The following is a 57295-nucleotide window of genomic DNA, read 5'->3' on the forward strand; positions in this document are numbered from 1 at the left end:
TTCGTGCGCCGCCGCCTAAACGACTATGCTGAAAGGAATCCCCATGTCCGATGACAAGAAGGCGAGGGATCGGCTCGAACGGATGGACGACTTCGTACTGCACGATCTGTCCTCGATTTCGGATGAGGAGCTCCTAAAGGAGGCGATCGAGGACGGCGTCGACTTGGAGGAGGTCGGCCGAGCCGGACTCGCAGCGCTCGATCGGGCCCAGCTCGTCATCGGAAGGCGGCGCATGGCGGCCATCCGGCGCGACATGGAGATGGATTCGAGAAAACCGCCGATGCGGCCCGTGCGCGGCGCGTCTCAGGCCGGTCTTCGGAGCATACTCGCGCGAAACCGAGAGGCGGCCAACAAGTTGACGATGGCGGCCCGTAACGAAACCGGATCGCTCGACGACGATGCAGAAGGAATTTTGGCCGATTTCATGGAATTGGGGGCCATTCCTGGGGAGGGTGAAGGAGAGGCCTGATGAGCTACTCGGCACCCGAACGGTTGTTGCGGTCGTTGGGGATAGGAAAGCCCGAGGAGATCGACCTGGAGGCAGTCGCATGGAGCGTGGGCGCGAAGGTGAAGTATCGGTCGCTCAAATCATGCGAGGCGCGGATCTGCGGGTGCGGCGACAAGGCGATCATATCAGTTGACGACACAAGGATTCCGCAGCGGCAGCGCTTCTCGTTGGCGCATGAAATCGGACACTGGACCTACCATCGCGGACAACTTCTCGTCTGCAGGTCAAAGGACATCGGAAGCTTCGGCGCAAGGGGAGCGACCAATCCGGAATCCGTGGCCGACCAGTTCGCGTCAGAGCTTCTGCTGCCCGCCTACATCCTTCGGCCGGTCATCGCCCAATACAAGGCGCTGAACCTAAAGACTGTCGGCGAGATCTCCACCGCCTTTAAGGCGAGCCGTACCGCGACCGCTATCCGCCTAGTTCAAAGCAACAAGTTTCACGCCATGCTGGTCTGCCATGGTCGGAAAGGACGGAAGTGGTTTCTTCGGCCACCCTGCGTTCCCGACCGCTGGTTTCCGCGCGACGAACTCGACAGGGACAGCTACGCCTTCGAGACCCTCTACGGCTCTAAGGTCGAGCAGACGCATCCGCGGAAGATCGATGCCGATGCCTGGTTCGACCGCCGCGGCGCCGAGCGTCATCAGCTGTTCGAGCACACGTTCCCCCTGCCAAACGACGAGATCTTGACCTTGTTGACGTTCACCGATGCGGAGATGATGGAGGAAAATGACTCGTCCTGGTCCTACCGGCGTAGAAGCTAGGCCCGTTCGTCTGACCCTCTTCGCTTACTCCGTGCCGCAGCGCCCGTGTCCCGGCCGAAGGAGCCGGTACCGTTCGACCAAGCCTCGAGCCTTGCTCTTCGCTGCCGTCTCAGATCGTAGACTCTTGAGTGCGACAAACCCAAAGCTTTTGATATTTCCGCGTCGGCTCCTCGACAGAAACCTGTCAGGCCTTCTGCGATTTCAAGGCTCTGATGATGGCCTGCTCGACGAACTGCCAGGCCTTCTAGTCGTTCTTGAACGCGGCTTCCTTCACCGCCTCGATGATCTCCGGCGTCATGTAGAGCAGCGTTGCGCGACGCCGTCACGCGATAGGGGCGGCACGGCGGACTACGACCTCGAGACCGGCATATGTTGACGGCCCAAGCCAGTCTGTCCTCAAGCTAGGCTCGTCGTCTCCAGATCGTCCATCGCTAGATGCTCCTTGGGCTCAATTTCGGGTCGAGGCCTTGCTGGCAACAATAGGCGAGGCGACGTTTCAGCACTTCGGCCTCCACCGCACAGACGGAATCAGAGTAGGGATTTGAGGGGCCCAAAGCCAGCGTGGTCTACGACCTCATAGGTGAGGCCGATGCCTCGATCTGCTCTCGCACGCGAGCGACAAGCGATTCCGGCACTGCGAAGCCACGCCGCACAATTATGCCCTGAGAATCTCGATCCACAACACGCACCGTAGGTCTGATCAAGCCTGCCTCGATGAGGCAATTCATGACGGCTGGCGAGCAATCAGGCGGAAATCCCAAGGCAACGCTTTCAAACGCGTGCACGATTGCCGAAACCAGCTCACTGCAAGGATGGAGTTGTTCACCGGCCATAGATACCTCCTGAAAGAAATATACATCAAAGGAGGACCCTAGCGAGGATGTGCGCGAGTTTTCCCGGTTTAAGTCTAGCTAACAGACTATCAGCTGATGGCCGCTCGTTCCCGGTTCGAAACGGCGGGTGCTGCCCGGCCGACGCCATGACTGAAAGGGCCGGCCGCCTCCCACGCCGTGGCTGCGCCGCCGGTGATCATGGCTCCGACGACGAGGTGTCCGGCGGTGACCATCCAGGGCCGCTGCCGCTCGACCGCCTGGCTCGGCACAAACTTCGTGTTCGGGTCGACCGACGCCAGGCTGAGATCGCGCTAAAGCTTGCGGATCGACGAGGCCCGCCCCGAGTGAAGGCCGCGCGCCGCCGTCACCGGCGTGCTGTCCTGGCTTACGCCGGTTTCGTGAAATCGGACGAAGGTCTACCTCGAGTTATCGCAATCGCCGCCGCGGTGATTGCTATCGCTGCCTTCGCGGTGTCATCACCGCCACGCCCATAAGCATCATCACGTTCACCGGCACGGCCGGCCGCGCGGCCGGCGCCGGAGTCATCGTTCTGGCAGCGGCTCACAGGGGGCGGGGCGTCATCCTTGGTGTCGATCGGCCGCCATGACCTCGGCGGGACGGCCCGCCAGCTTGGGATTCCCAGGTCGCTGTGGTGCGCCGACTGGATCAACCGCGTGCTCCGGAAGGCCGGCCTGGTCGGCTCCGGATCCAGTGCGGCGATGTCCTTCGCCACTACGGGCGCCGCGTCGCGGGCCCCCAGGTCGGCGCCATAGCAACCATGGAGCGACGCGGAGGCGGGCACGTCGGCATCGTGACCTCCTACAACGCGGACTCCGTCACGCTGATCTCAGGCAACAGCTGCGGGCCGCGGGGCAACCGAACGGTCTGCGAGCGGACCTACGCCAGCGCCAGGATGCTCTCCTACACGGTCGCGGAGAACTGACACGCGCGTCACCTCCCCGGACCCGAAGATCGTTTCAATGGTGCTGAGGCAGTACAGGGAGCACGCCGCGGCGGAGCGCTGGCCCGACTGGTCGCTGCGGGCTCTGAGGCGCCTGGCGGCGCTGCATCGTGACATCGAACGCCAGCCGGCGGAATCCGTCGCGAACGGACAGCCCGCCAGTGGCCTCGGCGGCATAGTTCCCGTCGAGATCGTCGACCGCCTGCCGGCGCGTACCTTGTCCCCGGAGCAGGCGCTGCGGGAGGGCGGCCTTCCCGTGCACGTCGGGGCCGTCTGATGCCCGGCGAGCAGCCCTGGCTCGACGAGGAGAACGACTTCGTCGTGCTGCGGCCGGCGCCGCCGGCGGTCGCGCGGACGTCCGGAGGGCGCATCGCCATGCTGCGGTCTGAGCGCATGATGATCGTCGCCAGGTACGACGACGGCGGGATGCCGTTGGCCGTCTACGGCGTCGTCCGGATGTTCGAGATCGAGATCTCCGAGCTCCAGCTGAAGGCGGCACGGTCGTGAAGGTGATCATGCTCCAGCAGTGGGACGCCTGGGTGATCCGCCTGGAGCGGCCCGGCCGGCAGACCGTCTTCTATGAGACCGAGGCGGTCTGGAACGTCGCGGCCGCCCGCGCGACCATCTTCCGGGACTACGAAGCCGCACACGCCGGGACCGCACGGATGCGCCGGAGGATCGCCCAGGACGGCGAGATCCTCGACGTCGTTCCGCTCGCCGGCGCGATCTTGGCCGCCGCGTTATCGGATCAATCTGCCATCATTGGGATCGATGCGGGAGCGCGCCGGCGACCAGCCGTCGGCTGTCTCTGGAGGGGGTGCGCGCCCGTTGGGGACCGCCCGCGTGAAGGCGGCGGCGCGTTCGAAGATCATATCGATAGGCGACTCATGGGAAGCTAACTGCTGATAGCTTCCCATGAGGCTGTTCGTGGAGCATGCTATCGGACGGTAACACACGGTATCTTTGCCCATTAAAATAGCGTGCCTGATTAGTAGCGTCACCGGTGACGCATCACAGGTGACGGTGCTTTTGGCGACACCCCCCGTTACATCCCTCGATCTGCAACGGGAAATTTGGAATTCTTACGTTTTTGTAATGTTGGCCGCGAGCCAGGCGTGGCCGTGCTCCGTGATACGCCATTCGAACTGGAACCAGCGGTCTGTCCGCGGCGGCAGGGACCCGTTGCGCGCGATGAAGCCGGCTCGGCGCAACGGGTCGATCGGCCTGGCCGTGATCTTCGCCGGCGCGGTGCATGGCTTCGTGAGCGTGAACGATGACCAGTCCCTTCCGCGCTCGGTCAGCCTGGAGCCGTCGCGCAGCGCGATCAGGAGATCGCGGGGCCCCGGCGTCAGCCTGAGTGTCGGCGGCGCCGGCGGCCCGTAGACTGGCTCCGGACGGCGCAGGAGTGGATCCGGCAGCTTCTTGCCGCTGATCTCCTCGAGATGCGGGATAGGATTGTACGCGTCGACGCCATCCGGAAGCGGCATCCAGTGCGTGACGGTCAATCCAACGATCGGGTTTTCCTTATCGAACGGCGTCCACCAGCAGCTTCCGCCTCGCGCCGGGATTAGGACGGTGTCCTGATAGTAGTTCACGGCGGCGGTGTAGACATATTTGCGGTCGTATTTGTATTCCGACAGCGGGCGCCAGCCGTCGCTCAGGAGCAGCCGGGCGTAAGCCGAGCCCTCGGCCGCTTGCCGCTCGAGCTTGGCTCTCTCGACGTCGTCGAAATCAAGCTGCATTGGCCTGCTCGATTAGGTGGGCCTTCGTCGCCTCCCGGTCCTCTTCGGAATAGGCCGGGCTCAGGTCGACCAGCTGCAGCAACAGCGTCAACTCGTCGGGGCCGTCGTCGAGGTGGCTGCGGAGCGTCAGGAACTCGTCCGCGACATCGGCGGCACGCTGCTCCGCGAAGGCGAGGAGCTCCTTGGTCTGTTCGACGCGCCGAAGCAGGTGCGCCTTGATGACCCCCTCGACTGCCCGGATCTCCGGCTCCGTCATGAAGCGGTCGATGTTGGCCCGCAGGGCGCCGGGCGGCAGGCCGAACAAGTGCTCGCCGCCTGGGCGCCAGCATGAGCCGTACGACATCTTCAACTGCTGCTCGACCAGCTGCCAGACGGCGGTGTTTGGCCAGCTACGCGACATGCTCGGCCTCCTGTTCGCGCTTGGACCGCTTGCGTGCGATTCCGGCGGTGCGCTCGATCTCAATCCGGAGCACCGTCAGGCCGGCGGCCCGCTCCTGCGAGAGTGCCTGCTCGCGCTCGATGAGCGCGACGAGCTCGCAGTCGAGGTCCCGGGCCCGATCGGTCTTGCCGCCGTAAGGCCGCCTGTATTCGAACAGCTGCGACCGGCTGATACCGAGCCCGGCGGCCATCTTGACCGTCCAGAATCTCCCGTACAGCGCTCGGCCGACGTGCTCGATGCGCTTCGCTAGCGTCTTCAGCTTCTCCGTCATGTCGTCTCCGTTATGGCGATGTGCCGTATCATGTCCGACGCATGCTGTCCGATGATCCTGAATTGGTCAAATCGGGTTTGCGCTTTGGATTTGCAGCCGGCGGGTCCATCATCGCCTCGCCCAACCGTAGGAGGCGCAGTCATGAGGTCAATTCTCGCCGCCATCGGCGCCGCGCTACGCGGCGCGTTCGCCGTCATCAGGGACGTCGTCATGCTCCCCGTCGATCTGTTGTCGAGCATGTTCGGAGGCCCGCTGGGTCCGCCGCCGGCCGGCGACAGTCCCCTCGTCGCGGAGCTCAAGGCGAAGACCCGCGCCGCTCAGGGCGAGGCGATCCCGCGGGCCGCCGAGGCGATGGCCAAGGTCGTCAGCAATTGGTCGATGGACTGCATCATCGACGACCGCCGCCTGCCGGTGCCGACGCCGCCGAGGGTCTCGCGCGACGTCGCGAACTGGCTCCAAGGGCTGACGAGCGACGAGTGCGTGCTGATCGCGAAGGCTCAAATTAATGCCATTTCCGCGCACATCGCGGGCACGGCGCACATCGATGGACTGCGCGCCGTGCAGAGGCTCGAAGCCGAGCCGTGGGAGTCGCTGGCGATCGTGCCGTCGTGGGGGCCGACGCTCGAACCGCAGCCCGTCATCGCGAGCGCGCCGGGCGTACGGTGAGTCTCTCGAGGACGCGGCGGAGCCTAGCGTTGTCACGCTCCAGGTCCTCGGCGCGATCGACCTGACCACGCCGCAGGGCCTCGCTCAGGTCGAGAGCGCACTCCAGCTGCTCCCGGGTCCAGTGGTCCCACCTCGCCGCGTTCGCCGCCGCCGCGTTGCGGGCGCCCTGGATCAGCGCTCCGGCGATCGCGACCGAAACCGTCGCGGCGCCGGCCCCGAACTGGCTGGCGTCGAATTGAGTGTGGCTGCCTCCGTAGGTCGTCATCTCGCTCTCCTGTCTGATCTCGATCAAACATAACATGTCCGACGCCGATTGACACTACGCCGACACTCGTATAGGATCCGTTAAAGTCGACCGGGGCCAACAGCCGGGACGACTTTTTCGAAATCTCATTGCTGAATGGATCTAGGCAATGCTCACGCAGACGACGCAGACGTCCTTCGACTTCACGTTCGCCCCTCCCGCCGGCGTCCGCTCGGTCTCGGCGACCCGCCGCAAGACATCGACGAAGCGCCGCTTCACCGATGCCGAGCTCCGCGCGGCCGTCTCCCGCTTCGGGGACGACGACGAGCTCATCGCCTCCCATCTCCGCACGTCCGTCACCGACGTGCACCGCCGCCGGAAGAAGCTCGGAATCGCCAAGGTAACTTGGACGCTGGAGGCGCGGCGCCGGTTGTTTCTCATGGCGACCAGGACGCCGCGTCCGACAAACGCCGAGATCGCCAGAGAGTTCGGCTGCTCGGTCGGCGCAATCGAGACTGCGCTGTCCCGTCACAACATCAGCCGGGGCGGCGTCTCGGCCGGGCCGGCCAAGCCCCGCAATCTTTCGGCGAAGGTCGAGAAGCGCTGCATGCGGTGCAAGGGCCCGTTCGTGCCGGCGCACAGGCACAACTACATGTGCAACGGTTGCCGCGCAGAAGTCGCGAACATGGCGGCCTGATCATGGAGATCCTGGTCGTCATCGTCGTCGCATCGTTCCTGATCCTCGCGGTCCGGCTCGCGTGGCAGCTGGCCTGCCTGCTCGTCCCGGTGCTGATCGTCGCCGCGCTGCTGCACGGCTGCACCATGGCGGGGGGCGTCTGATGCCGAGACATCCGACTCAGAGCTATCAGGTCGCCCGCGCGCGACGCGCAGCCGCGGTGGCCCAGGCGGGTTCATAGGATTCAAAATGCGCCTTCACATCGTCAGCGACCTGCATGCCGACATCGGCGGCAACGCGATCACGGAGTGGACGCCTCCGGAGGCCGACGTCGTCGTCGTCGCCGGCGACGCGATGGCGCCTGGGTCGCACGCGCTGCGTCTCGTCCGGCGGCTCTATCGCGACACCTCGATCCCGATGATCTACGTCCCCGGGAATCATGACTATTACAGCGAAGGCGACCGCAAGGTCGTCGCCCGCGACCCCACGCTGAAGACGACGCGGGACACCGAGCGCGCCCGTATGCGCGAGGTCGCGGCCGAGCTCGGCATCGTCCTGCTCGACGACGAGGCGGTCGCGATCGACGGCGTGCGCTTCGTCGGCAGCACGCTGTGGAGCGATCTCCGTGCCAGTCCGCGACACATGACGTTCGAAGACGTCGAGCGCGAGGCCCGTCACAATCACAACGATTTCAGGCTGATCAAGGTCGACGAAGGACGCAGCAGGGACAGGTGGACCGTCAGGCGGATGCTGTCGGCGCATCAGGCGGCGCGCGCGTTCATCGAGAGGGTGCTGGCGGAGCCTCACGAAGGAGATACGGTCGTCATCACGCACGCCGCGCCGTCATACCGAAGCCTTGCCGGCTGGGATCCGTCGGCGCCGACCACGTTCCGGGAGATGGACTCCCTGTACGCCAGCGACCTCGAGTACCTGATGACCGGCGAGAACGCGCCGGCGTTGTGGATCCACGGCCACGTCCATCACAACATGGACTACTCGGTCGGCGCGACGCGCGTGATCTGCAATCCCCGCGGCTATCCGCCCGAGCGTGGAAAGCGGCATCGCGAGAACCCCGCTTTCGATCCCGGCCTAGTCGTCGAGATCGAGCCGCGTCCAACGCAGATGATGAGGATCCGATGAGCATCATCGCACGCCTTCTCAAGGCATTCCGCTCCGCCGAGCGAGACGACAGGGTCGTCATCGATCAGACCGCCTATTTCGACCGGCTCTCCGACGAGAGGCGCCGCCAGCGGCGGATCGCCGAGGAGAACGACCGATACGAATTCGGGATGGCCAAGCTCGCGCGCAATTGGGCTTCGACGACGCTCGAGCTCCGGCGCCGCGAGCGGCTCCCGACGAAGCTTCCGGCCGCCGTGCAGGCGTGGCTGCCGGGCTTGACGGTGCAGGAGCTCATCGTTTTGTCGAAGGCTTCGCACGACGCGATCCAGGCGCACCTGTTCGGTGGCAAAAATCTCGCCGGCGTGCGCGCGGTTCAGCCGCTCGATGAGTGCGTGCTCGTCTTCCCGAAGCCCGTCGCAGAGCCCATGGACCCCCGGATTCGGAGGTTCTCATGAGCGCCACATACCTGATCGCCGACCCTCACTTCGGTCATGCCGCCATCATCCGGATGTGCAATCGACCGTTCGAGTCTGTCGAAAAAATGGACGAGATCATGGCCGAGTCATGGAGGCGGACGGTGAGGCCAAACGACACCGTGATCGTCGTCGGCGATTTCGCACACCGGATGAAGCCGGACGCGCTGCGCCGCCTATTCGACAGCTTGCCGGGGCGCAAGCACCTGATCATCGGGAATCACGACGACAAGCACACGCGGGCCCTCGGCTGGGAGAGCCAGCACGAAATCTGGCACGTGTCGATCGACGGCCAGAACGTCGTGCTGTGTCACTACCCGATGTTGACGTGGGCGAAGGACCGTCGCGGTGCTCTGCAGCTGTACGGTCACACGCACGGCCGGCTTCGCGGCAACGTCCAGTCAGCTGACATCGGCGTCGACGTGATGGGTTGGGCGCCGGTGAGGTTGTCCGCGATCCGCGACTACATGTCCACGCTGCCGCTGCGCGTGCACCCCGAAGACGGTCTCGAGAACCAGGCAGGAGGCCTGACGCCGTGAGTAACCCAGATCTGACCGAGTCCGAGAAAGCCGACCTCGCCGAGCGCGTCCACGAAGCCGTAGAGCAGTTCAAGCGCCTGCGCGATTCTCCGCTATGGAACGTGCAGACGTTCCGCGTCAGCGACATCGCGGGCGAGCTCAGTCGTAGACAGGCCAAAATGGCTATGCAGCTGGATAGCTATGCAGATGAGGATCCCTACCGAGGAGGACGTCCTCAAGATGCCGGTAGAACTTCCTGAGGACCTGCTGACCGGCGACGGCGAGATGTACACGCTGTCGGTAGATCACGAATGGCTTCGCAGGTTGGGGAAGGACGCTCCCATTAGGGTCGGAGATCCCGCGAAGATCGATCTCGGCATCGTGAGCCTCAAATTCACGACCGTCGCACGTCCGAAGGCGGTGGAGTTGGGACGATGAGAGCGTACGACCTTATCGACCTCATCCCCGAGCCGGTGCTGATGGAGCCGGCCTGATGACCCAACTCCAGATGTTCGACCCCCGCGCCACGCCGACGGCGACGCGGGAGATGCTGGCGGACACGAAGCTGCGCAGCGCCATCGACCTCATGCGCCCGCAGGGCGGCGCCGGGTGGCCCTACGTCGAGCGCATCGGAGCGATCGGCGACGCCCGCGCTTGGGCGGTGGACGACGGCGGCGTTCGGTACGTGGTCCTGGATGACACAATTTTTCGGGCTGGCGATCTCTGGTTCGCCGTGGCGCCCGTCCGCAAGGCTGCGTTGGCGGCGTTCGCGAGGTGGGATGAGTTCAACGGAGGAGAGACGACATGAAGCCATACGCGTAGAGAGTTTTGGACGCTCTAGTTTTCGAGCTTTTCCGGAAGGATGAGCCGAAGCTTGCGGAGGCGGTGCAGGCGGCAATGCACAAGGCTTCCGACGTGAAGTTGGCCGCCTATGAGGCAAGCGAGCCTTACAGGAGCCAGCGCTACACGGGTCAGGTCGTCGAGACCGGAGAGAAGACGATCCGTGAGTACGTAGACGAACTCGACTCGCCGGAGCTTTGCCGAGGCGGATGGCCCGATACGATCACTGTGTCGCAGCTTCCGGATAGCAGCCGAGAGCGGTTCGTCTTCGAGCTACAGGCGTACTGCCTCCTCTCGAAGGACGAGGCGCTCGCGTTCTTGCTGAGGAAGATCGGGCAGACCGACGAGGTGCGCGCATGACCGGAACCGCCCCCAAACCCTGGACGTGGGCTCCGGTCACTCCGAAGATCGGAGACGTCGTCACCATGCCGAACCCGCTCACGCGCTGGGATCGTTTTCGCATTTGGCTCGGTCTCAGGCGCAAATCGCCAGCGACCGGTCAGATGGTCTGCGTCGCCGGCCACGTGAGTGCTCCGCTGCCTCCTCGATGGGAGGTCCGCGACGTCGCGCCGTACGCCATGCAGACAGTCGAGGCAGCAAAGAGGGGCGAGACGTGAGTCGCCGGCGACCTCGCCGAATCCTTGGGAAACCATTGATTTCCTGATGAAGTCGGCCATCCGAGTCCTATATGGTTTCGGCATGGACAGCACGGACAATGACCTGTTCGGCGACCGCGAGATCGTCGCGGAACCCGAACGCAAGCCCAAATCGAAGAAATCCGAACTCGGCCAGTTCTTTACCGGAGAGCGCATAGCCGCGTTCATGGCCGGCCTGTTTCCCCAGCCCAGGGGCAGCGTACGGCTGCTCGACGCCGGCGCCGGCCAGGGCGCGCTGACCAAGGCCTTCGTCGAGACGGCCCGGTCTCGGGGCTTCAAGGGGCGCCTGGAGGCGCACGTCTTCGAGAAGGACGAGGAGGTCATCCCGGACCTCCGGACGGCCGTGGCCGGCCTGGACGCCGACGGCAAGGTGTTCGAGGGCGACTTCATCGAGCGCGCCGCCACGATGATCAAGCTGGGGCGGGGCGACCGGTACACGCACTCGATCCTCAATCCGCCGTACGGCAAGATCAACACGGGATCCGCCCACCGCGGCTTCCTCCGGACGGTCGGCCTCGAGACCGTCAACCTCTACCCGGGCTTCGTCGGCCTGGCGTTCGAGATGCTCGCCGACGGCGGGGAGCTCGTCGCCATCATCCCGCGCAGCTTCTGCAACGGTCCATACTATCTGCCGTTCCGCCGCTGGATGTTCGCGCGCGGCGCGATCCTGCACATCCACCTGTTCGAGTCCCGCAACAAGGCCTTCAAGTCGGACGGCGTTCTCCAGGAGAACATCATCATCCACATGAAGCGGAGCGTGGAGCAGGGCGACGTCAAGGTGACGCTGTCGACCGACGACACCTTCGAGGACCTGTCGGAGACGACGCACCCCTTCGGCAAGATCGTCTATCCAGACGACCCCGAGGCCTTCATCCATATCCCGACGGGCGACGACGGGGAGCTCCTGTCGGCGCCGGCGTTCGGCCACACGCTCAAGGATCTCGGCCTGGCGGTCGCTACCGGGCCGGTGGTCGACTTCCGGCTGCGGGGCGACATGTGCGCTCCCGACGACGCCGACGCGGTGCCGCTGCTCTACACCAGCCACTTCGTCGACGGCGAGCTGGTCTGGCCGAAGGAGAACTTCAAGAAGTCCAACGCGATCCGGCGCAACGCCAACACTGAGAAGTGGATGATGCCGTTCGGCGTCTACACGATCGTGAAGCGGTTCTCGTCGAAGGAGGAGCGCCGGCGCATCGTCGCCAACGTCGTGGATCCGGCCAGGCTGCCGGCGAACGAGGTGCTGGGCTTCGAGAATCACCTGAACGTGATACACAAGGGCAAGAAGCCTCTACCTGAGGATGTCGCGCAGGGTATCGCCGTGTTTCTGAACTCGACCGCCGTCGACCGCTATTTCCGCCGGTTCAACGGCCATACCCAGGTCAACGCCACCGACCTGCGGACGATGCGCTTCCCGTCGATCGACGCGATCAGGTCGCTCGGGACGTGGGTCAAGGAGCTCGGACGCCGGCCGACCGACGACGAGATCGACCGGAAGATCGAAAGCCTGGCATGAGCAAACAGAAGCTGATCGACGAGGCGTTGCAGATACTCGCCGATCTCGGCCTGCCGCCGGCGCAGCGCAACGAGCGTTCGGCGCTCACGCTGCTGGCGCTGGTCGACCTCCGCCCTGACGGCAAGTGGTCCGAGCTCAAGGAGCCGCTGATGGGGGTGACGCCGATCATGGAGTGGATCGGCAAGCACTACGACAAGGTCTACGCTCCGAACACCCGCGAGACCATACGCCGGCAGACGCTGCACCAGTTCGTGGACGCCGGCATCGCGCTCTACAATCCCGACGACCCGCTGCGCTCCGTCAACAGCCCGAAGGCCGTCTACCAGATCGCTCCGGACTGCAAGGCGCTGCTCCAGACGCAGGGGACGGGCAAGTGGGACGCCAAGCTGCTCGCATACCTGGAGCAGTGGCAGACGCTGGCCGACCGCTACGCGCGGGAGCGCGAGATGAACATGATCCCGGTGAAGATCCCCGGAGGCAAAGAGCTCAAGCTCAGTCCGGGGGAGCACTCAGAACTGATCCGGGACATCATCGAGCAGTTCGCCCCTCGCTTCGCTCCCGGGAGCGTTCTCGTCTACGCCGGCGACACCGGCGAGAAGATGGGCTTCTTCGACGAGGACCTGCTGCGCTCGCTCGGGGTGACCGTCGACAACCACGGCAAGATGCCGGACGTGATCCTGTTCTGGAAGGAGCGCAACTGGCTGCTGCTCGTCGAGTCCGTTACCAGCCATGGCCCGGTCGACGGTAAGCGGCATGAGGAACTGGCAAAGCTGTTCGCGAAGTCCACGGCCGGCCTGGTCTACGCGACCGCCTTCCCGTCCCGGACCACGATGGCGAAGTATCTCCCGGACATCGCCTGGGAGACCGAGGTGTGGACCGCGGACGCGCCGACGCACCTGATCCACTTCAACGGCGACCGCTTCCTCGGGCCGCACTCCGCGGCGCCGCCGGCTGCGAGCTGACCCCGGGAGGACTGGATGACCGCGATCATCCTCGTCGTCGCCTATGGGCTGGCCGGCCTGGCCTACGTGATGGGCGACGTCGGGGAGCCCGTCATCCGGCAGCCGGCCTATGCCCGGGAGTACACCCAGCGCGGCCGCCGCGGTCCGCTGCTCGTCGCCGGCGCGCTCTGGCTGCCGTTCGCCGTGCAGCGTCGCCGCTGGGGGCCGCCGCTGGTCTTCGTGATCGCAGCCGCCATCGGCTTCGCTGTCGCCGGCCTGTTTGCGTAAAATCGATTTCGGCTGCGTCGCTTTGATGCCCGATGGGGCGGCGAGCGAGGAGGGGCGGCATAGGTTGAGCCTCCGCACACGGGAGGTCATGACGCTCCGTGCTGCTCCAGGTACGCGACCATCTCCTCGATCATGACGATCTGATCGAGGTCCATCGGCTTCCTGAAGTTGACCTCGCACCACTCGGCCTGGGTCCGCAGGTAGTCGAGCAGAAGCCGATAGTCATCGAGCGACCTTTCTTCGATCAGCCTCATGTGCGACCCGGCCAGAACCATGATCTTCGCAAGCTCTTCGAGCACTGCATCCAGCGAGTCGACGCTGAAGAACGGCCCGACGTTAACCAGATTGCTCGGCTTGGCCATCAGCAGCCCGAAGCCGCGAAACGTCGGGTGCGTCCCGAGCTCGCAGAGCAGCTTGTAATGCGCCTCCCGCTTGCGCTCCGTGTAGCCGTCCCGGTCGTCCAGGGCCTTCCGAATGGTGACGGCGCCGAACTTCTTCAGCCGTTCGGCCTCGGTGGCGGTGCGCCAGGCAGCGATGTGTTCCGGGAATTCCCACAGGTAGTCGACCAGGAACGTCGTCTCTAGGACGTCCCGCATCAGCGCGACGGCGGCTTGGTAGTATCCGCGCATCGTCAGCCCCAGGGCCGAGGCGGACGAGTTGAACAGCCTGGTCGCGAGGATCTGTAGGACGAGCTCGTCGTCATCGCGGTGGGGATGGTGCTTCGCCACGTAGTCGAGCATCGTCATCGCGCGCTCGATCATACGCGCGTGCAGCGACAGGGCCTCGGACGCGATGATCGCGTTGCGGCTGAGATCCCTGATCTGCGCCTCGCCGACGGCCAGGCGGTCGAAGTTGTCGGGAAAGGTCACGGTTGTCTCCCTGGTCGACAGTATAGCCGATTCAACCTCAAGGAGAGAACCCTGCGTAAAATCGATTTCGGCTGCGCAATTTTGATTATGCGGTACCCGATGCGGGGCTCGTCCACAGCATGTGGATCTGGTGGAAAACCGAATCCCTCGGAAATCGCAGACTTTCACTCAGCTATCCCTCACATGTTGAGGAAAGCACTGAGTGAATATTGATTTCATTGACTAATCAGTCCGCAGACGGTCGTCGATAGCTCCGATCGCGCTCGAGCATCCCTCATAGTTAACCAGATAGGGAAGGGAACTCCGCGAAGTGCGGGTTGACTCACGAAGTCGTGTTGTTGAAGCTACAACGTCATGTTGACGGTCAGTTAACGTTGTTGTAGAAATAACAACGTCAGACGACGGGACGGCGGAGCCTAGAGGAGAGCAAAATGAGGACAAGCTTTACCAGAATTTCGAAGTGCGACGTCCGTGTGAAGACGCTCGACGAGCGCGGAGAGACCCTGGAGATCATTTACCACGTGCCGTCAAAGGGTGGCTACGTCACCGTCAACGGCCGAGAGGTGTGTGCACTCAGCGATCAGTCCGGACGTCTTCTGTATGTGTCCGATCCAGACGCCCTGATCGACGTGATGCGCGCTGAATACAGGCGAGCGAGGCGCGCCGAACTGGCCGCCTGACACTACTCACCTCGATCCTATGCCCGGCGGCCGCGGCCTACCGGGCTCGAGGCCGTAGAGACGCCACGTCGGCGTCGAGGAGGAGACTACGAATGCCGGTACTGAAGAAGATCACCGAAACCGTCGACGGCGAGGAGTTGACGATGGAAGAGCAGGTCTACGTCGTCACGGTCGAGAACGGTGGACAGCGCTACTGGCTGCGCGGAACGACGTTCGCCTTCACCATCGAGCGCGCCGATGGATTCGAGAACATCGAAGCCGCCGCGCAAGCCCTCCAGAAGGCTTCGAAGTACATCAAGCCTGCGATGAGTAAGAAGTGCGTCATCGTTCCGTACGGCGGCGATCTCGTCGCGGCCTGATCGCAATGACATCGACCTCATGCCCGGCGCCAACGACGGCTACCGGGCTTGAGGGCGTGAGAGCGCCATGGTGGCGCCGAGGAGATGCAGATGTCCGATGCCATTCCGATTCAACTCATACACAACGACGTCCTCGTTGGGCGTTTCGAATCGGCGCTCGTTCACGGAACTCTGGACGACTTCGAGCCGGTCCGCGTCGAGCTTTCCAGGCGCATGCAGGATGCGCTCAACATCAAGGAAGAGGCGTCCCGTCTGCTGGCGCAGGCGAACGCCGACATCGCAGAGCTCGGCGCTGCGTCCGACAAGGCCGAGTCGCTCGGCGCCATGGTGAAGATGGCGAAGGACGATTACCAGATCGATTTCGACGACATTATTCATCACGCCATCTCGACGCTGGGCATGGTATCGACGTCGGACGGCTGCCGCGCCATCCTGCGCAGGCACATCGAGATCGTGTTGGAATGCAACGCGTCTCCCGACGCGTTCTGCTCGATACCGAGCTACGCAACGGGAGAGACGGCCTGATGTCCGATAGGAAGCTGTCATCGCGCTCCGCGCGCGTCGTCGCCGCCGGAGAAGCTCTCGCCGGCGAGCGCTGGCAGAGCGCTCTGGCAAGAGCGTCCGGCGTCAAGCAGCAGTTGTTGGCGATGATCGCAAGCGGCGAACGCGAGCCGACCGACGACGTCTATCGAAAGGTGGCCGCCGGTCTGAAGAAGGAGGCCGTACGTCTCGCTAGGACGTCCGGAAGGGTTCACGACATGGCCGATCGCATGCTGAGCGAATTGGGCGAACTGGAGGAGGATTGATATGACCGAGTCGGTGTTAGATAGAATGAAACGCGATGTTATCGGCGCGGTCCGAGCAGTCGTATTTGATGTCCGCAACGCGGCGTACAGCGAGCGCGGTACGCCGCGGCGCATACCTGCTGAATTCTATCCGGCCGGCTGGGAGCCGGGAGAGGCATGCCGCGAGGGCCGCCCGGACATCGCCGAGCGCGCTGCCTCGCACGCGGCGGATATCGATATCCCTGTATGGCGATATGAGCCTAACGAAGCCGCACTTGCGCCAGTCGTGTCTAGGGACTAACTTAGTGATCACCGCGTTCGCGCGGGGCAGCCGTCCGGAATCAAGATCAAGGTCGTAGACGCTTCCATAGTCTCCGCGTCCGCGCGGGTTAAGCGACCCCGGCCCTCAGGTCGGGGTCTCGCTTTTTAGGCCGCGACTTCGGCTTGCGCGGTCCCTCGGTGGGCGTCGGCAGCGTGCCGCCTTGACGCAGGAACGACTCCACCAGGGCCTCTGACCAAGCACGCATGCCGGCCGCCTTTTCCCTCATGCGCTGGCTGACCAGATAGAATTGTCTTGTCGTCCGGGCGGCCTCCTCGCCGTCCTGCTTCATCTTGTGAGAGAGCACTAGCGACGACGCGGCGCCGTTGACCTTGTCCTCGATGTAGTCGCCGACGGGCGACCGCACCAGGTGTGGGTTGAACAGCGGTAGACCGTCGAGGGCGCCAGCCGCACGCATGCGCTGTAGATGGCGGTTGATGCTGTTGGGGTAAACGTGAACATCGTCGTTGTCGGCGTCGCGTCCGAAGCGCCGTGTCGACGCGAACACGTAAGCGGACGGCCAATCTCCATGCTGGTTTGCGACAAGCTGCGTATAGTCGGCGATCGAGCCCGCCGCGATCGACGTAACCACCGGGGGCAACGGCAGCCAGAATTCGCTTTTCGCCTTCATCTCTGCCGCTGACCAAGTTGCGCGTCCCCAGCCCTCCTCGCCGAAAGGATCGATGTCCATGAAGCCGTCGCGGCGCAGCTGCACGGTGCTGGCGCGCCTGTTCGCGGTGAAGCAGATCCACCAGAGGCCCCACCGGATCCCAGGGCTGACCTTGTGCTCCGCGCCGCGCTCGGCATGCTCCGCGCAGTAGGCTTCGTGCCGGATGAGGGTAGCCGCGACAGCCTCAGTCGTCAGGTCCGCCTTATTCTGGCGGTGCTGCGCGCGGCGCGTCTCGATCTCCCGCATCGTGGCCGGATCCGGGTCGCCGGCGCTCAGGCGATCCCACCAGCGGTCGACGCCCTCGGTGAGCCCGCTCTCGTCGGGATGCTTGTCGGCGGCCCAGCCGAGGGCGGCTTTGATATAGGCGACGCACTTCTGTCGCTGCCGGTAAGACGTGACGCCGTCGCGGGCCTCGTTGAGGAGGGGGCGGCTCAGGTCGGTGACGAGCTTGGCTCCGAGTACTTGATAGGATGCCTGCGCGAAGGCCAGCCGGACGTCGTCATTGGTCGCGTCGGACGGAGGCTTTAGCTCGTTGTTGATCCACCGTGGCTGCGCCAGCATCCGCATATAGCCCAGGCAGACCCGGCCGAGCGTCCAGGCGACGGGCTCGTCGTCGGCAGGGGCGTCCTCTTGCGGGTCCGCGTACCGCATCTCTGCGTAGAGCTCGGCGGCGCGCTTGCGCGCGTCCGAGATCGACAGGAACTCGGGGTGGCGCTCCCGGAGGTCGCCAAGGACGCGCATGGTCCGCATCGCCCGCAACGTCCATTTGGCGCTCCCGCCTCGCACGCGGACGGTCAGATAGCGCACCTGCGTGTCGGCGAAGACGTGCACGCCTTCGGCCTTGGCGGCAGCCAGGCCGAGGGCCTCCTGGACGATCTTTCGGGTGATCTCGACGCGCTGAAACGGCATGCTTTCTCTCGCGATGTACACACTTTTGTACACTCACGATGACATGGATTTCGGCGGCGCAAAGGGGGCGAGGATCGATTCCGACCAATTTCCCCGCGAAAACGGCATAAAGTTAACTGGTAAACGCCTGAGCGCGTAGAATATAGGAATCATAATCCTGGGGTCGGGGGTTCGAGTCCCTCTCCCGCTACCAAAAATTTTCAGCGCCTTGGAGTTCGTGGCGGCATATAACGGCGGCGCAGGGCTGCCATCGGCGGTGCGCTCCACGATTGATCTCGGCTACCTCGTTTCATCTCCGTGTCGTCGGAGTCTTCCGGAAAAGTCCTGGACTGTCCGCGTCCGGATCGATCTGGTCGAGCGGCCACCCCGATCTGACAGTTCGCCGCGATCGGCATCCGGATCGAGGTCGGTCACGCGAACAGCTGGTCGATGTCGTCCTGCGAAATCGCCACGCCCGGCCGCTTCGGGCCCTCCAACAAGTCTGGGGCGCTTGGGGCGGCAGTCAGCTCGGCGGCTAGCCGCGCCAGCTCCTCTTTTCCCCAGATGCGGACGAGCTTGTTGATGTGGTCTTCCATGAACTGCAGCGACTTGACGACGCGCGTGATCCGCTGCCCCGTGAGATCCTGAAACGCGCAAGCCTCGAACACCTTGTTGGTGCTATCGACGATCTCGTCGCATGCCGCTGCGGTAGCCGGGTCTTTGACTCGCTGCAACTTCGCGACGCTGGTGCCGATCGCCTCCATGCTTTCGAGGATCGCGTTCCCGGCCGCTTCCGTATTCTCGACGATCGCGTCGAGAGTATCGGTCATCGTTGCGAAACTGCCCTTGCCGTCGCCTTGAAGAGCGGCCAGTTCCCGCCGCATGCTGCTGATCTGGCCGAACATCTCGACCAGGTACGTTTTCAGCAATCTCTCTTCTTCCGGGGCAATCATCAGAAATCTCCGACTTTCAACGTTTCCTTATTAAGGGCTTCACGATAACGTTTCCTTATCATGGGCTTCCCGATGTAGTTGCAAACCGCGGCCTGCTTGTCTGCAATGACATTTCGGATCTCGATTCGGCGCGGTGACCTGGTCGCGACGCGGCAACCGAGATCGAGCGTAACCTGGAAACGGTACTGTGGTCAGGGCAGGTGAAGATCAACTGCGTCCCGCTTTCGCTCAGAGCGTGCGTTGATTCACTTCAAAAGTCGTCAATTGGCCATTGTAGACCCGACAAGATTGATCTTGTGGTAAAAGGTCTTCTCAGTCCGGTTTAGTCGGACGGGTTAGGCCGAGCTTGTGCGAGGTACGAAGTTCACATTGTGTTAACTCTCGTTTGTCTCGCAAGATCTGCAATCGTTCAGCCCGCCCCTTGCACGAGCAGCCGATAGGCCGCTTAACGTCTTCTCGGCTAGGCCTCCTTTTGATTTTTCAAAGTCAGCACGGCCCCGTGCTGACTGAGGAGATTGGGTGGCTAAAGTGCGAGGGACACAAAACGCCTGGCGCACCGCGTTCTTGAAGCCTCTCCGCGTCGAGACCGCGTGAACTGAGTTGCGGCAGAGGAGATGCGTCGATCGACCGCCGGATCAGGAGCGGCACCACGCCGCCAAGGTCGATGGCGGGATCACGGCGCTGACGACGCCCACGGTGATGATCGCAAGTCCCACCGTGTTCCGCAGCCATGTCGAGGTCGCCCGGCGGCGCAGGATCGGAAGTCCGAGACCGGCTGCCAGCAAGGCGGGAAGCGTGCCGACGCCGAAGCCGCTCATCGCAAGCGCGCCGCCGAGCCAGGAGCCGGACAGCATGGCATAGAAGAGCGCTGCATAGACCATGGCGCAGGGAAGAAAACCCCAGATCACGCCGCTTACCAGGATGCCCAGTCGGGGAGGGAGATTCGTCGCATGCGCGGCGCGCGTCATCGTGGAGCTGACGACCGACGCCAGCCGATAGAGACCTGTTGGCATCGGCACCAGATCGAGCATCGACAGTCCGATCCAGGCGAGTGCCGCCGCAGCCGCCCAGCGCAGGATGGCGTGTCCGATGGCCTGGTCGAACGCGCCGAACACGCTGGATCCGAGAGCGCCGACCGTGGCGCCGGCCAACATGTAGGCGGCGATGCGACCTCCATTGATCAGGAGCGCCGTGCTCCAAAGATCCTGTCGCGATCGCGCGGGACCAAGCTCAGCGGCGAAATGCAGGCCCGATGCGATGCCCGAGCACATGCCGAAGCAATGCAGGCTCGAGGAGAAGCCAAGCAGCAACCCGGCGATGAACAGCGGCTGGTCGAAATCGAACATCGTCGAAGCATTTCAGCCGATGCCGCTCCCGAAGTCGTTGCGCTGGGTCAAAAACCTCTGGTTCGTACCCCGTTCAGCGGCCAGGATCCTCGTCAGGGCCGGATTGAAGACTGCGGCAAAGGCCATGCTCAAATGCGGAGCGGACATTCCTGAGGTCGTCCGCCGCAGCGTGCAGGGCAGGCATCATGGTGCGGCGATGGCAGCGAGAAAGCCCTGCAGGTCGGCCCAGAGCTCGCCGGGCTCCTCAAGGCCGACGCTGATGCGGACCAGGGACTCCGACGCGTCCCACGGCCGCACGGTCCGGTCCGCGTCGATGTTCATCGGAGCGATCAGGCTGCGCGTGCCGCCCCAGGATGCACCGATCGCGAACACGCCAAGCCTGGCCATGGCCGGATAGATCCGCGCCTTGAACTCGGGCTTCACGACGATGCTGAACACGGCGCTCGATCCGGCGAAGTCCCGCGCCCACACCTGGTGGCCGGGACAGGACGGCAGCGCCGGATGCAACACGCGGCTGACGACGGGCGACCCCTGAAGCCTCTCGGCGAATTCTCTGGCGACGCGTCCGGTGTGGGCCATGCGGACGCCCATGGTCTCGATGCCCCTCAGGGCCAGGGCCGCCTCATCGGGCGAGACGCCGATGCCGACCATGCCCAGCACGTCCTTGATCGACTTGCGCAAGGCGAGGTCGTTCACGGTGATCGAGCCGAGCAGGAGATCGGAGTGTCCGCCGACATATTTGGTCAGTGCCTCGACTGCGAAATCGACGCCATGGGTGAGCGGCTTGAACAGCAGCGGGCCGGCCCATGTGTTGTCGCAGCCGGTCAGCACACCCCTGGCGCGCGCAACCTTGGCAATGGCGGGGACGTCCTGCACCTCCATCGTTCCCGAGCCGGGCGATTCCATCCAGATCAGCCGGGTCTGTGCGTCGATGAGGTCGGCGATGCCGTCGCCGATCAGGGGATCGTAGACCCCATGATGGATGCCGCGCGGCGCGAGGTAGTCCTCACACAATCTACGCACCGGCGGATACGCCGTGTCGGGGATCAGGACCTTCTGCCCTGGCAGCAGCACCGCGAGCATCGTCACCGCGACCGCGGCCTGTCCTGACGGGACGAGCACCGTGCGGACGCCGCGGTGAAGCGCGGTGAGCTGCGCCTCCAGCGTGCGGGTGGTCGGCGTGCCATGCAGGCCGTAGGTGTAACCGTCGAGGCCGCGTTCCGAACGCTGCGCGAAGGATTGCGGATCGTCATATACGATCGTCGAGGCGCGGTAGGTCGGCACTGCCAGCGAGGAGAAGCCCTCATCAGGCACGGTGGGGTGCTGAACGCAGCAGGTCAGATCGTGCATGCAAACCTCATTTCGGATGGCCAGCGGCGATGCGTCCAGCCTGGTCATTCTGTTGCGGCGGTCCGCGGCAGGTCCTCATGGGCTGCGACCGTGATCAGCGGCTTGCCGAGACGCCGGGCCATAGGCTCGATGAAGCGTGTCTTGCCGCAGCCGGTTGGTCGTTTCAGCATGACGGGCAGCCGTTCGAGATACGCCGCCGTAAAGGTTGCGATTTCCTGGCCGTGCGCCTGGTAGTCGGGCTCCGCGTCGAGTCGATACGAACCGAGCCGATCAGCACCAAGGATCATGAGACGTCTTAGAAACGAAAAATGCAGGCTGGACAAGACGGGAAATCGGCTTCGAGGGCTGCTCCGCCTCGGAACTCCGCGCCAGCAGTCCGGATGCGGCTCCGTGCCTGGGCAACCTATCGTCGCCGGTGTCGATGATGATGCTCTGCTCGGATGACCGAGCGACGCGGCTCCAGCCTGCGCCCTGCAGCAACGATGAATCTGTTGCAGCGGGCGGCGCTCGACCGCCGTGGGGGCGGTCGCCGCTGTCGCGCGCTCATCCAAGCAAGATGCGGCGGCCCGGACACCCATGATCGCCGAGCGCGACCCGGGGCCGTCAAGCCTGAAGACGTATCCTACTTCTTCCTGCGGAGCGGCTCACCCCACCGGCTGATGTCGCTGCCGGGCTCTGCGGGAAGCGGGCAGTTCTCATAGGGCAGCCGAGCCTTCGCGGTCACCATGCAGCCGCAGGCGCTGCACGTCCTGTTGTCTGCGGCGATCAGTCCGGCAACCTTGTAGAGCAATCCCTTGGGAGATGCCGAGAGCTTCTCGCAGGACAGGCAGGCCGTCAGGCGGCGCTCACGCACGGCTTCGTCGACCTGGGTGAAGCCGCCCTTGCTCCACGACGCGAAGGCCTTCGCAGCCTTGGCGACGAGCGCGCCGGCGGAATGCGGCTCATCGTCGCCGGTGCGGATCGGCGTGGAGGTCGATGGCTTGGCATCCCCTTCTGCGAACGCGATCAGATGCGACAGCATTGCCGGCGCCGTGCGTGCGGCAATCAGGTGATGGAAGTATTCCTCGTCATCCATCATGCGCTGAAGGGCGGCCATCGGAAGCGGGCGGGCGAGGCCGAGCGCCCGCTCCACGCGCAGGCGAATGTCGGCGACGCTGTCGCCTTCGCGCACCTGCAGCAGGGCTTCCAGTTGGCTTGGAGCAAGTTCTCTCGTGATCGTCACGGCGGTCTGGTGAGCGGCATTCATGGCTGTGATTCCGGTTGATCGTGGCGCACATGCTTGGGCTCGGGGCGGCCTGGGCCGCCCCGGTCCAAGGTGTCTACGACAGGGTGAGAAGGGCGGTGGATTGCGAGCGGATCAGCGGGTGACCGTCGGCGGACGTTACCCCGACCACCATCACCGCATATTCGACGCCTTTCGTGATCTTGGGATGCAGCACGACCGTCTTGTCGTCGGCGGCGTCCACCGCGGCGTCGGCGACCGCCACCGGGGGATCGAATTGATAGTTCGCCGGCGAGGTCACCGTCGCGGGATCGACCGCATCGCTGAAGGTCAAGGTCACCTCGGGATCGCCCTGGGCATTCAGGACGGCCGCGGCACTCAGCAGCTTCAACGTCGCATCTTTCGGCCCGCCGGCGCACTCCGGCATCGGCATGCTCTGCATGGAGTTCTGGAGCGTGGTCAGCCGGCACGCCAACGAGGAATCCATGCAGGTGTCGCCGCTGCCGGCCGCGTTGGCTTCGGAGACCATGCCGAACAGCTCGGTCAGCTCGGCGACCACCGAGTCCATGATGAAGCCATAGAGGCCGCCAAAAAACACGTATGACAGAACGCTCGGGCTGGCATAATCAGCCGTCGTACGGCAGCTGTAGCCGTCCTGGTTGAGCGGTGCGAGCTTCTGCAGACGCGCGACGCAATGGGCGAGGATGGCAGCGATGCCGCTCATTGTCAGGGCATTGACACGAACAAGGCCGCCGGTGATGACGACGTATTTCTCATTGAAGAACTCGAACGCATAGGCGTTCGGCGTGTCGTTCCGCTCGTCATATTCGAAGTGGAAGGTCGGGTACATGCCGGAAAACAGCCGGACCAGATAGCCGGCGACGCCGGCGCCCACATTGGAGCCGACCGGAGCACGCTTCGGACTCTGCTGGATGTCCCACGCCTGATCGTCCGTGAAATAGGCCTGGGTGCCGCTGGCATAAGACGGCGTGTATCCGGCGATCGCGCCGAAGCCGTCCGGCTCGGCATGGGTCTTGAACCCCGCCACCGCGAGCGCGACCGTCCGTTCCAGTGATCTTGCTGCGGGCGTGGCGGCGACATGAGCCAGGGTGGCCTGCACGGCGCCTGGGATCCTGGCGGCGAGGGCGCGATAGGCCTCCGTACCGAACACCGGCAGCTTATGGTGATCGGTCACCATCAGCGGGCTGTTGTCCGCAGCCGTGAGGCCGGAGATCTGCAGCGCATAGTCGCCGGTGACGATGCCATTGGAGTTGAGCAGATGGCCCGCGACACTCTTGGCCGGCATCGCGGAGGTCGCAATGTGATGAACGCCCTTGTCGAAGATACCGGCGCTGATGGCGACGACCGGGGTGCTGCCGCCAACGGCGACGACCAGGAGGTCGTTTGGCATCAGCCGGTCGGCGCGGATCAACTTGCCGTCGGGTTGCAGAAAGAGATGGGAGCGCGTCACCAGGAGGCTCTTCTCCACGCCGTCCAGCACGTAGTCGATCTTGACCAGGGTTGAGCGCTTGGACGGGGCTCCGGATGAATATTGCAGCTTCATCTGTTGCCAGGTCAGGCTGGCATCGGCGACCAGGACCTCGTCGCCGACGGCAAACTCCTGGACGGCCCTGAAGCTCGTCGCGTTGCCGGAGCCTTGATACGCGATCGCGGTGTCATAGGCGAAGCAGGAGCAGCAGCAATAGCAAAAGCCCTGCTTGTCGTAGCTCGGAATGTCGCTGTCGCCGTTGTAGTGGCAGCAACCGGGCGGCAGGGGCGGCGGCGACGACGTGCAGCCGCCGAGGAACTGATCCTGGCAGTCGCAGACCTTGTGTGTGTAGTCCTGAGTATCGTAGCAATGTGTATCGGGATCGTTGCAGATACGCCCCTTGTCCTTCTTGATGTTGTCCAAGCAGCCTTGGGTCGGCTGCCATCCAGGATAAGGCATTGCTGTTCTCCCTCAATGATTTTTGCGGATATTGACAGGGGCGATGGACTTACCAGCGCACCTGACCTTGGTACTCCAAGACGAGAATCAGGTTTTTGAGCTTCTGCGGATCGATGAAGCCGGCGGTCTTGAGGCCGGCCGGTACGTTGGCGAGCGTGAACACCGCGGCATGCTGACCAGCCACGTCGCTCATCGCCGGCAGCTGCGCGATCGGCAGGACGCTGAGCCAGTTGTTGTCCTGCGCGCCCGGCGTGGAGCCCAGCCAGTTGGCATCGAAGATGAGGCCGGTCTTGCCGGAGACCGTTACGTCGTCGGTCGAAAGCTGCGGGGTGATCTTGTAGTTGATGAAGGACGTCGCCGGCGGTGTCGCTGGTCCCGTGGATTGCAGGATGGCGGAGACGTTTGTCAGCACCGCATTGCTGACATGCGGCGGCACGGCGCGCGGCAGCACCGTGAAGGTCAGCGTCTGCGTCGTGGTGTTGCCATGGTCGGCCAGGAAGGAGCTCCAGGCATCCGGTTGGAGATCGGCGATCGGCATCAGCACCTGTCCGGTGAACGGCTGCAGGGCGGGAAGAGCGGTCACTTTCGCGCGCAAGGCGGCGCCGCCGTCGAGCGCGGTATAGCTGACGTCCACGACCACGTCGGCAATGCTGCCGAAGTCGATCCGGTTGGCGGCCGGCGGCATGTCGAGCCGCCAGCGCGAGACGGCGCCGGTGCCTTCGAAAGGCAAATAGCGATCGTCGCGGAAGTCGAGCTGGAACAGCCCGCTGTCAGAGATGCCGCTGGACAGCGCGATCTGCTGCTGGGCGCACCAGTTGGTGCGCAGGACGCTCGCATCGGGCGCCGGGACGTCGTCGCCGAGGAGGAAGTCGATCGCCTGGGAGTCCGGCTTCACGACGATCTGGCTGGACAGCTGCGTCAGCGTCGCATTGATGGTCTGCCAGGGACCGACCACCGCCGGGATCGAGACCGTGATGGTCTTGATCTTGCGGCAATAGTGCCCAGGATAGTCGTAATCGAACAGTTTCTCGGTCAGCGCGAATTCGCAGGAGCCGGTGGTCCGGAATCGGACCAATGCGAGCGGATCGAGCTGCGACAGCGCAACGGTGCGGCGAATCTCCAGTGTGCGCGTGTTGCCGTCGAGCCAGGCCCGCTCCATCCGATTGAGGGCGAGCTGGAGGCCTTCACCGGAGGTCAGGCCCTTGTGAACATTGTCCCAGTAGCCGAATTGCAGATAGGTCTGGTCGCCGTTGAGCTCATATTGCAAGGCGCGCTCGGTCATGCGCGCGAGGTCGTAGGCGAGCGTGTAGGTCTGGTAGTGCATCGCGCTGAGCCGGCCGATCAGCCATTGATAGAGCTCGCTGCTGGTGAACTTGCTCTTCAGATAGGCCGCCATCTCGCCATTCTGCGCCAGCGTCTTGAGATGCAGTTGCAGCTCCTGTTTGGCACTGTCGATCTCATAGCCGGCGGCGTCGATCTGCTGCTGGATCTGCTTACGGTCGTAGTCGGCGATCGTGCGCTGTTGCGTCCAATCCGCGGCACGGCGTTCGTATCCGGCGGAGAGCTGGGCCACGTTGCCGACGAAACTCGCCTGGCCAGCCATGGTGTTGAAGAACTCGGCAATCGACGTCAGGCTGGAGCCGACCTGCTTGCCGCCATAGGTCATGGCGAAGGGCGAACCGGCATTCGGAACCAGGAAGCCGGCGCTCGCCATGGTCTTGAGCGTGCCTCCGACGGTCGAAAGCACCTGGCTGACGATCAGCATCGCCAGATTGAGCTTCTCCGCGTCGGACAGGCCCTTCTGCAGCAGGTTGTCGTAGAAGCTGTAGCGGTAGTCGGCGCTGGCGAGCGAGGTTTGGAGACCGGACCGTGTCGACTCGAGCTGCTGGATGTGCAGCGTGCGGATGTCCGTGGTCAGGTCGAGCAGGTTCTTCTCCTGGACGTTTCGCAGCAGCTCGAGCTGCTCGGCGTCCTGGCGCTCCAGCGAGCTCTGCACCTGCGCGCCGAGCTGGGCGACGTCTCCCGCGATCGCCCTGGCGCGAGCGAGCAGCGCCTCGAAACGATAGGCCGGGATCGGCACTGCGGTTCCGAAGTCGAGCGGGAGGCCGCCACCGCCGGCCGCCGCAGCAGCGATCACGGCGCGCACGTCCAGCGGCGGGGCCAGCAGAGGCAGCGTCTGGTACTCGCCATTGATGTTCATGCAATGACGGATCTTGTAGAGCTGACCCGCGACGCGGTCCCAATACGCAACGAACTCGTCATTTTCCGGAATGCAGAAATATGAGTTGATGTCGTTGAACGGCATGCCGCGCAGCAGCGGTGTGCCCGGCGCAACCGGCGCCAGCAGGTTCTCGACATTGATGAGAAACTCCGGAACGAGCCCGCCGGGCGAGGCCGCCTTGATCTGCCGAAACGACATCGGGGCCGGCTTGGCCCGGCCGGATACCTCGCGTGGCTTCGGTCCCAACAGATCGGACGCCATGACATAGAGGTTGGTCGCCTCGTTCACGCTCTCGCGGGTGAACGCGCGAAACAGCTGGTCACCCCAATCCAGGATGTTGGAGATGTAGCGCATCACCGTGGCCTTGGCGTAAGCCGCGGGACGCAGACCGGCGATTGCGTCGGGATCGAAAGGCGAATTGTTGTAGGCGGCAATCTGGGCCGGATCCGTGAGATCCTTGGCGAGGTCGCTGCTCGCGAGGTCGCGAAACGGCAGATAGTTCCAGAAGCGATCCGTCGGGTTGTTCAGGCCGCTCTGCTGCGGCGCCGTCGGGTTGAAGATGTATTCGAACCAATGCTGCGCCTGGTCGAAGCGGCGACTGGCGTTGAGCGCATAGGCGACAAGAAACGGCGCGTGGAAGAAGATCTCACGGAAGTAGTCTCCCATGGCGCCGTTGAAATCGAGCGTGGCACTGGCCGGCGCGATTGCGGAGGCGGTGGGGCCGAGCCGGGAGAACGGGAGTTCGGGCGTGCTCTGCGCGTCGATGTTCAGGAGTCCCGGGAGCCCGGTTGCCGCCAGCCGCTGTGCCAGCATCGGAATCGTCTGGGTCGTGAGCCGGGCGAAGCGGTATTGCGCCTTGGTGAGATCGCCCCCCGATGTGATGGGGGCGACCCGCAGATAGCTTTCGCCCATCGGCAACGGCGACTGGTGCTCGGAGACGGTCAAGATCTCGCTCAGGGTCGGGAACGACACCTGATCCGCCTGCACCAGGAACGCCTCGTCGGCATTGTCGAGCAGGAACCACCCGAGCTGGTTCTTGACGTTGACCGTGTTCGCGAGCTGAGCATTGACGCTGTTCAACAGCACTGTGCCCGGCTTGGGCGCCATCGCGGGGGACTGCCCGGCAAAGTCGTCGAACGCAAAGGTCGCAGCCAATTCGTTGGTGGTCGCGGCGAAACCGAAAGAGCCGGCACTACGGTCGATCGCCGGCGTGACCGGCGTGGCGCTGGTGCCGGGGAGGGTGTTAAGGAGCGTCAAATGGCGAACCGTGTGGTTCGCCATCGCATCGACGATTTGCAGTGTCCCGTATTGCACCCGTCCGGTCACCATGGACGGCACGGCGCCGGTGATGTTCTTCAGCCGCGATGCGACGCCGTAGATCGCGCTGTCGTAGGCAAGTTGGTCCGGCACCACGGCGGTGGGAGCGGCGACCGCCGGATAGGCCGTGCCGCCGATGAAATCGAGGCTGAAGCCGAGCGTCGTCATCAGCCGGTCGACCTGCGGCAATTGCGGGTCGATCGTCGCGCTGGCCGGTGCGAACAGCACGATCGGCTTGCGCCATGCCGATTGCGCCAGCTCGAAATTGGACTGATTGAGGCCGGGCGTCACGGTCGCCGCATAGCTGTCGAACGTATAGTCGACCTGGTAGCCGACGACGCTGTCGCTCACGAGAGCTTGCGGCGCCGACCATGAGGCATCCGGTCGCCGGCGGATGAACTTCATGGTCGACTTGTGGCTCGTCAGCGCCTGCGATTTGGCGTTGTCGATGTTCGAGGCTTGCGTCGTGGATGGCTCGATCCAGAACAGATAGGGCGTGTTGAACGCCCAGACCGGGGTTGCCAGCGCCGCGGGCACGCTGTGGTCGATCTTCTGCCACGGGCTCCAGGTCGCGTTGTCAAAGGTGCGGAAATAGTACGTGTAGGGTTCGGTGCCGGTTCGCGCGAACAGCCACAGCGTGAAGATGCGGCTGTTGGTTCCGGGGTCGATGCTGCCGACATTGTAGCCGTCGATCAAGCGCAACGTGCCCAGCGTCTCGACGGAGTTGAAGTACTCCCGGTAGGCATCCTCGACCGCGGTGTCGGTCAGATCCGACTGTTGCAGCCGCTGCTTGAGGGTCGAAAAAGGCGGCGTGATCTTCACGCGCAGTGTCGGATCGACGTAGTTCTCCGGGTAAAGGAAGATCTTGCGGTTGACCTCCCAGATCCGGTAGCTCGACATCCAGCTCCACCAGATCGGATCGAACGGAAACTGCGTGACGCCGTCCTCGAGCCCCATGCGGCAGCGCTGCATGTAGAGCTGCACCGCGGCGGTCGCCTGGATGATGCGCGACGTCATCATGCAGCCGCTCATTTCGACATCGAGCAGCAGGTACTGATAGAGGTCCGATGGCGTCTCGATGCCGAGCGATACGGGCGTACCGTTCAGCTTCCAGATCACCGCACCGAGCAGCGCGTCGCGCTGCGCAGTGAGCAGCCTGCCCTGGATGCGGCCCGAGACCTGGGCAAACGTGTCGTCGCGGAAACGTCCGTTCACGGCGTCCAGCGTGGCTGCGGCGAGCGCCGACAGCACGTCCCAGACGGCGGAATCGAGGATGCCGATCTGACGGTCGCCGGGCGCGCTGCCCGGAATCGTCATCACTTTGGCGCCGATCGCGGCGTTGAGGCGCAGCAGGAACCATGCGTCACCGCTCAGTTGCGCCGTGAGCTCGAAGCAGCGCCTGAGCGTCGCCACGGCGTCGACCGTCCATTTGACCGAGCCACTCCACAACGTTCCAGCAAGCACCTCGATCTGGTCGCTCGGCCAGGCGGTGATCGCGGCCAGGGCGTCGATGCCGCTCTGCTGGCAAACGCCGTTGCTCGAGAACACGCAATTGGCGAGCACCAGCGCGCTGTCCTGATATTGCGTCGTGAGGTCCTTGTAGACGGATAGCGCGCGAACATCGGCAATGGTGAGCGCCTGGGGAATCCCGACCGAGAAACCGGAGGGATGACTCGCGATTGCGGTCGCCTCGGCCGGCGTCAAATTCAGCCGGGATGCAATCAGACCGACACGCGCGAGCGCGAGCACGACGGCCTGCAGATCGGCCGGCGCATCGGCACCGTTGAGCGGCGTCAGGAGCAGCAGCATCAGGGCGCCGACCGTCAGCTCCGCTGATGCGAAAGGCAGAAGGGCGCCGACCATCTCGGGCGCGAGTTGAAGACGCGTCGCGAGACCTTCGACTGCCGCGTTGACCTGCTGGGCTTCGCTGCTCGTCAGCAGGTCGACGACGGCCGACACGTTCGCGGTGGCCTGCAGCAGGATCTGCAGCACGGCACGGCGCTGTCGCGGCGCGGTGGGCGAATCCTGGAACAGAAAATCCAGGCTGGTCTTTGCGGTCACCGGCGCCGCCAGATAGCCGAGCGCCGTTCCGTCGGCCGCTGTTACGGCGACGAGAACATGGTTGCTCGTCAGCAGGGCGAGCGCCGTTGCGGCATCAGCGGCGGTGATATCGGGAGTCGTGAGTGCGGCGGCGCCGAGCGGCAGTCCTGGCGAGACATCGGTGAAGCCCGGCGCGTGTTTTACGATCAGGCCGATCGAGCTCAGCACCTTGGCCGTGACCAGCGCATTGAAGGCTGCGGTGGCCTGGTCAGGCGTCACGGTTCCGAGCGCCAGGCTCGCGGGTTGAACGCGCGTCGTTTGTGACTGGGTCGCCAGGCTGTCGACATAGGCGCCCAAGCCGCTGGTCGGATCGGGCGCACGGAAATACGGGCCGGTCCGGTTCGTCAGGCTCCATTGCAGCTCATAGATCGTGAAGGGCTGGGCCTTCAGCCAGGCCGCAGCATCGGCAATGGCGCCGAGCGTGTTCAGATCGAAGGTGACCGAGGCCGCAGCTGGAAGCATCGGGTCGGTCGAGGGCGAATACATCAAGCCCAGCAGGGTCAGAAACTGCGGCACTTGAAGTCCCAGCAGGCGCGGAAGGCGCGCCACCTGATAAAGCAGGCTCAGTGTCGACAGATCGGTCGTCAGGTCCGTCTTCTTGCTGAGGGCGCAGACCCAGCCTGCGATCGAGCTGAGGTCGTCGTCGGTCACCTGAAGAGCGCCGCAGAGGCGCGAGCGGATCTCGCCGTCGGTGCCGGAACGGTTGGCGATGGTCCACGTCACCGGAGACGCCGGATTGAACGGCACCGTCGAGCCGCTCGCGTAGGGATCGCGACCCGCAAGGATGGACGGATTGTTGAATCGCGCGTCGAAGAAGTCGGCGGGAGCCGGACCCGATCCCCTGCCGGTGGTCTTCAGGTCCGAGAACAGCGCCGTCATGGCGATCGGCGACGTCTCGCCGAGCGCGAGGCCCACCTGCTTCATCTGCGCAATGGTCTGGATCAGGGGCGCATCGATGACACCGTTGGCGCCGCCACAGCAGCGCACGACCCAGTCGAGCTCGGCGAAAGTCCAGCCGAGCGCGCGGGACATCCGGATCAGGCTGCTCAAGCGCTCCAGGCGCTTGTTGGTCAGCCCTTTCAGGGTTTCTTCGCTGCTGCCCGCGACGCGTGCCAGGGCAAGAGGGGCGCCCTCGCCGGTGTTGTTGATGTAGAGACCCGCCGCCAGGCCGGCCGCGATCTCGTCGTCGTCGAGATCCTGGCTGAGCAGTGCGTCGAGGCTGCCGCGCTCCAGACCGGTGCGCTGCAGGAACATCTTCACCGATGCGAGGTCGGTTAGAACGCCATCATGGTGACCATCGATGCCGTAGCACTGCTCCAGCAGCCATTGTGGCAGCGGGCTGGGGAACGTGGTGAAGTCGCATTCGCTGGCGCCGAGGCCCAGGATCTCACCGCCGAGATACAGCGGCGGAAGCGGATAGGGCGCGCTCCAGGTCGTCGGGCGCAGGGCATGACCGACTGCGCCCAGCGAGGTCCCCAATTGATCGAGATTGAGGCGGATGCGCGCGCTCGGCAGCGTGAACGGCAGATTGAAGGGAAAGCCGCTGGTCGCGAGCAGGCGATAGGCCTGGTCGGGCGTGGCTGCCAGGTTGCGCTCCAGCACCTCGGTCACGACGGTGAGAAACGGGATCTCGGTATCGGCATTGGCCGCGGTCACCGGCAGGTCAAACAGATCCGGCCGCCGGTCCTCCAGCCTTTGGCCGGACGGAATGGATGCGGCATTGGGACCGGTGATGTAGGCATCGGTAATGCGCATCAGGTCGACATAGTAGGCGCCTGGCCCGATGATGGAATCCGAATGGCCGCACGGGCAATAGTCGAGCGAGCCGAACAGCTCGTCATAGCCAGGCACCTGCTGGAACGCGGCGGCTGTCTGCGGTGTACTGGTCTTGAACAGGTTGGAGCGGCTGAAAGGCGATGCGATCCGATCGCGCACCAGTGCGAACACATGGGCCGCCTGCGTCTTGACATGCTGAGCCCTGGCGTAGATGCCGCGCGCCTGGGCCGCGCCGCCCGGCAGCGCGGGACCCTGTTCAGCGACGAAGACGTGCTCCGGCAGCGCCGCCACCTTGTGGGCGGCGTCGAAGCCGCTGTCGAGCAGGGTGGCCGCCACGGGATGAAGTCCACCGGCGTTGGCCTGTGCCGCCGCGTCCTGCGGCTCGCTCACGAGGCGCAGGGCGCGCTGATAGCCCTGCAGCGCCTTCAAGGTCTCGGGCGCAGCCGCGGGAGCAAGGCGCGGAGCTGCGGCGGGACCTGCCGCTGCTGTCCGGATCTGAGTCGCGGCCCGTACGGTGTCTGACGGCAGCACATGGTCGTGCAGCGGATCGAAGCCGGGGTTGGTCGTCAGATAGGCTGCGACGAGTGCGCTGGGAGCTTGGCTCATGAGGGCTTGTCTCTGCCAGATGTGGACGACACGACGGGAGTGATACCGGCTGGCAGGAACGCGTAGCGACTACGCGGCCCTACCGAATCTCGATGGCATGCTTGGTGTTCTTGAACGTGAAGGCGCTGACGATATTTCCGTTGATGGCCAGCAGGTGGACGACCTCCTTGGGCCGCGCGCGGAAGCTCGCATCCGGCCCCTTCGTCGATGCGTAGGTCGGCAGGTGTATCGTCATCACGTGCAGGGTCGGATTGGCGGCGGCAAATTCCTTCGCGCCCTGCTCGAAAGCGGTCTTGTAGCGTTGGTTGAGCACCCAGTTTTCCGGGATGACGTTGTCGGCGCTGTTGACCCTGACGGAGTTGGTATCGGAGACGCCTTTTTCGGGAACGAGGTGGCCCTTGTCATCGATCGATGAATCGATGCCGCCGTGTGGAACGGATGCTCCCACTTTTGCGCCGGAGCCGTCGCGGGGGACGATCTTTCCGGCGGCATATTTCGGACGCGTGAGCGTCTTGCCCGAAGTGGGATGGGCGACCGTCTCGGTGACGGCGTCGAGAAAGTCGCCGCGTTTCCAGTTGTCGGCGGCAAACTTGGATATGTTCGCGGGAATGCCCGTCAGCGCAGTGCTCGACAGCAGAAATTTCTTGATGTCGGTATCGAGCTTGTTGCGGATGTCGTCGCGCAGCGCGGTCACTGATCCGAACAGCTTCTTTCGGGTGCCGAAATCAACGTGCTCGGTGCCGCGATAATAGTGCCCGATCGTTCCCGTCGGCGCCGCGAACTGCGCGGCCTTTTCTTCCCGGACCTTCGCCAGGCGGCCGGATTGCCTGGCCCCGACCACCGCTCTTCCCTGGCGTCGCCTGCTCGACTTCGAGCCAGTCTGGGACAGCTTGATGATTGTCTTCTTGGGCTTCTGCACCAAGGCGGCCTTGGCCCTCCCGCCCCCACGGCCGCCCTTCTTCTGAAAGACGTTCTTGCCCTTTGCGAGCCCGCCGATGTCCTCCCAGGTCGCCGGGTTGCCGCCGACGAACGCGTAGAGGTTCAATCCGTCGACCGGTCCGGCCGGGTCCGGGCTCAGCCAGCGTCCGAGCCAAGGCGCATAGTGCCGGGCGCCGTAGTCGTAGAGCCCGGTGTCGCGGTCGCGTTCCTTGCACGTGAAGCGGTAACGCTTGAGCGAGACTTCGGCGAGGCTCGGTCCGCTCGCGTAGACGGTCACGCCGTAGGGCGCGTATTCCTCGTAGGACACGAGCTTGCCCTGATCGTCCAGCTCGAGGGTCGAGGACCCCTGACGATCGTCGATTGGAAAGCGCAGCTGCGGGCCGGTCACCCCGGCGGGCGGATCGCCGAGCGTCCACGTCAGCCGCTCGGCGACGCAGGCGTTTTCATCCATCAGACGCAAGCGCTGACATTCCTTGACCACGGTCGTGTCCTGCCGGACGCGGGTGATCTCGAGGCCGCCGAAGTAGAGCGTGTCCTCGACGCGCAGGACGCCCGCGGCGACCAGCCGCTGGGTCGTTTTGCGCACCTTCTGGCCGCTGCCGTCATAGGCAAGATATTGTGCGTCCGGCTGCGCCGCGCTGCCGCGATCGACCAGCACGACCTGTCGCAGTCGGCTGCGATAGTCCCAGGCCAGCGACGGCATGCCGCCCAAACGCGTCTGGTTTCCCGCGGCGTCGAAGAAGGCGGCGATCGAGCTTCCACCCAGAGTATCGGTGTCGACGGCGCGGTTCGAGGCGGTGTCGACGCTCAGCGTGCGCGTCCATCCCGCGGTCGGCTGGCTGGGCGGTGCGGCGAAGCGGATCTGGGTGAGATTGCCGCTGTCATCGTAGGCGTAGCCTGCGGTGTAGCGATAGAGCAAATTGGGATCGTTGAGCGTTCCGCCGGAGAAGAATGCATCATACGCGCCCGACGCCGCATTGTCCTTGTTGAGCGCGGTGTGAGCCCGGCCGGTCGCGCCGGTCAGTCGGTACAGCGCGTCATAGGTGAAATCGCGCGCCGGAGTGACGATTTGTCCGCCGGATATGACACCCTGCGCGGGCGCCGCGTCGTCGTCGATATGCGTGACGTTCCCGACGGGATCGTAGACGTAGGAGACGTCCTGGACGGCCTGACCGTCCGCATGTCGCCGGCTGGTGATCCTGGTCAGCCGGCGGTTGTCGGGATCGTAGGTGAACTCGCGATCGACGACGCCGCCGTTCGGTCCCAGCACGCTCTCCGCACTGCGCTTGCCGTCGGCGTCGTAGACGACGGCATCGAGGTAGGTGAAGCGGGTGGCGCCGACCGGCGCGATCGAGAGCCGATCGATCTGACCGCACGGCCCGAACGCGATCTCCGTGTCATTGCCGGCCGGATCGGTCCCGCCGGTCGGCCGGCCCAGCGCATCGTAGCGCCGGCTCACGGTGAAACGCTCGCTGTCGAGCGCCGCTGCGAGGGCCGCAGATTGCGCCGACCACGTCCAACCGGATGGGGCCGTGTAGGACCAGTCCACGTCGGCGGCATAGCTGGCCAGGACGGCGCGCGAGACCGTGAGCGGCTCGCTGCAGAGCGCGTAGGCCGATGCTTCGATGAATCCCGCAGGATCGTAGTGCCGAACGACCTGGCCGATCAGGTTGCGTCCATCGCTGCCGGCGAACAGCGGCTGTCCGCTGCCGTCGAGGCTGTCGCCATAGACGAGGCGCTCGACGATGCGCGTCGGCGCGCTCCCCTCGCGGAGCGCAATGGCGGTCACGCGCGCGAAGCTGTCATATTGCATCTGGACCAGGCGGCCCAGGGCGTCATAGGACAGGAGCGGATTCCCGACCGCGTTGGACAGGCCGCGGTCCGTGCCGCGGTCGGCCGTGACAACGACGATCGGCTCTCCCGTCAGGCTGAAGCTGCGGCTCAGATTCCACAGTCCCGCCGCGCCAAGACGCGGATCTGCCTCCCGGTCAACGCGGCCGGCACTATCGAGGTGATGGTGCGTGACCAGGGCATCGGACGGCAATTGGGTCGGACGCGCGATCTGCTGCACCGGCATGGCATTGCTGCCCAACACCGTGGTGGACGGCGTTCCATGGAAACGGGCTGCCTGCAGCAGGGCGTCCCTTTCCGACGGGGGCAGCGGCGGCGCGCTGGAGTCGCCCGGATCGACATAGCGCTTGTACCAGGCGCTGTCCTTCACCGTGTCGTCGAGATCCGCCTCGGTCACCTGCCAGGCGTCGTAGGTCGTGGTCGAAAAGAACGCCTCCCAGAGGTCGGCGCGTGGCACCGCGCTGCGCATCGGTCGGTCGAGAGGATCATAGAAATGAGTGGCTGCGATCTTCAGCTTGGCGAGATCGGGGCCCGCGATGAAATCCGGCGTCGCCGCATAGATCGGATGGAACTGCCGCCACGGCTGGTCATTGCTCAGCAGAATGTCGCGACCGCTGATCCGCCATGTCTGCGAGCCGGCCAGTTCGGAGGTCTGAACGATACGCGCCCGGCCGTCGCTCCAGGTGACGCTGACGTCCACGAGACCATTGGCCGTCCCTGGCGCAGCGAGTGCCGGATAGGATGTCGCATGCACCGCGATTTCTGCCGAGGGTGCCGCGGGGTCGATGGGATCGGGAAAGTCGGCGAAGAAGATCGCCTCTGCGCCGCCGAGATATTGCTCGGGATCAGCGAGCAAAGCGGCCGCGGACGGCGGCACTGGCCAGGATGACGGGTCGTCGAGAGGCAAGGGAACGAAGCCGACTTGCGCCGTCGCCGTGCCGTTCCATTCGTCGCCGCGCTTCGACGTCGCCAGCACGAGATCGAGCGGATCGGCGATGACTTCGGTGACCGTTCCGTTGGAGTCGGTGGTCTGCCATGCGGACAGCGACTGATAGTCGACATAGGTGCAGCTGAGGCGATGAGGCAGGACGTCGCCATCGCGCCCGCTGGTCTCGACGCCGATCACCAGCAGGTCGTAGGCGTCGTAGGTACAGCTGACGACGACACCGGACGGTCCGCTGCTGCGCTGAGCGAAGGCATCACGCGTGCTCGATACGAGATGGAAGTGTGTCGCGGGCGCATAGCTTGCTTGCGCACCGGGCTTCCACCATAGGCCGTCCTCGCGGAGGAAGCCCGCGGTGTCGCTCAGATAGCTGTCGAGATCTCCCGGGATCGGCACTCCGGCCATCGCTGCTGCGATCGCGCTGGCGGTGAAAACAGCTTCGTCGCTGCGCAGCGGGAGTGCCTGCGGCGTGATCGTGCCAGTGCTGTCGGTGATCCAAAAATGGCGTGTGCGGCCGAGAAGTTCGGCGTGCGGGGCGGCCGGCTCGGGGTTGGTTGCCAGCGCTGCCGTGATCAACGCCGTCATCCGCGACAGGCTGAAATAGCTCTTCGAGTCCGGGTCGCCCATCGCCGAGACCGCGATGCTTTGCTCGTCGCCGGCGAGGCCGAACAGAAGCGCGTCCTCGGCTTCGAGGCGCGGCACCGGCGTGAAGACGCTGCAGAGCGTTCGCAGCTCAGCCTGCTGCGGATCCTGCGGAAGCTGTCCGTCGCGACGCGGATAGTTTAGCGCGACCGAGCGGCGCACCGTGCCGTCATCGTCGACCTCGAGCGTATAGGCATGGCCGACCTGGGGATCGGCAGCGTTGCGCTCGTAGTCGTAGCGGATGGTTTCGGCGTCGCCGACCAGGAACACAGCGTCGTGCGCGCCGCGCGGCTGCAACTGCCGGACCCGATAGCGGCTCTGGGTCACCGAGAACGGAACGCCTTCGTCCGCGCTGCCGTCGAGCGCATAGACCTCTTCCCGCAACGAATTGCCCGCGAGCGCGACCAACGCCTGCCGCTGCGTTTCCGCGTCTGGAATGAATCCATCCGGCCATTCGAACAATGAGCCAGGCATGTCGTAGGCTGACGGATCGCCGGTGAAGGCCTGGTCGGCGGCACCTTCGCCGTTCGGTGCGAGGCCAAGGTGATACCAGATGCGCGTCACCAGAGTTGCGGCCGGGCTCGTGACCCCGGGCGCGGGGGGCGGCAGCACTTCGTGCTCGCGGCGTTCGATCAGGCCGAAACCGCGGAATTCCCGCTCGATGCCGTCCATCGCTCCGTTGCGATAGCGATAGTCGGTGACCTTGCACTGCCCGCTGACATGTTCGTACTCCTCGACGCGGGCGACGACCGGCATCGGCATCGCCAGACTGGTGGTCCACGGCTGTCCGGCTTCGCGGTCTTCGAGCTGAAAGCGGGATGAGCTCGCGTATTCGATCCTCGTTTCGATGCCCAGGCCGTTTCGAATCCGGTTCAGCATGTAGGGCTTCACGCCGCCGCACAGGTCCAGGATCCATTGCTGCGGCTGCACCGCGTCGTCGATGAAGAGGAGACAGTCCCAGCCATTGCCGCGCGCGTCCGCAACCCGGATCTGATCCGGCCGGGTGCAACGAGCGGGTAGCGGCACGATCAGCGGCTCGACGGCGAAGCCGTTGCCCGACTGGTTGCGGTAGACGAGGAGGCGTTCCGCCTCGGCGTAGATCAGATCGTTGGCGCCAGTGCCATCCAGGTCGGCGAGCACGAGTCGACGCGCGTCGAAGCCGCCGCCGAACAGCGGCGCGCGGCTGAGATCGACAGGAGGTGCAAAACGGCCATAGCCGAGGCTCGGCCAGCAGGTCGCGCGGCCATCGGAAATTCGGACGCGCTGCGGGCCGCCGGCGCCGCACAGGTCGGAGAAACGGACGAGGCTCTGCGCATTCAACGGCGACACGATCGGCGGCGCAGCGATCGATGGAGAGCCGGTGAATGGCTGCTCAACCGGCGCGCCGTAGCCGGCCGTGCCTCGGGACGGATAGTAGCGAACCGCGTCGGTGCGCATCAGAACGACGTCGGGGCTGCCGGCGCCGGTGAGATCGAAATATTCGGCTTCAGCGGCGTGATAGTCGGTCGTAATCCCCTCGAATGGGCGGAAGGCCGACCAGGTGCCGTCCGCCGCGATCTTGTAGCTGCCTGCGCGTGCGGCAGCGACGACCTCGAGTTCAAGTCGCCCGTCGCCGTCGAGATCGACCAAAGCGAGGCCATCACCGTTGATGCGGCGCTCCAGCGCGAATTGCGGGCATTCGCGCGGCGCGGTGTAGATAAGCGCAGAGGAGGACGTGCAATTGGCCGCGCGCGGGGCACGATAGAAGGTGCTCTCGCCGTCCGCATAGAGGATGCCAGGCGCGCCGTGGCCGTAGAGGTCGACCAGCGCATGGCCCGGTGGGCCGTCGAGGCCCGGAAGCGGCGATCCATCCGCCGCTCCGAGCGGCACGAACCGCGCGGTTTGCGGCGAGTACGCGGTATAGTCCAGCGTCAGCGCCGGGAGCGAACGGCTATGGTAACGTTGGCCCGCCGCTCCCTTGGGGCGAAAGCGAAAGCCGGTGTCGATGGCGCCCACCAGCCGCGTCAGCGTCGGATTCTCGTCGTATTGGAAGGTCAGCGCCCTGACCAGCACGGGATCAGGGCCGAGATCATCGGCAAAGCGATGAAACAGCAGCAGCGAGCGGCACAGCCGCGCGGTGCGCCGTTCAAATCCCGCGCTGTAATTGGAAAAGATGTCCTGACGTGCCGGCCATGGCCGCACGGCCGTGTAGGGGTGATCGTTGGCCGGCGACACATCGTACTCGCCGTGGTCAGCGACGATCTCGATCAGCCAAATGAGGGCGGCTGGATCGTCGATGCCGATCGGTGCCGGGTCGATCGGACGCTGATTCGTATAGCGGATGCGGTCGAGATATCTGTTCGCGCCGTACACACGGTTGATTTCACCGGAACTGCGCGCGACGCCCTGATTGTCTTCGACCTTGTAGGCGTAGCTGATCGCGTTGCCGCGCGCATCGGCTTCCCATTCGATCAACCATTCATAGATGCGGGTCGGATCGGCTGGATCGGCGATGCGCGCGTCCGCGCTGCGACCATAGATTGTGATCCGATTTTCAGAATCGATCGTGCGCCAGAAGTTTTCCGACGCATCGGCCGCGACCCACTGTTCGATTCGCATGTCCTGCACGAGAGATCGCGCGCGATGGGTCGTTACGGCGTAGTCCTTTCCGCCGACCATGCGCGTTCTGGGAGTCTCAGGCAGCGGGACCAGGGCCGGACCGCCGTTCAGGCAGAACAGGTCCGAGCGATCGTAGCGAGGAAACGTCTTGTTCGTCTTGCGGGCGATCGAAGATTGGCTCAGTTCGAAGCCAACACCAAAAATTCCGTTTCCTCCGCCCGATCCGTAAGTCAGGGTGAGATCCGGCGCCAGGCCGCGGCCGGCCGGAACATCAAAGGCAATGCTCAGCTGCGCAGTGCCGGTGCTATCACCACACGACAAATGATGTGGCAATCCTGTGATCGCCCCGCCGGCCTTCGGCAATTTGACCGGCTCGATCCGCAAACCGGACCCAGCCGCCGTGCTTGATCTATCGATCTTGCGCGGGCGAGCGTCAGCCCTTGGGCGTCCTTCGGTCAACTTGTTCCCCTTAAAAATTGACCCGAAGCGTGTCCGGAGAGGAGATCGCGAAGGCCTGTCGAGGAGATTTGAAGTATATTTTAGAAAGGTAGCGTTATGCGACGATACAACCTTAGTGGGAGTATCGCGTCAAGTGTCTTGTGCGTGATCTGCGATCAACAGGCGACGGCAACTCATGCAGATCATCAGCACGATCACCAAACAGCATGACGCTGCATGTCTGTGTGCACCTGCGAGGACAAGCGTGGCGCGGTGATCGGACAGCCTCGGCCTTCGCGTTTGTAAGCCAACCTTGCGGCGATCTCGGCCGCGCGTCCGGTGAGACCGCAGGGCCGTGAGCGCATGGCTCGTGCAGGTTCACCCGACCACAGCAGGTCGGATGAACCGGCTCGCTCAGTCCGGCGATTGCCTCGGACACGATCGCAAGCGCGATCAGCGCAATCCCGGTGAGCAAGTACACCGAACCGCGGCAAGCGATGAGCGGATGAAGTTGGATTGCATCGAGAATTGGACTTGAGATGGAAGGCCTCGTTCCACGATACGGCACTGCCGTGCGTCGGCCTTTCACCCCGAATCCTCTCGGCACCCGTGAAGAACGGGGAGAGGGATGTTGTCCGGATGAGAGCCTCAACGCGACATTGTCACGACAGGCATTCGAGGCCGGCCGCCACGAAGATTCGCAGCGATCGGGGCAGGTCACATCCGCCCGGCGGTGGGGGCGCGGCTGGCATCTCGCCGCGGCCGGCTTTCCCCGTCATCGGGCACGCCGACCAGGTCCGCAGCGTCAGCCGTCGGGATGGCCGGGCTGTCCGCACCGTGCGATACGCGCCACCCAATCCAATCCCGCCGAAGATGACATCAGCGCGAAAAACGGCTATCGCAGATGCTGCGATTGCTCGCGAGGCGTTGGCCCGAGACGTCGAGCTCGGCAAAGCTTCCGGACATTGACGGGAGACGGGCTGAGACTCCCGCGACGATCAATTCCCGTTGAACCGGCTCGACGCTCTCCTGAAGTCCTGGCGCCATGTTGGACCAAACCAAAACGACAGCCGATCATCGACGCGTTGCGCGGCAGGAGGGCCTCATCGGTTCCTTGATCGGTGGTGCGCCGCGGCTCGGGATGGCCCAGAGCTGGATGCCGCGGATCATCGTCCTGAGCGGGCTCGTGCTGGCGTTGTTGTGTGATGCCTTCGTGGCGCACATGCTGTTCGTCAACTATCGGGAGACATACCGGACGACCGAGGCCGCCAATGGCGATCTGGCCCGCGCCCTCGAAGAATACATGTTGCGCAACATCCAGGGCATCGACGTTCTGCTGACGACCACCATCGACAGTCTTGCGCAGAACCCGTCGCTGCTGACACCGGGCAATCCGTTTCTCATCGATGAGCTGAAGCACAGGGTGGCGCCATATCCCGTCGCGAAGGCGATCGTCGTTCTCGATGCCGAAGGAAACGTGCTGAGCGACAGCCTGGGCAACGGCGGGCCGGGCCGCGAGAACAACTTCGCGGATCGGATCTATTACAAGGCCCAACGCGACGATCCCAGCCGTGGTCTCTTCATCGACGTGCCGGTCGCCTCACGCGTTCGCAAGACCCTCGTGATGGCGGTGAGCCGGGCCTTCTTCAACCCGGACGGACGCTTTGCCGGCGTGGTCTTCGTGCCCCTCGACTACGAAAACCTTCGGCAGTTCTTTCTGTCGCTGAACGTCGGACAGCTCGGCACGGTGACGCTCTATCGCGACGACGGCACGATCCTGCTGCGAACGCCGAATGCGGACGCCCTTGCGGGGCGCAACGTGCGATCGAACCAGTTGTTCTCTCGCCATCTTCAGCAGGCGCCGAGCGGCAGCTTCGAAGGCAGCGGAGTGACCGATGGAATATCGCGCAGCATCAGCTACCGGCGGGTCGCCGGCATGCCGCTGGTGGTGACCGTCGCGCGCGATCCGGTCGAGTATCTCGCGGGCTGGAAGAACAATGCCGTGTACTACAGCGTCATCGCCGCCGGACTCAATCTGTTGATCGTTGGATTCGGTCTGGGTCTGGCGCGGCAATGGCAGCTGCGCGCTGCCTCGGAGCAGGCGCTGCGGGACAATCTGGAGCAGCATCAGCTCGTGACCGAAAACGTCCCCGCGCTGATCGTCCGCGTCGGTGCCGATGGTGGCATCCGCTACGCCAACCGCGTCGCGCGCGAATGGTACGCCCAGGCTCCGGCCGAGGCCGTCCGCAGCCGCAGGATCGACGACTTCATCGACCCGATGCGGGCGGGGGAGGCGAGGTTGAAGATCGAGGCCGCGCTGGCCGGGCGAACCATTCGCGGTGAGGAGAAGGTGGCGTTTCCCGACGGCCGCGAGCGCTGGTGCGAGACCATTCGGGTGCCCGACCGCGGCCATGACGGCACCGTGCGCGGCTATGTCGTGCTGTCGGTCGACATCACCGAGCGCAAGCGCATCGAGGATGAGTTGCGCCAGGCCCAGAAGATGGAAGCCATCGGTCAGCTGGCCGGCGGCATCGCGCACGACTCCAACAACATGCTGGCGGCGACGCTCGGCAATCTCGATCTTATGCTCGATACATTGCCGCCGGGCGAGGCCTCCTGCCGCGGCATGGTCGAGCGGGCGATCGAGGCGGCCGAGCGGGTCGCCGATCTCAACCGCCGCCTGCTCGCCTTCGCGCGCAAGCAGACGCTGCAGCCGCAGATCACGGACGTCAATCAGCTGGTCGGCGGGATGACGACGATCCTGCAGCGGACGCTCGGTGAGAATATCGAGATCGAAGTGGCGCAGGACCAGGGCTTGTGGCACTGCCTGATCGATCCCACGCAGCTGCAGAACGCGCTCCTCAATCTCGCGCTGAACGCGCGTGATGCGATGCCCGGAGGCGGGCGGCTGACGATCACCACGGCGAACGCCGTGCTCGATCAGCCGCTCGACGATGGCGACGAACGCATCGACGCCGGCGACTATGTGACCATCGCGGTGTCGGACAGGGGGGCCGGCATGCCGCCCGAAATCGTGCGCCGGGCCTTCGAGCCATTCTTCACGACCAAGGAGTTCGGCAAGGGCAGCGGGCTCGGCCTCAGCATGGTCTATGGGTTCGCCAGGCAATCGGGAGGCACGGTGGTGATCTCGAGCCGGGTGGCAGAAGGCACTTGCGTCACGCTGTATCTGCCGAGCGCCGGACCGGCGGTGATCGCGCGGCCGGATGCCGGAGCATCGCGCCTGTCCCGACCCGAGACGGGCGAACGGATTCTCGTGGTGGAGGACAATGTGCTGGTGGGCGCGATGGCCTCCACCATGCTGTCGGCGATGGGATACGATCCGGTCGTGGTGATCAATGCCTCGCTGGCGATTGCCGAATTGGAGCGACCGAATCGGGTCTCGCTGCTGCTGACGGATATTGTTCTGCCCGGAGACATGACCGGCATCGACCTCGCGCGCCAGGTGCGCCGCAGGTGGCCCGCTCTGCCGATTCTCTTCATGTCCGGCTTCGCCGATCCCTCGCTGGTGCCCGAGGACTTCCGCGCCACGACAAAACTTCTCAGCAAGCCATTTCGTCTGGGTCAATTGTCCGAAGCGATCGTATCCACGCTCGCCTCCGCGAAGAGCTGACAGGTGCCGGTCGAGCCGTGACCCGCTTGTCCGGGCATCGTGCTCTACAGACCCTCGGCTTCGGGCAGCGGCGTCCTGATCCGTCGTTGGGGAACGTCGAGGCAGATGCGGCCCTGCGGCGGGAATTCCACCGAGATCATCTCCTTTGCGGTCCGAGGCCATTTGGACGGGGATCGGATGGTCGGATCATCGGACAAATCGCCGCGACGCTTCTGTTCCCGTACGCAGGGTGCGGTGCAAGAGAGACGCCGGGCGTGGCTGTTCGACAGCCGCAAACGCTATGCTGCTCGAGGCGACCGTCGCATGTCCGCGAAATCGGTGGTCATATCGCGCGACGTGTGTCCGGCACGAGGCCCGCGATACTTGTCGCGCGGAAGATTGAGCCGCAGCATTGACCCCTTGACGACACCACGCGGTCCGGGATGTGCTGAGGCACGGTCGACGCGTGCAGAGCTCTCCGGTCACAAGGGGAGTCGACGTCACGGAGGAAGGGGTCCGGTCCATGGCTCTCCGCGCGAGAGATGTGTGCATTCGCTTCGGCGGCGTTCTCGCGGTCGACCGCATGTCGCTCGATGTCGAGCCGCACGAGATCGTCGGACTGATCGGCCCGAACGGCGCCGGCAAGACCACCTTCATCAACTGCCTGTCCGGGGCCTATCTTCCGCAGAGCGGAAAGGCCACGTGGAAGGAGGCCGATCTGCTTGGCCGCCAGCCGCATGAGCTGATCCGCCGCGGTGTCGTGCGGACGTTCCAGAACGTCGCCTCGCTGCACGATCTGACGGTGCTCGACGTCGTCAAGCTCGGCCAGGCGGTGCGCCACGGCGATCCCTGGCGCCAGCTGCGCGACATGCTGCGCAGCGAGCGGGCGCGCGACCTCGAGCTGATCCGTACCATCCTGCAGCCGCTGCGGCTCGCCGATGTGGCTCACCAGCCGATCCAGAGCCTGTCCTACGGCCTGCGCAAGGCCGTCGATCTTGCCCGTGCACTGGCGGCGCAGCCGGAGATCCTGCTGCTCGATGAACCCGTCGCGGGCCTCACTGCGCAGGAGGGCGCCATGATGTCGCGCGTCATCCGCGACGTTCGTGACCGCGTCGGCTGTGCCGTCGTGATGGTCGAGCACAAGATGGACGTGGTGAACGCCACCTGCGACCGCATCGTGGTGATGGCCTCGGGCGCCCGCATCTTCGAGGGCTCGGCCGCGCAGGTGCAGTCCGATCCGTCCGTCCGCCGCGTCTATCTGGGAGAGCCGTGATGCTGATGTTCACCCTGCAGCTCGCGGTCGCGGGCATCGCCACCGGCAGCGTCTATGCGCTGATCGCGCTCGGCATCGTGCTGATCTACAAATGCTCCGGCGTGGTCAATTTCGCGCAAGGCGCCTTCGTGATGCTCGGCGCCTATCTGACCTACGGCTTCGTCAAGCTCGGGCTGCCGCCCTATGTGGCGCTGCTCGGATCGATGATCGTGATGGCCGGCTGCGGCGTCGCCTCGGAACGGCTGGTGCTGCGTCCGATGATGAAGGCGCCGCTGGTCGCCGTCATGACCGTGACCCTGGGCATGCTAATCCTGGTCAAGGCGGTGTGCCTCGCCGTCTGGGGACCGGACCAGATCGCGTTTCCGCGCCTGTTCCCGGATGGCGCGCTCGATATCTTCGGCATTTTCATCACCTACAATTATCTTGCCGCCTTCGTGCTTTCGATCGCGGTCAGCCTCGGCTTCCTGGCGTTCTACCAGCTCACGCCGATCGGCCTGATGCAGCGCTGCACCGCCGACAATCCGCGCGCGGCGCTGGCGATCGGCATCCACACCAGCAACCAGATCTCGCTGGCCTGGTCGATGTCGGCGGCGCTGGCCGGCATCGGCGGCGCGCTGCTGGCGTCGTTGAACGGCCTGTCGCTCGGACTCGCCGACATCGGCCTCGTCGCCTTTCCGGTCATCGTGCTCGGCGGCCTGACCAGCCTGACCGGCGCGCTGGTTGCCGGCTTGCTGCTCGGCGTGCTCCAGGCGCTTACCGACGGCCTGCTGACGCCGGTCGCCGAGCAGTTCCTGCGCACCTACACCTCGATCTACTCCGCCGGCGCGCTGCAGCAGGTGGTGCCCTATGCGCTGCTCGTGGTGGTGCTGCTGGTGCGGCCGGAAGGCATCTTCGGCCAGCGCGGCACGGAAAGGCTCTGACATGATGTCACGGACCGTCCTGGCCGCCATCCTCCTCGCCGTGTCGGCGATCGTTGCCGCGCTGCTGCTCGGCCGCTTCGGCGCCTACATGATGCATGCGGTGGCGATCGCCGCGATCGGGGCGCTGTCGCTCAATCTGCTCACCGGCTTCTGCGGCCAGATCAACTTCGCCCAGGCCGGACTGCTCGGCGTCGGCGCCTATACGGCGGGCCTTGCCGGCAATGCCGGCTGGGATGTGCTCGCGCTTCCCGTTGCAGGCTTCGCAGCGGTGGTGACGGCGGTGCTGATCGGGTTGCCGGCGCTGCGGCTGCGCGGCCTCTATTTTGCGATCGCGACGCTCGCGGCGCAGTTCATCCTGGAATATCTGTTCAAGTTTGCCGAGCCGATCACCCATGGCGTGTCGGGCCTCCTGATCAAGCCGATGACCTTGTTCGGCCAGCCGATCCAGACCGACCAGGGGTATGCGATTGTGGCGATCGTGCTGCTGCTCGCGACCTTCCTCGTGATGCACTGGCTGCGCCGCACCGATCTCGGCCGATCCTTCCTGGTGGTGCGCGAGAATGAGGTGGTCGCGAAGGGCATGGGCATCAACGTCGCCCGGACCAAGATGGTGGCCTTCATGATCAGCGGTTTCTTCGCCGGCATTGCCGGCGGCCTGATCGGGTTCACGACACGTCTCGCGCATCCGGAATCCTTCGGCATGAGCCTGTCGGTCGACTACGTCGCGATGATCATCGTCGGCGGCCTCGGCTCGATGCCGGGCGCGGTGCTCGGCGCCGGCTTCATCACCCTGCTGCCGGAGGCGATCCAGCGGCTCGGCGAGATCTTCCATATCTCGGACATCCTGTCCGCGCTGCGCGAGATGGCGTTCGGTCTTCTGATCATCGTCTTCCTCATCTTCGAGGGACGAGGACTCTCGGCGATCGGTGCGCGGCTGATCCCGTCCCGGTGGCTGCGCGGGGCAGGGCCGAGCGAGCGCGACAAGCAGGACCTGCAACTCCAAAAAGCCAAATCACCACAGGGAGGATTGGAATGAAGACGCTCATCGCGGCCGCGCTCGCGGCTGGCCTGCTCGCATCGGCGGGGGCGGCCCGCGCGGCCGACGTCACCGTCTGCATCTGGGGCACGATCACCGGGCCCGACGCGCTGGTCAACGGCATGAGCTATGGCCCGCGCGACTATTTCGAGCACCTCAACCAGACCAAGGGCGGCATCGCCGGCAACAAGGTCAAGCTCTTGCTGCTCGACGGCCGCTACAAGCTCGACGAGGAGCTGAAGATCTACCGCCGCTGCGTCGACCAGGAGCAGGCAGTGTTCGTCAACGGCTGGTCGACCGGATCGGTCAAGGCGCTGCGCGACCAGATCTCGCAGGACAAGGTGCCGTTCATGACCCAGAGCTATGCGAGCGAGGTGCTCGACCCGCAGAAGCTGCCCTACATCTTCATGGCCGGGCCGACCTACGAGCAGCAGATGATCATCGCGCTGCGCGACCTCGCCAAGAGCGGCGGCAAGAACCTCGTCATCATGCATCCGGACAACGAATATGGCCGCGGCCCGGTCAACGTCGTGCGCCAGTCCAAGGTCATCGAGGGCAACGGCCTGACCCTGCAGGACACGATCGAGTTCCCCTATGACGCCCAGGATCTGACCGCGCAGATGCTGCGCGTCAAGGCCAAGAACCCGGACATGATCTACGTCCAGGCCTCGACGCCGCAGCTGCTCGTGATCCTGCGCGACGCCGCCAAGGTCGGGCTGTCGGCCAAGAAGTTCGTCGGCAACATCTACAACATCTCCCCGGCGATCCCCGAGCAGCTCGGCGCCAATGCCGAAGGTTTCCGCGCCATCCAGGTGTATTCGGACTTCGGCAGCGACATCCCGGCGATGGCCGACATCAAGGCGTTCGAGGCCAAGGGCAACGAGATCCAGAAGCGCGACGTCTACTACATGAAGGGCTGGTTCGAGGGGCTGGTGATGGCCCGGGCGATCGAGGCCGCGATCGCCAGGAACGGCGGCAAGGTGCCGGACGACATCGCCGCCTTTCGCCAGAGCGTGCGCAACGAGATGGAAGGCATGAAGGACGTCGACACCGGCGGCATCGTGCCGCCGGCGAGCTACGCCAATCACCAGGGCTCGACGCAGGCGCGCATGGCCGAGATCAAGAGCGGCAAATATGTGCCGGTCGGCGACTGGATCGACGCGCGCTGAGGGGAGGAACGATGCTCGCATTGAGACAGCTCTCCGCCAATTACGACGGCGCGATCGTGGCGCTCGACCATGTCGACGCCAGTGTCGGTGCGGGCCGGATCGTCGCGCTTCTCGGCGCCAACGGCGCCGGGAAGACCACGCTGTTGAAGGCGATCGCCGGGATGCTGCCGTTCGATCGCGGCGACATCGTCGGCGGCGATATCCTGTTCGAAGACAGCTCGCTGCTCGGCCGGCATCCGGCCGAGATCTCGCGGCGCGGCATCGCGCTGGTGCAGGATGGACGGCAGTGCTTCCGGCAGCTGACGGTGGCCGAGAACCTGCACGCGGCCTCCTTTGCACACCCCAAGGGGGCAGCGGAGCGGCTGGAGCGGGTGCAGGGATATTTCCCGTTCCTGCGCGAGATGAGGGACCGGAAAGCGGGACTGTTGTCCGGCGGGCAGCTGCAAATGCTGGTGATCGGCATGGCGATCATGTGCAATCCCCGGCTTCTGATGCTAGACGAGCCGAGCCTCGGCCTGTCTCCGGTCATGGTGCAAAGCGTGTTCGACGCGATCGAGCGCATGCACCGCGAGCTGAAGATGACGATCGTGGTCGCTGAGCAGACGGTGCCGCGGCTGCTCAAGATCGCCTCCGACGCTTACGTGCTGTCGCGCGGCCGCATCGTGATGCATGCGCCGCCGTCCGAGATGACCGAGGAAGAGCTGCAGAAGGTGTATTTGAACTGACCGAACGTCCCGGTCGCCGCCTTGCAAATTCGGAAGAGGCCGTGATGGTCTCACGGGGCGGGACCGGCGAGGATCGAGAGAGACCAGGAGAGCCGCCATGAACGCCAATGTCAAACTGCCCGCCGCCAAGGGGGTCTTCATCGACAACAAGTGGCAGCCTGCGCAATCCGGCCGCACCATCGCGATGCTGGCGCCGGCGACCGGGCAAGTGATCGCCTCCATCGCCGCCGGCGACAAGGCCGACATCGATCTGGCCGTCGCCGCGGCGCGCCGCGCACTCGACGGCCCGTGGGGCCGGCTCACGGCCGTGGAGCGCGGGCGGCTGCTGTCGAAGCTCGGCCGTCTGGTCGAGGACAATGCCGAGGAGCTGGCGAAGCTCGAAGCCGCGGACACCGGCAAGCCGATGAAGCAGGCCAAGGCCGACGTCGTCGCGGTCGCGCGCTACTTCGAATATTACGGCGGCGCCGCCGACAAGGTGCATGGCGACACCATCCCGTTCCTCGACGGCTTCTTCGTCACGACGGTCTACGAGCCGCTCGGCGTCACCGGTCACATCATTCCCTGGAACTATCCGGGCCAGATGTTCGGCCGCACCGTCGCGCCGGCGCTGGCGATGGGCAATGCGACCGTGATCAAGCCGGCCGAGGAAGCCTGCCTGGTGCCGCTGCGGCTCGCCGAGCTCTCCGCCGAGGCCGGCTTCCCCGCGGGCGCCATCAACGTCGTGCCGGGCCTCGGCGAGGAGGCGGGCGCGGCACTGTCGGCGCATGACGGCATCGACTTCATCTCCTTCACCGGCAGCCCCGAGGTCGGCACGCTGGTGCAGACCGCGGCGGCGAGGAACCACATCGGCTGCACCTTGGAGCTCGGAGGCAAGTCGCCGCAGATCGTGTTCGCCGATGCCGATCTCGATGCGGCATTGACCTCGGTGGCCGCCGCCATCGTGCAGAATGCCGGCCAGACCTGCTCGGCCGGCTCGCGCGTGCTGGTCGAGCGTTCGATGTGGGACCGCTTCCTGTCCGAGCTCAAGATCCGCTTTGAGAAGATCACCGCCGGCACGCCGGAGATGGATCTCGATCTCGGCCCGGTCATCAGCGCCGTGCAGAAGAAGCGCATCGAGAACATGCTGGCGCGCGCGGAAGCCGGCGGCGCCACGCGCGTCGCCTCCGGCAGGATCGCCGAGGGCGTGCCCAGCGAAGGCTTCTACGTCGCGCCGGCGCTGTATCAGCACGTCGCCCGCGACTCCGAGCTGGCGCGCGAGGAGGTGTTCGGACCCGTTCTGGCGGCGATGCCGTTCGATGACGAGGCTGATGCCATCCGCCTCGCCAATGGCACCGAGTTCGGACTGGTCGCGGGCGTGTGGTCGGGCGACGGCTCGCGCGCGATGCGCGTCGCGCGCAAGGTCAAGGTCGGCCAGATGTTCGTCAACGGCTACGGCGCTGGTGGCGGCATCGAGCTGCCGTTCGGCGGCATGAAGAAGTCCGGCCACGGCCGCGAGAAGGGTTTTGAGGCGCTCTATGAGTTCGGCGCGATGAAGACGCTGATCGTGAAGCACGGCTGAGATGAATCGCAGCGAACGATTGAACCAGGAGACGAGCGAATGAGCGACGACAACGAGTTGTTCGAGAAGGGCCTGAAGGTCAGGCGCGAGGTGCTCGGCGCGGCTTACGTCGATGGCAGCCTCGCCAAGGCCGACGATTTCATGATGGCGTTTCAGCACATCACCACCGAGATGTGCTGGGGCTATGCCTGGACGCGGCCGGGGCTCGATCGCCGCACGCGCAGCATCGTCAATCTCGCGATGCTGACGGCGCTGAGCAAGCCGAGCGAGCTGAAGCTGCACGTCAAGGGCGCGCTGACCAACGGCGTGACGGTCGACGAGATCAAGGAGATCCTGCTGCATGCGACGGTCTATTGCGGCATTCCGGCCGGGCTGGAGGCGTTCAAGGCTGCGCATGAGGTGCTGCTCGCGGAGGGCGCCATCGCCAAGAAGGACGGCACATGAGCGCGCCTGAGAGCGTGCTGTTCGTCGGCATCGGCAATATGGGCTGGCCGATGGCGACGCGCCTGCTCGGCGCCGGCTTCAGAGTCACCGTCAATGATGTGGTGCCCGGGCGTAGCGCCGACTTCGTGCAGAAGATCGGCGGGGGCGCGGCGGAGGACCTCGCGGCGGCCGCGGCGCAGGCCGATGTCGTCATCACCATGCTGCCCACCAGCAAGCACGTGGCCGAGGCTGTCGCGTCGTTGCGCGCCGGCCTGAAGCAGGGCCAGGTCCTGATCGACATGAGCTCCGGCGCGCCGGCGGCGACGCAGGCCATCGCCGCCGATCTCGTGCCGCTCGGCGTCATCATGCTCGATGCGCCGGTCTCCGGTGGCGTGCCGCGCGCGGTGACCGGGGAGCTCGCGATCATGGCCGGCGGCGACGCGGCTGCGCTCGACCGCGTCGAGCCGCTGCTGCGCGCCATGGGCACCACGATCCATCGCATCGGCGGACTCGGCTCGGGCCAGGCGATGAAGGCGCTCAACAATCTCGTCTCCGCCGGCGGCTTCCTGATCGGCATCGAGGCGCTGTTGATAGGCCAGCAGTTCGGCATCGATCCCGGCCTGATGACCGACGTGCTCAACGCGTCGACGGGCATGAACAACTCGACGCAGAAGAAGTTCAGGCAGTTCGTGCTGTCGCGCCAGTTCAACAGCGGCTTCGGGCTCGATCTGATGGTCAAGGACCTGTCGATCGCGCTCGAGGTGGCGCGCGCGGCCGGCGTCGCCGCGCCGTTCTCCAACCTCTGCCGCGAGCTCAGCGCGAGCGCGCAAGGGCTGCTCGGACCGGGCCAGGACCATACGGCGCTGGCGAAGCTGAGCGAGGCGCTCGCCGGAATCGAGCTCAAGGGCTGACTATCCCTTGCGCCGGAAGAATCCGGTGATCGTCACCTTGTCCCAGACCCCGGCCGCGGCGAACGGATCGGCGCGGTTGAAGGCTTCGGCCTCGGCACGACCAGGGGCTTCGACCAGGAACAGGCTGCCGATCATCGTCGCGCCGTCATCTGAGACGAGCGGGCCGGACATCACGATGGTGACCGGGAGGCCATCGCTCTCGAGATAGGCCCTGTGCGCATCGTAATTGGCGAGCCGGACCGGCAGCGCGTCGGGCTTGTCGAGAGCGTGAATCGCAAACAGCATGGGTGATCTCCGGGGGGGGGGGGGCGCTGGACGGCGGCCAGTTGCACACCGTCCCGCTGTTGATGACGCGCCGATCCTACTTCGCGCCGAGCTTGCTGGCGTCCTCGAAGCTCGGGCAGCTGCGCTGCTCCAGCGACAGGTCGAACGGCTGGTAGTTGTCCTTGGTGATGACGGTCGGCTTCAGCACGATCTCGGTGATGACCGGCTCGCCGCGCAGTGAGCGGATCGCCATCATGGTGCCGAGGCAGCCTTGCGCGAAGCCGTTATAGTCGCCGCTGGCGAGCAGCTTGCCCGACTTGATGGCATCGACCGCCTCCTTGGTGCCGTTGATGCCGATCACCAGCGCCTTGCGGTTGGCACCGTCGAGCGCCTCGATGGCGCCGACCGCCATGGCGTCATTGGCGGCGAGCACGCCGTCGATCTGCGCATTGGACTGCATCAGATTTTCCATCACCTGCAGCGCCTGCAGGCGCTGGTAGTTGCCCGGCTGCGAGGCCAGCAGCTTGACGCCCGGATTCTCCTTCAGCGCGTCGTTGAAGCCGCGCACGCGGTCGACATTGGTCAGCGAGCCCTTGACGCCTTCGATGATGACGACGTTGCCCTTGCCGCCGAGCGTCTTGAGCAGGAACCGCCCGGTCTCCAGGCCGAGGCTGTAATCGTCGGCGCCGATGAAGGAGACGAACTTGCCGCCGGCGGAGCGGTCGGTGATGTTGACGACCGGAATCTTGGCGTCGTTGATCTTCTCGACGCCGGGCACCATCGCCTTGTAGTCGACCGGCGTGAACACGATCGCGCTCGGCTTCTTGACCACGACGTCCTCGATCTGGCTGAGTTGCTCGGGGATCGAGTCCGGCTTGGTCGGGATGTAGTGCAGGATCTTGGCGTTCAGCGCCTTCGCCATGTTGTCGGCGCCGACCCGCACGGTCTGGAAGAACGGATTGGTCTGATTTTTCGTGAAGACGGCGATGGTCTCGCCGTCGGCGCGGGCCTGGGTCGTCGCGGATGCGATCAGCAGCGAGAGAGCGAGGTAGCAGGATCGGCGGTGTTGCATGGTGGTCTCCTCCCGGGATGTTGGCTTCTTGTTGCAAGCCTTGATATGTCGTAGAAAGCTCATGTCGCCCCACGCCGCGTCTTCATGTCGAGCCAGACCGCGATGATGACGATGATGCCGGTGACCAGCGGCTGCCAGTTTGCGTTGATCGACAGCAGGTTCATGCCGTTCAGCACCAGCGTCAGGATCAGCGCGCCGACGAAGGTGCCGAAGATGGTGCCGACGCCGCCGAACAGCGAGGTGCCGCCGATCAGCACGGCCGCGATCGCCGGCAGGGTCAGGCTCTCGCCGATGTCGGCCTCCGCTGAGTTGAGCCGCGACAGGAAGATGATCGAGGCCAGCCCCGCCATCGTGCCCGACACGGTGTAGACCAGCAGCAGCCGGCGGCTGACGGGAATGCCGGAGAGCCGCGCCGCGACCGGATTGGCGCCGATCGCATAGATCTCCTGGCCCCACACCGTCCGCTGCGCGAACAAGGTCCCGATCGCCAGGAACACCAGCAGCAGATAGACCGGGATCGGCAGCCCGAGGAAATAGCCGCTGCCGATCTGGCGGAAGCCCGCGGGGAAGCCGTGGATCGTCTCGCCGGCCATGTACCAATAGGTCACGCCGTTCAGCACCCACAGCATGCCGTAGGTGGCGATGAAGGAGGGGATGCGCATCGCCGTCACCATGACGCCGTTCATCAGTCCGACGGTGCCGCCGGCGACGAGGCCGGTGAGGATGCCGAGCACAGGCGAGCCGGTCTGATGGATCACGGTGCCGGCAAGGCAGGCCGACAGGGCGACGTTGGCGCCGACCGACAGATCGAGCCCGGCGGTCAGAACGACCAGCGTCAGGCCCGAGGCGATGAAGAACGTCAGGCTCGCCTGCCTGAGCACGTTGAGGATGTTGCCGAGACTGAGGAACGACTCGTTCGCGATACTCAGCACGATGCAGATCAGCAGCGCGGCCAGCAGCCGGTAGAACAATTGCGCCGCATTGTGCGACAGGAACGACCATGGTGGCGGCGGCGCGTCCTTGGCGATGTCGCTCATGCCCGGCTCCGCAGTCCGTCAAGGAACATCGCGACGATCACCAGCACGCCGACGCTCGCTACCTGGACCGAGGATGGCAGCGAGACCAGGTTCAGTCCGTTGCGCAGCACGCCCACGGCCAGCACGCCGAGCAGGGTGCCGAGCAGCCAGCCCTTGCCGCGCTCGAACGAGGTGCCGCCGACCGCGACCGCCGCGATCGCATCGAACTCGAGTCCGAGCCCGGCGGTCGGATGCCCCGAATTCATCCGCGCGGTCATCAGCAGGCCTGCGACCCCGGCCATCATGCCGCCGATGGCGTAGACCGCGATCAGCAGCCGGGTCGGCGACAGGCCGGCATAGCGGAGAGCGTCGCGATTGCCGCCCAGCGCGAACACGTAGGTGCCGAAACGGGTGTGATAGAGCAGGCCGTGAAAGACGCCGTAGCTCGCGACGCCCATCAGGATCGGCACGGGGATGCCGAGCAGCTTCGCCGAATAGATGTCGCGCACGCTGTGCGGAATGCCGACCACGCTCTGGCCGTCGCTGACGATCAGCGACAGGCCATGCGCCATGCCGAGCGTGGCGAGCGTCGCCACGAAGGGCGGAATCTTTGCGATCGCCACCAGCCAGCCATTGGCAAGGCCGAACACCGTGCCGACCAGCACGGCGGCGCCCAGGCCCAGCAGCATGGATTGCGTTGCGAGCGAGACGATGGCGACGCAGAGCGATGTCAAAGTAAGCACCGCGCCCATCGACAGGTCGATGCCCTCGGTCATGATGATCAGGGTCATCGGCAAGGCCAGCATGGTCAGGATCGTCGACTGCACCAGCACGTTGGAGAGGTTCGCGGCGGACAGGAAGCCCGGCGCGATCGCGCCGAACAGGGCGATCAGCAGCACCAGCACGATCGCCACCCCGGGCAGGCGGCGCAGCGAGCTGATCGGCGAGGCGATGGCCAAGTCACTCATGATGCAATGTCACTCATGATGAAACGTCACTCATGATGCATTCCCAGCCGCACGATGTTCTCTTCGGTCAACTCGCTGCGCGCGAGGTGCCCGGCGACGCGGCCGTCGCGCATGACATAGGCGCGGTCGCAGACATGGCAGATCTCGATCTGCTCCGACGAGATCATCAGCGCGGCGGCGCCTTCGGCGACCAGCCGATCGATCAGCGCGAAGATCTCGGACTTGGCGCCGACGTCGATGCCGCGGGTCGGCTCATCGAAGATGAACAGCTTCGCCCCGGCCGCCAGCCATTTGCCGATCACGACCTTCTGCTGGTTGCCGCCCGACAGCAGGCCGACCATCTGCCGCGCGCTCGGCGTCGCGATCCGCAATTGTCGGATCAGTCCGTCGGCGGTGCGCTGTGCGCTGTTGGGATCGTAGAGCCGGCTCGGAAACAGCTTCTTCAGCGCCGACACCACGAGATTGTCGCCGACCGAGCGCAGCAGTGCCAGACCCTCGCTCTTGCGGCTTTCGGGGATCAGCGCGATGCCACGACGGGCCGCGATGTCAGGCTCGCCCGAGATCGGCTTGCCGTCGAGGATGATCTCGCCGGTCGTCACCGGATCGGCGCCGAAGATCGCGCGGGCGACCTCGGTACGGCCCGAGCCGACGAGGCCGCACAGGCCGACGATCTCGCCCCGGCGCACCTCGATGTCGATGCCGGAAATGCCCGTCAATGCGCTGAGGCCCTTGACCTGCAGCACGAGCTCGCCGGGCTGCTCGGCGAAATGGCGCGGATAGGTCATGTCGATAGTGCGGCCGACCATCATGCGCACGAGCTGGTCAGGCGTGACGTCGGCGGGACGCACCTGGTCGATGCGCCGGCCGTCGCGCAGCACGGTGATGCGGTCGCCGAGCGCGAACACCTCGGCCATGCGGTGCGAGATGTAGACGATCGCGACACCGTCCGCCTTCAGCCGCGCGATCAGTGCGAACAACAGCTCGACCTCGCGGTCGGACAGCGCCGCGGTCGGCTCGTCCATCACCAGGATGCGCGCATCCTGGCTGATCGCCTTGGCGATCTCGACCATCTGCTGCTGCGCGACGCCGAGCGTGTCGACGATGACCGAGGGATCGATGTCGAAGCCGATGCCGTCGAGTACGCGCTTGGCATCGCGCAGAATCCTGCGGCGATCGATGGTGCCGGGCAGGCGGCCCTTCGGCTCGCGGCCGAGAAAGATGTTCTGCGCGATGTCGAGGAACGGGACGAGCGAGAACTCCTGGAAGATGACGGCGATGCCGAGTGTCTGCGCATCCGCCGTCGAGGTGATCGCAACCTTCTCGCCCTTGGCGTAGACCTCGCCGGCATCGGCCGTATAGGCGCCGCACAGGATCTTCATCAGGCTGGACTTGCCGGCGCCGTTCTCGCCGAGCAGCATGTGGACTTCGCCCGGGTAGATCGCAAACGAGACGTCATCCAGCGCCTTGACGCCGGGAAAGGTCTTGCTGATGCCGCGCAGCTCGAGCAGCGGCACGGGCGATACGGCAGTCCCGACGGCCCTGTCGCTCATGACGGCCCTCCGGCAAAGATCTTGCCCGGATTCATCAGGCCATCGGGATCGAGCGCCGTCTTGATCGCGCGCATGACGGTGACGGCTTCGCCGAGCTCGTCCCTGAGATAGTCGATCTTGCCGAGCCCGATGCCGTGCTCGCCGGTGCAGGTGCCGTCCATGGCGATCGCGCGCGCGACCATGCGGGCCTGCAGCGCCTTGGCGCCGGCGAGCTCCGCGTCGCTGGCGGGATCGACCAGGATCAGCATGTGGAAATTGCCGTCGCCGACATGGCCGACGATCGGCGCGATGAAGCCATGGGCATCGGCGTCGCGCCGCGTCTCGGTCAGGCATTCGGCGAGGCGGGAGATCGGCACGCAGACGTCGGTGATGACGGCGCGGGCGCCCGGCCGCAGGCCGAGGCCGGCATAGAGCGTGTTGTCGCGCGCGTGCCAGAGCCGGCTGCGGTCCTCGGCCGCCTTGGCCCAGGCGAAGCCCTGGCCGCCATGCTCGGCCGCGATCGCCTCCGCCGCCTGCGCCTGCTCGGCG

General features: G+C 65.1%; 52 protein-coding genes and 1 pseudogene (2 of these 53 only partly in view). 33 read left to right on the plus strand and 20 right to left on the minus strand.

Annotated elements, in window-relative coordinates:
- The 7 genes from QQL87_RS23320 to QQL87_RS23350 form a co-directional block, all read left to right on the plus strand.
- Positions 1 to 54: the 3' end of a hypothetical protein gene (locus QQL87_RS23320; protein WP_284421079.1), read on the plus strand. It extends 528 nt beyond the left edge of the window; only the last 54 of its 582 coding nucleotides appear in the window; its start codon lies beyond the left edge, outside the window; the stop codon is at positions 52 to 54.
- Positions 44 to 469 (plus strand): hypothetical protein, encoded by a 426-nt coding sequence (locus QQL87_RS23325; protein WP_284421078.1) that lies wholly within the window; start codon positions 44 to 46, stop codon positions 467 to 469. Before QQL87_RS23320 ends, QQL87_RS23325 begins: the two co-directional genes overlap by 11 nt.
- Complete coding sequence (locus QQL87_RS23330) at positions 469 to 1272, plus strand: ImmA/IrrE family metallo-endopeptidase (protein WP_284421077.1); 804 nt, start codon at positions 469 to 471, stop codon at positions 1270 to 1272. Before QQL87_RS23325 ends, QQL87_RS23330 begins: the two co-directional genes overlap by 1 nt.
- A gap of 1611 nt (positions 1273 to 2883) precedes the next feature.
- Positions 2884 to 3048, plus strand: coding sequence for a hypothetical protein (locus tag QQL87_RS23335; protein WP_284421076.1), 165 nt, complete (start codon positions 2884 to 2886; stop codon positions 3046 to 3048).
- 37 nt (positions 3049 to 3085) lie between these two features.
- Positions 3086 to 3343: a hypothetical protein gene (locus QQL87_RS23340; protein WP_284421075.1), complete on the plus strand. Its 258-nt coding sequence runs from the start codon at positions 3086 to 3088 to the stop codon at positions 3341 to 3343.
- Entirely contained in the window at positions 3343 to 3573 is a 231-nt protein-coding gene (locus tag QQL87_RS23345) for a hypothetical protein (protein ID WP_284421073.1), read from the plus strand. Before QQL87_RS23340 ends, QQL87_RS23345 begins: the two co-directional genes overlap by 1 nt.
- Positions 3570 to 3965, plus strand: a complete 396-nt coding sequence (locus QQL87_RS23350; protein ID WP_284421072.1) for a hypothetical protein — start codon at positions 3570 to 3572, stop codon at positions 3963 to 3965. Before QQL87_RS23345 ends, QQL87_RS23350 begins: the two co-directional genes overlap by 4 nt.
- Before the next feature lie 183 nt (positions 3966 to 4148).
- On the opposite strand, the gene QQL87_RS23355 is transcribed toward QQL87_RS23350, so the two are convergent.
- From QQL87_RS23355 to QQL87_RS23365, 3 genes are read right to left on the minus strand one after another with little or no spacing between them, the layout of a single operon-like run.
- Positions 4149 to 4808, minus strand: a complete 660-nt coding sequence (locus tag QQL87_RS23355; protein WP_284421071.1) for a hypothetical protein — start codon at positions 4806 to 4808, stop codon at positions 4149 to 4151.
- Positions 4798 to 5208, minus strand: a complete 411-nt coding sequence (locus tag QQL87_RS23360; protein WP_284421070.1) for a hypothetical protein — start codon at positions 5206 to 5208, stop codon at positions 4798 to 4800. Before QQL87_RS23360 ends, QQL87_RS23355 begins: the two co-directional genes overlap by 11 nt.
- Complete coding sequence (locus tag QQL87_RS23365) at positions 5198 to 5518, minus strand: hypothetical protein (protein WP_284421068.1); 321 nt, start codon at positions 5516 to 5518, stop codon at positions 5198 to 5200. Before QQL87_RS23365 ends, QQL87_RS23360 begins: the two co-directional genes overlap by 11 nt.
- Positions 5519 to 5659: 141 nt before the next feature.
- On the opposite strand from QQL87_RS23365, the gene QQL87_RS23370 reads away from it, so the two are divergent.
- Complete coding sequence (locus tag QQL87_RS23370; protein ID WP_284421067.1) at positions 5660 to 6184, plus strand: hypothetical protein; 525 nt, start codon at positions 5660 to 5662, stop codon at positions 6182 to 6184.
- On the opposite strand, the gene QQL87_RS23375 is transcribed toward QQL87_RS23370, so the two are convergent.
- On the minus strand, positions 6156 to 6449 hold the full coding sequence (locus tag QQL87_RS23375) for a hypothetical protein (RefSeq protein ID WP_284421066.1): 294 nt from the start codon (positions 6447 to 6449) through the stop codon (positions 6156 to 6158). The two genes, QQL87_RS23370 and QQL87_RS23375, sit on opposite strands and share 29 nt — an antisense overlap.
- Before the next feature lie 148 nt (positions 6450 to 6597).
- On the opposite strand from QQL87_RS23375, the gene QQL87_RS23380 reads away from it, so the two are divergent.
- The 11 genes from QQL87_RS23380 (at position 6598) to QQL87_RS23430 (ending at position 13452) form a co-directional block, all read left to right on the plus strand.
- Positions 6598 to 7125, plus strand: a complete 528-nt coding sequence (locus QQL87_RS23380) for a hypothetical protein (RefSeq protein ID WP_284421065.1) — start codon at positions 6598 to 6600, stop codon at positions 7123 to 7125.
- Positions 7126 to 7127: 2 nt separating this feature from the next.
- The gene (locus tag QQL87_RS23385) at positions 7128 to 7268 is read left to right on the plus strand and encodes a hypothetical protein (protein WP_284421064.1); all 141 of its coding nucleotides are present in this window, start codon (positions 7128 to 7130) and stop codon (positions 7266 to 7268) included.
- Between the two features lie 85 nt (positions 7269 to 7353).
- The gene (locus QQL87_RS23390; RefSeq protein WP_284421063.1) at positions 7354 to 8244 is read left to right on the plus strand and encodes a metallophosphoesterase; all 891 of its coding nucleotides are present in this window, start codon (positions 7354 to 7356) and stop codon (positions 8242 to 8244) included.
- On the plus strand, positions 8241 to 8678 hold the full coding sequence (locus tag QQL87_RS23395) for a hypothetical protein (RefSeq protein ID WP_284421062.1): 438 nt from the start codon (positions 8241 to 8243) through the stop codon (positions 8676 to 8678). Before QQL87_RS23390 ends, QQL87_RS23395 begins: the two co-directional genes overlap by 4 nt.
- The gene (locus QQL87_RS23400; RefSeq protein WP_284421061.1) at positions 8675 to 9235 is read left to right on the plus strand and encodes a metallophosphoesterase; all 561 of its coding nucleotides are present in this window, start codon (positions 8675 to 8677) and stop codon (positions 9233 to 9235) included. The genes QQL87_RS23395 and QQL87_RS23400 overlap by 4 nt, the downstream gene beginning before the upstream one ends.
- A gap of 186 nt (positions 9236 to 9421) precedes the next feature.
- Entirely contained in the window at positions 9422 to 9652 is a 231-nt protein-coding gene (locus QQL87_RS23405; RefSeq protein ID WP_284421060.1) for a hypothetical protein, read from the plus strand.
- A 55-nt stretch (positions 9653 to 9707) separates the two neighbouring features.
- The gene (locus QQL87_RS23410) at positions 9708 to 10022 is read left to right on the plus strand and encodes a hypothetical protein (RefSeq protein WP_284421059.1); all 315 of its coding nucleotides are present in this window, start codon (positions 9708 to 9710) and stop codon (positions 10020 to 10022) included.
- Between the two features lie 20 nt (positions 10023 to 10042).
- The gene (locus QQL87_RS23415; RefSeq protein WP_284421058.1) at positions 10043 to 10414 is read left to right on the plus strand and encodes a hypothetical protein; all 372 of its coding nucleotides are present in this window, start codon (positions 10043 to 10045) and stop codon (positions 10412 to 10414) included.
- 339 nt (positions 10415 to 10753) lie between these two features.
- On the plus strand, positions 10754 to 12223 hold the full coding sequence (locus tag QQL87_RS23420) for an Eco57I restriction-modification methylase domain-containing protein (protein WP_284421057.1): 1470 nt from the start codon (positions 10754 to 10756) through the stop codon (positions 12221 to 12223).
- Positions 12220 to 13185 carry a BsuBI/PstI family type II restriction endonuclease gene (locus QQL87_RS23425; RefSeq protein WP_284421056.1) on the plus strand — a complete coding sequence of 322 codons (966 nt, stop codon included), beginning with the start codon at positions 12220 to 12222 and terminating at the stop codon, positions 13183 to 13185. The genes QQL87_RS23420 and QQL87_RS23425 overlap by 4 nt, the downstream gene beginning before the upstream one ends.
- A gap of 15 nt (positions 13186 to 13200) precedes the next feature.
- Positions 13201 to 13452: a hypothetical protein gene (locus tag QQL87_RS23430; protein WP_284421055.1), complete on the plus strand. Its 252-nt coding sequence runs from the start codon at positions 13201 to 13203 to the stop codon at positions 13450 to 13452.
- 86 nt (positions 13453 to 13538) lie between these two features.
- On the opposite strand, the gene QQL87_RS23435 is transcribed toward QQL87_RS23430, so the two are convergent.
- Positions 13539 to 14321 (minus strand): hypothetical protein, encoded by a 783-nt coding sequence (locus tag QQL87_RS23435; protein ID WP_284421054.1) that lies wholly within the window; start codon positions 14319 to 14321, stop codon positions 13539 to 13541.
- A gap of 431 nt (positions 14322 to 14752) precedes the next feature.
- Here QQL87_RS23435 and QQL87_RS23440 point away from each other — a divergent pair, with 431 nt between their 5' ends.
- The 5 genes from QQL87_RS23440 to QQL87_RS23460 all read left to right on the plus strand — a co-directional run bounded on the left by QQL87_RS23440 (position 14753) and on the right by QQL87_RS23460 (position 16446).
- A complete protein-coding gene (locus QQL87_RS23440; RefSeq protein ID WP_284421053.1) occupies positions 14753 to 15001 on the plus strand; it encodes a hypothetical protein in 249 nt (82 codons plus the stop codon).
- 92 nt (positions 15002 to 15093) lie between these two features.
- The gene (locus tag QQL87_RS23445; RefSeq protein ID WP_284421052.1) at positions 15094 to 15360 is read left to right on the plus strand and encodes a hypothetical protein; all 267 of its coding nucleotides are present in this window, start codon (positions 15094 to 15096) and stop codon (positions 15358 to 15360) included.
- Between the two features lie 90 nt (positions 15361 to 15450).
- A complete protein-coding gene (locus tag QQL87_RS23450; protein WP_284421051.1) occupies positions 15451 to 15885 on the plus strand; it encodes a hypothetical protein in 435 nt (144 codons plus the stop codon).
- Complete coding sequence (locus QQL87_RS23455; protein ID WP_284421050.1) at positions 15885 to 16166, plus strand: helix-turn-helix domain-containing protein; 282 nt, start codon at positions 15885 to 15887, stop codon at positions 16164 to 16166. The genes QQL87_RS23450 and QQL87_RS23455 overlap by 1 nt, the downstream gene beginning before the upstream one ends.
- 1 nt (position 16167) lies before the next feature.
- Entirely contained in the window at positions 16168 to 16446 is a 279-nt protein-coding gene (locus QQL87_RS23460) for a hypothetical protein (protein WP_284421049.1), read from the plus strand.
- A gap of 88 nt (positions 16447 to 16534) precedes the next feature.
- Here the strand turns inward: QQL87_RS23460 and QQL87_RS23465 are convergent, their stop codons facing one another.
- From QQL87_RS23465 to QQL87_RS23505, 9 genes and pseudogenes are all read right to left on the minus strand, one after another.
- A complete protein-coding gene (locus QQL87_RS23465; RefSeq protein ID WP_284421048.1) occupies positions 16535 to 18043 on the minus strand; it encodes a hypothetical protein in 1509 nt (502 codons plus the stop codon).
- A 410-nt stretch (positions 18044 to 18453) separates the two neighbouring features.
- Positions 18454 to 18975: a protein phosphatase CheZ gene (locus tag QQL87_RS23470; protein WP_284421047.1), complete on the minus strand. Its 522-nt coding sequence runs from the start codon at positions 18973 to 18975 to the stop codon at positions 18454 to 18456.
- A gap of 635 nt (positions 18976 to 19610) precedes the next feature.
- Positions 19611 to 20321 (minus strand): sulfite exporter TauE/SafE family protein, encoded by a 711-nt coding sequence (locus tag QQL87_RS23475; RefSeq protein WP_284421046.1) that lies wholly within the window; start codon positions 20319 to 20321, stop codon positions 19611 to 19613.
- Positions 20322 to 20504: 183 nt separating this feature from the next.
- A complete protein-coding gene (locus QQL87_RS23480) occupies positions 20505 to 21671 on the minus strand; it encodes a trans-sulfuration enzyme family protein (RefSeq protein ID WP_284421045.1) in 1167 nt (388 codons plus the stop codon).
- 68 nt (positions 21672 to 21739) lie between these two features.
- Positions 21740 to 21958: pseudogene (locus QQL87_RS23485) on the minus strand (AAA family ATPase); the annotation flags it as partial.
- Between the two features lie 335 nt (positions 21959 to 22293).
- Positions 22294 to 22917, minus strand: a complete 624-nt coding sequence (locus QQL87_RS23490) for a hypothetical protein (RefSeq protein ID WP_284421044.1) — start codon at positions 22915 to 22917, stop codon at positions 22294 to 22296.
- Between the two features lie 73 nt (positions 22918 to 22990).
- On the minus strand, positions 22991 to 24841 hold the full coding sequence (locus QQL87_RS23495; RefSeq protein WP_284421043.1) for a hypothetical protein: 1851 nt from the start codon (positions 24839 to 24841) through the stop codon (positions 22991 to 22993).
- Positions 24842 to 24890: 49 nt separating this feature from the next.
- Positions 24891 to 32861, minus strand: a complete 7971-nt coding sequence (locus tag QQL87_RS23500) for a Tc toxin subunit A-related protein (protein WP_284421042.1) — start codon at positions 32859 to 32861, stop codon at positions 24891 to 24893.
- Positions 32862 to 32940: 79 nt separating this feature from the next.
- Positions 32941 to 40293, minus strand: a complete 7353-nt coding sequence (locus QQL87_RS23505; RefSeq protein ID WP_349817338.1) for a SpvB/TcaC N-terminal domain-containing protein — start codon at positions 40291 to 40293, stop codon at positions 32941 to 32943.
- A 1024-nt stretch (positions 40294 to 41317) separates the two neighbouring features.
- On the opposite strand from QQL87_RS23505, the gene QQL87_RS23510 reads away from it, so the two are divergent.
- The 9 genes from QQL87_RS23510 to QQL87_RS23550 all read left to right on the plus strand — a co-directional run bounded on the left by QQL87_RS23510 (position 41318) and on the right by QQL87_RS23550 (position 51897).
- The gene (locus tag QQL87_RS23510; protein ID WP_284421040.1) at positions 41318 to 43903 is read left to right on the plus strand and encodes an ATP-binding protein; all 2586 of its coding nucleotides are present in this window, start codon (positions 41318 to 41320) and stop codon (positions 43901 to 43903) included.
- Between the two features lie 502 nt (positions 43904 to 44405).
- Complete coding sequence (locus QQL87_RS23515) at positions 44406 to 45155, plus strand: ABC transporter ATP-binding protein (RefSeq protein ID WP_284421039.1); 750 nt, start codon at positions 44406 to 44408, stop codon at positions 45153 to 45155.
- On the plus strand, positions 45155 to 46075 hold the full coding sequence (locus tag QQL87_RS23520; protein WP_284421038.1) for a branched-chain amino acid ABC transporter permease: 921 nt from the start codon (positions 45155 to 45157) through the stop codon (positions 46073 to 46075). The genes QQL87_RS23515 and QQL87_RS23520 overlap by 1 nt, the downstream gene beginning before the upstream one ends.
- Before the next feature lies 1 nt (position 46076).
- Positions 46077 to 47111, plus strand: a complete 1035-nt coding sequence (locus QQL87_RS23525; protein WP_284421037.1) for a branched-chain amino acid ABC transporter permease — start codon at positions 46077 to 46079, stop codon at positions 47109 to 47111.
- Positions 47108 to 48280, plus strand: a complete 1173-nt coding sequence (locus QQL87_RS23530) for an ABC transporter substrate-binding protein (protein ID WP_284421036.1) — start codon at positions 47108 to 47110, stop codon at positions 48278 to 48280. The genes QQL87_RS23525 and QQL87_RS23530 overlap by 4 nt, the downstream gene beginning before the upstream one ends.
- A gap of 11 nt (positions 48281 to 48291) precedes the next feature.
- The gene (locus QQL87_RS23535) at positions 48292 to 49005 is read left to right on the plus strand and encodes an ABC transporter ATP-binding protein (RefSeq protein ID WP_284421035.1); all 714 of its coding nucleotides are present in this window, start codon (positions 48292 to 48294) and stop codon (positions 49003 to 49005) included.
- A 97-nt stretch (positions 49006 to 49102) separates the two neighbouring features.
- Positions 49103 to 50563, plus strand: a complete 1461-nt coding sequence (locus tag QQL87_RS23540; protein ID WP_284421034.1) for an aldehyde dehydrogenase family protein — start codon at positions 49103 to 49105, stop codon at positions 50561 to 50563.
- A 39-nt stretch (positions 50564 to 50602) separates the two neighbouring features.
- Complete coding sequence (locus QQL87_RS23545; RefSeq protein WP_284421033.1) at positions 50603 to 51007, plus strand: carboxymuconolactone decarboxylase family protein; 405 nt, start codon at positions 50603 to 50605, stop codon at positions 51005 to 51007.
- A complete protein-coding gene (locus tag QQL87_RS23550; RefSeq protein WP_284421032.1) occupies positions 51004 to 51897 on the plus strand; it encodes an NAD(P)-dependent oxidoreductase in 894 nt (297 codons plus the stop codon). Before QQL87_RS23545 ends, QQL87_RS23550 begins: the two co-directional genes overlap by 4 nt.
- Here the strand turns inward: QQL87_RS23550 and QQL87_RS23555 are convergent, their stop codons facing one another.
- From QQL87_RS23555 to QQL87_RS23580, 6 genes are all read right to left on the minus strand, one after another.
- Positions 51898 to 52182, minus strand: a complete 285-nt coding sequence (locus QQL87_RS23555; protein ID WP_284421031.1) for a YciI family protein — start codon at positions 52180 to 52182, stop codon at positions 51898 to 51900.
- A gap of 76 nt (positions 52183 to 52258) precedes the next feature.
- Complete coding sequence (locus tag QQL87_RS23560; protein ID WP_284421030.1) at positions 52259 to 53233, minus strand: sugar ABC transporter substrate-binding protein; 975 nt, start codon at positions 53231 to 53233, stop codon at positions 52259 to 52261.
- A 59-nt stretch (positions 53234 to 53292) separates the two neighbouring features.
- The gene (locus tag QQL87_RS23565) at positions 53293 to 54270 is read right to left on the minus strand and encodes an ABC transporter permease (protein ID WP_284421029.1); all 978 of its coding nucleotides are present in this window, start codon (positions 54268 to 54270) and stop codon (positions 53293 to 53295) included.
- On the minus strand, positions 54267 to 55217 hold the full coding sequence (locus QQL87_RS23570; protein ID WP_284421028.1) for an ABC transporter permease: 951 nt from the start codon (positions 55215 to 55217) through the stop codon (positions 54267 to 54269). Before QQL87_RS23570 ends, QQL87_RS23565 begins: the two co-directional genes overlap by 4 nt.
- A gap of 26 nt (positions 55218 to 55243) precedes the next feature.
- Positions 55244 to 56767, minus strand: a complete 1524-nt coding sequence (locus tag QQL87_RS23575) for a sugar ABC transporter ATP-binding protein (RefSeq protein ID WP_284421026.1) — start codon at positions 56765 to 56767, stop codon at positions 55244 to 55246.
- Positions 56764 to 57295, minus strand: partial view of an FAD-linked oxidase C-terminal domain-containing protein gene (locus QQL87_RS23580; RefSeq protein ID WP_284421024.1) — the end only. 860 nt of this gene lie beyond the right edge of the window; only the last 532 of its 1392 coding nucleotides appear in the window; its start codon lies off the right edge, out of view; the stop codon is at positions 56764 to 56766. Before QQL87_RS23580 ends, QQL87_RS23575 begins: the two co-directional genes overlap by 4 nt.

This window comes from Bradyrhizobium sp. SSBR45G (genome assembly GCF_030159255.1).
Lineage (GTDB): Bacteria > Pseudomonadota > Alphaproteobacteria > Rhizobiales > Xanthobacteraceae > Bradyrhizobium.

Bases quoted from the DNA above. Each gene is read 5' to 3' on its own strand.
- QQL87_RS23325 (WP_284421078.1), top strand. From the start codon at position 44: ATGTCCGATGACAAGAAGGCGAGGGATCGGCTCGAACGGATGGACGAC.
- QQL87_RS23330 (WP_284421077.1), top strand. From the start codon at position 469: ATGAGCTACTCGGCACCCGAACGGTTGTTGCGGTCGTTGGGGATAGGA.
- QQL87_RS23335 (WP_284421076.1), top strand. From the start codon at position 2,884: ATGGAGCGACGCGGAGGCGGGCACGTCGGCATCGTGACCTCCTACAAC.
- QQL87_RS23340 (WP_284421075.1), top strand. From the start codon at position 3,086: ATGGTGCTGAGGCAGTACAGGGAGCACGCCGCGGCGGAGCGCTGGCCC.
- QQL87_RS23345 (WP_284421073.1), top strand. From the start codon at position 3,343: ATGCCCGGCGAGCAGCCCTGGCTCGACGAGGAGAACGACTTCGTCGTG.
- QQL87_RS23355 (WP_284421071.1), bottom strand. From the start codon at position 4,808: ATGCAGCTTGATTTCGACGACGTCGAGAGAGCCAAGCTCGAGCGGCAA.
- QQL87_RS23360 (WP_284421070.1), bottom strand. From the start codon at position 5,208: ATGTCGCGTAGCTGGCCAAACACCGCCGTCTGGCAGCTGGTCGAGCAG.
- QQL87_RS23365 (WP_284421068.1), bottom strand. From the start codon at position 5,518: ATGACGGAGAAGCTGAAGACGCTAGCGAAGCGCATCGAGCACGTCGGC.
- QQL87_RS23370 (WP_284421067.1), top strand. From the start codon at position 5,660: ATGAGGTCAATTCTCGCCGCCATCGGCGCCGCGCTACGCGGCGCGTTC.
- QQL87_RS23375 (WP_284421066.1), bottom strand. From the start codon at position 6,449: ATGACGACCTACGGAGGCAGCCACACTCAATTCGACGCCAGCCAGTTC.
- QQL87_RS23380 (WP_284421065.1), top strand. From the start codon at position 6,598: ATGCTCACGCAGACGACGCAGACGTCCTTCGACTTCACGTTCGCCCCT.
- QQL87_RS23385 (WP_284421064.1), top strand. From the start codon at position 7,128: ATGGAGATCCTGGTCGTCATCGTCGTCGCATCGTTCCTGATCCTCGCG.
- QQL87_RS23390 (WP_284421063.1), top strand. From the start codon at position 7,354: ATGCGCCTTCACATCGTCAGCGACCTGCATGCCGACATCGGCGGCAAC.
- QQL87_RS23395 (WP_284421062.1), top strand. From the start codon at position 8,241: ATGAGCATCATCGCACGCCTTCTCAAGGCATTCCGCTCCGCCGAGCGA.
- QQL87_RS23400 (WP_284421061.1), top strand. From the start codon at position 8,675: ATGAGCGCCACATACCTGATCGCCGACCCTCACTTCGGTCATGCCGCC.
- QQL87_RS23405 (WP_284421060.1), top strand. From the start codon at position 9,422: ATGAGGATCCCTACCGAGGAGGACGTCCTCAAGATGCCGGTAGAACTT.
- QQL87_RS23410 (WP_284421059.1), top strand. From the start codon at position 9,708: ATGACCCAACTCCAGATGTTCGACCCCCGCGCCACGCCGACGGCGACG.
- QQL87_RS23420 (WP_284421057.1), top strand. From the start codon at position 10,754: ATGGACAGCACGGACAATGACCTGTTCGGCGACCGCGAGATCGTCGCG.
- QQL87_RS23425 (WP_284421056.1), top strand. From the start codon at position 12,220: ATGAGCAAACAGAAGCTGATCGACGAGGCGTTGCAGATACTCGCCGAT.
- QQL87_RS23430 (WP_284421055.1), top strand. From the start codon at position 13,201: ATGACCGCGATCATCCTCGTCGTCGCCTATGGGCTGGCCGGCCTGGCC.
- QQL87_RS23440 (WP_284421053.1), top strand. From the start codon at position 14,753: ATGAGGACAAGCTTTACCAGAATTTCGAAGTGCGACGTCCGTGTGAAG.
- QQL87_RS23445 (WP_284421052.1), top strand. From the start codon at position 15,094: ATGCCGGTACTGAAGAAGATCACCGAAACCGTCGACGGCGAGGAGTTG.
- QQL87_RS23450 (WP_284421051.1), top strand. From the start codon at position 15,451: ATGTCCGATGCCATTCCGATTCAACTCATACACAACGACGTCCTCGTT.
- QQL87_RS23455 (WP_284421050.1), top strand. From the start codon at position 15,885: ATGTCCGATAGGAAGCTGTCATCGCGCTCCGCGCGCGTCGTCGCCGCC.
- QQL87_RS23460 (WP_284421049.1), top strand. From the start codon at position 16,168: ATGACCGAGTCGGTGTTAGATAGAATGAAACGCGATGTTATCGGCGCG.
- QQL87_RS23465 (WP_284421048.1), bottom strand. From the start codon at position 18,043: ATGCCGTTTCAGCGCGTCGAGATCACCCGAAAGATCGTCCAGGAGGCC.
- QQL87_RS23470 (WP_284421047.1), bottom strand. From the start codon at position 18,975: ATGATTGCCCCGGAAGAAGAGAGATTGCTGAAAACGTACCTGGTCGAG.
- QQL87_RS23475 (WP_284421046.1), bottom strand. From the start codon at position 20,321: ATGTTCGATTTCGACCAGCCGCTGTTCATCGCCGGGTTGCTGCTTGGC.
- QQL87_RS23480 (WP_284421045.1), bottom strand. From the start codon at position 21,671: ATGCACGATCTGACCTGCTGCGTTCAGCACCCCACCGTGCCTGATGAG.
- QQL87_RS23490 (WP_284421044.1), bottom strand. From the start codon at position 22,917: ATGAATGCCGCTCACCAGACCGCCGTGACGATCACGAGAGAACTTGCT.
- QQL87_RS23495 (WP_284421043.1), bottom strand. From the start codon at position 24,841: ATGCCTTATCCTGGATGGCAGCCGACCCAAGGCTGCTTGGACAACATC.
- QQL87_RS23500 (WP_284421042.1), bottom strand. From the start codon at position 32,861: ATGAGCCAAGCTCCCAGCGCACTCGTCGCAGCCTATCTGACGACCAAC.
- QQL87_RS23510 (WP_284421040.1), top strand. From the start codon at position 41,318: ATGTTGGACCAAACCAAAACGACAGCCGATCATCGACGCGTTGCGCGG.
- QQL87_RS23515 (WP_284421039.1), top strand. From the start codon at position 44,406: ATGGCTCTCCGCGCGAGAGATGTGTGCATTCGCTTCGGCGGCGTTCTC.
- QQL87_RS23520 (WP_284421038.1), top strand. From the start codon at position 45,155: ATGCTGATGTTCACCCTGCAGCTCGCGGTCGCGGGCATCGCCACCGGC.
- QQL87_RS23525 (WP_284421037.1), top strand. From the start codon at position 46,077: ATGATGTCACGGACCGTCCTGGCCGCCATCCTCCTCGCCGTGTCGGCG.
- QQL87_RS23530 (WP_284421036.1), top strand. From the start codon at position 47,108: ATGAAGACGCTCATCGCGGCCGCGCTCGCGGCTGGCCTGCTCGCATCG.
- QQL87_RS23535 (WP_284421035.1), top strand. From the start codon at position 48,292: ATGCTCGCATTGAGACAGCTCTCCGCCAATTACGACGGCGCGATCGTG.
- QQL87_RS23540 (WP_284421034.1), top strand. From the start codon at position 49,103: ATGAACGCCAATGTCAAACTGCCCGCCGCCAAGGGGGTCTTCATCGAC.
- QQL87_RS23545 (WP_284421033.1), top strand. From the start codon at position 50,603: ATGAGCGACGACAACGAGTTGTTCGAGAAGGGCCTGAAGGTCAGGCGC.
- QQL87_RS23550 (WP_284421032.1), top strand. From the start codon at position 51,004: ATGAGCGCGCCTGAGAGCGTGCTGTTCGTCGGCATCGGCAATATGGGC.
- QQL87_RS23555 (WP_284421031.1), bottom strand. From the start codon at position 52,182: ATGCTGTTTGCGATTCACGCTCTCGACAAGCCCGACGCGCTGCCGGTC.
- QQL87_RS23560 (WP_284421030.1), bottom strand. From the start codon at position 53,233: ATGCAACACCGCCGATCCTGCTACCTCGCTCTCTCGCTGCTGATCGCA.
- QQL87_RS23565 (WP_284421029.1), bottom strand. From the start codon at position 54,270: ATGAGCGACATCGCCAAGGACGCGCCGCCGCCACCATGGTCGTTCCTG.
- QQL87_RS23570 (WP_284421028.1), bottom strand. From the start codon at position 55,217: ATGAGTGACTTGGCCATCGCCTCGCCGATCAGCTCGCTGCGCCGCCTG.
- QQL87_RS23575 (WP_284421026.1), bottom strand. From the start codon at position 56,767: ATGAGCGACAGGGCCGTCGGGACTGCCGTATCGCCCGTGCCGCTGCTC.